Genomic DNA, 57,671 nt, shown 5'->3' with positions numbered 1-57,671 from the left:
TGAGTCATTATAGGTTCTCACTACCAATAAAGTAATCATGAATAAATTAGCCAGCAGTAAGTAAGTGGCACACAATAATAAGTATAATAAATAAGCACTTATGATTGATACTACCTTTTTAACTCACTGCGCTACTTAGTTTTAAAAGGGTTTGTACAACGTTTTATCGTGTTGCAATTTTTCTTTATTAGCACATTAGCGCTTTTGCTATTTTTTTAATATTTGGTTTTGGTATCTTTTTAACAACTGGCTTATGCACCAGCTTCTATCTTACTATTGTCTGCCGCATTTTCACCTTCGGCTGCGACTGGTTGTGCAGGTGCGCTAGGTTGTTGTATAAGTCCAGCTTGCGGCGCAATAGGTTCAGGCACGATACCGAGGCTTTCCATTTTTAATGCCAATACTGCACGCGTTTCTTGACGGCTACGTAACAATTCCCAAGCATTATTGTAAGATTTAATCGCCGCGTCTTTATTATTTTGCGCCAAATAAATATCACCCAATAGCTCTTGCTGGCTTGCCTCAAACGAGCTTGGCATATCGTTATTAGCTTCAGCTAAAGCAGCATCGGCATCGCCCGCTGCTAATAGTGTTTTGGCATAGCGCAGACGGGTAATCGCTTCTAAGCCTGCATCTCCTAAATCGATTGCCAGTGCTTTTTTAAAGGTCTCACCTGCACCTTTAAAATCATCACTGTCCACTTGCTGACGCGCTTTAATCATTAGCGCTTGCCACGCATAGACAGAGTTACCATGGGTGCTTACTAGAGTATCAATATCTTTATCTAGCTTTTTACGGCTCTCTGCTAGCGACGCTTGTGCCTCTGCTTCTAAGTCTGGGTTTTGTGATGCGAGGCTAACTTCTTCATTTAAACGTTGAATATCGGCGTAATGGTCGGCGGCTACCGTATCGACGCGCGCATGGTTATTTTGCCAATACGTCCAGCCAAAATAGGCTGCTAACGCCAATAAAATCGCAGTGACAATATAGCTGCCATATTGCTTTAACGCTTGCATTGAATTGTCTGCATTTGGCGAATTGGGTGTCAGAGCCATATATTTTTACCTGATAAAATTGATATGAAATTTTTAATGCTAAAGCCACAATCGCTTATTAACGAACGAAGTTGTCTTTAGTTGACAACCAATCTTGCGCGACTGTTTTTTGCTCACCCGTCTGCATGTCTTTGATACTAATGGTATTATCATCGAGTTCCTGTTGGGCGATAATCACTGTCAACGCCGCGCCCGACTTATCCGCCTTTTTCATTTGCGCTTTTAAGCTGGTTGCGCTCGCCATTTTTACGCGTAGGTCAGGACGGCTATAACGCAGCGCTTGCGCATAACTGATACCCGCACTATAAACTTCTGGATGGGCGACGACAAAAATATCGCAAGCAGGCAACTCTGCTATCGGTGATACAGCGTCGATAAGCAGTAATAAGCGCTCAAGTCCCATCGCAAAACCAACGGCTGGCTCAGACTTCACGGGTTTATTATCCCCTTTATCATCAGGAATCCCGATAGATTTTAACTGGCCAACCAAACCATCGTAACGGCCACCGGCACAAACGGTCGCTTGGCTACCGAGCTTATCAGTAACCCACTCAAATACGGTTTTATTATAATAATCAAGTCCACGTACTAAATGCGGATTAATCTCAAACTCAATCCCAAGTGCGGTCAGATACGCTTGCACTTGTTCAAAATGCGCTTTACTTTCAGCGCCTAAAAACTCAGCAAGCTTTGGCGCCTCTGCCAATAGCGCTTGGGTACTCGCCTCTTTACTGTCTAAAATACGTAATGGATTGGTCGTCAAGCGGCGTTTGCTATCCTCATCTAGCTGCTCTTGTTTGTCAGTTAGATATGCAACCAATGCTTCACGATAAGCATGACGCTCATCAAGCTCACCCAAACTGTTAAGCTCTAAGCGCATCTCATCTTTTAGACCAAGCTCTTGCCACATCAAATGCGTCATAGCAATCAGCTCGGCATCAGCATCTGGTAGCGCACTACCAAAACTTTCGACACCCAATTGATGGAACTGGCGGTAGCGACCTTTTTGTGGACGCTCATAGCGAAACATTGGACCTACATACCAAAGCTTTGGCGTATCGCCGCGCAGCAAATTGTGCTCAATCACCGCGCGTACCGCCCCTGCCGTGCCTTCTGGACGCAATGCTAATGGCGTTGGCGGCTCAGACTTATCGGTAAAGCTATACATCTCTTTTTCGACGATGTCGGTTGCGCCGCCGATAGCACGCGCAAACAAGTCGGTTTGCTCAACGATAGGCAGGCGAATATGCTCATAACCGTATCTGCCCAATACATCTGCCAACATCGACTCTAAGTGCAGCCATTTTGCGGACTGGTCAGGCAAAATATCATTAAACCCTTTGATTGCTTTAATCATAGTACGGTCGCATCCTTAAATTTTTAACAAGCTATCTCTAATACTTTTTATTAATAATGACGGTTTTTATTAATAATCGCGCTTTATTTTCATCAGAAAACAAATCAGGGCGACGACTTATTTTACGCGAATGATTTCATTCTCACGTTTTTTTGCCAAATCTTCGGCATGCGCACGTACCATGCCTTCGATTTCATCAACCAAATTATTGGTATCAATCAAATGACTTTTTTCGCCCATACGGTAGACCAGTGATTTCGGTGCCGCGCCGACAATACCAATGTCTGCCTCTTTCGCTTCACCTGGGCCATTTACCTTACAACCAATCACCGACAAATTCATCGGCTCACGGATATCTTCTAAACGCGACTCTAATGCGGTCATTACTTTAATCACATCAAACTCTTGGCGCGAGCAGCTTGGGCAAGCGATAAAATTAACGCCATTTGAGCGGATATTGAGCGACTTTAAAATATCAAAGCCGATTTTAATTTCTTCTTCTGGCTCTGCTGCCAAGGAGATACGAATGGTATCGCCGATACCGTCTAATAACAGCCCGCCTAAGGCAATGGCAGATTTCACCGCGCCAGTACGATACACGCCCGCTTCAGTGACGCCTAAATGCAAAGGATTATCAATCTGCGCAGAAATCAGACGATAGGCATCTAAGGTTAAAAACACGTTACTGGCTTTTACCGAGACTTTGTATTGATCAAAGTTTAAACGCTCTAAGATATCGATATGGCGCATGGCTGATTCAAGCATCGCCTCACCGGTTGGCTCGGTATATTTACGCTGAATGTCTTTTTCCAATGAGCCTGCGTTGACGCCAATACGAATCGGAATATTATAATCTTTGGCGCAAGCGACCACTTCGCGGACTTTGGCGTCGCTACCGATATTACCCGGGTTAATCCGCAGACAATCGGCGCCCGCTGCTGCAACCGCTAGGGCGATTTTATGATCAAAATGTACGTCTGCGATAAGGGGTACACTAACCCGCTTACGAATCTCGGCAAAGGCGTTGACGGTGTCCATTGTCGGTGTCGACACGCGCATCAAATCCGCACCCGCTTCAACGCAGCGCTCGATTTGGGCAACGGTCGCTTCTACATCACAAGTATCGGTATTGGTCATGCTTTGCACACTAATCGGTGCATCGCCGCCGATTGCGACATCACCAACGTATATTTTTTTGGTAAGACGACGGTTAATAGGCGCTGACGTTGACATAGACAAACCCTTTCATTGGATCAAATTGGAACGAATTGAAACTAAAATCTGGAAACCAACATTACTTTTTAACGCTAACAGCTTATTAAGAACAATCGTTTTGTTAAGTTTAATAGCTGTTAAATATTAAGGTGCAAGCTCAAAGCTGGCCTGCGTACCTGTGGCATAACTGTCTAACGCCACGGCTTCTTCATTAAGCATTAAGCTGACATTTTTGACATTATCAATCTGTACGTTAAAAGGCGGTGTACCTGATAACTTATAATCGCCAACAGTTTGCGAGCCATTCATCAGATTACTACCTGAGGCATCGGTAATCACCACAACAGCGGCATCGGTCAGCTTCACGTCGAGCGTAGCGGCAGCTGTACTTTCACCGCCCAAATTCAGCGCCGAGCCAGACGCACCAACGCCATTGTTATCAACATCAATCGCTGCGCCTTGTGCTTGCTCTAGTGCTGAGATATCTTCGCTGGTCGTTACTGGCTGCTCATTATTGTCTTTACTGGCGTTAGACACCATGCGAAATAAGAAAATCGCTAAAATAATAACGCCAATCACCGCAATGATTAACAAGGGATTAAAACGAATACGGTTGTGAGTATCGCGCTGCAAGGTACCCATCGGGCGTAGTGGCGACTCAATATTCTGAGGCGCGCGCGCTTTTAGCTCATTAGGATAAGCGGCATCAAAGCTGCTCGCTACTTTTATGGGATCTAAACCCAAAAACTTAGCGTAGTTAATTGCAAAACCCCGCGCAAACGCCGCTTGTGGTAAATCCGCAAAATTCTCATTTTCGAGCGCTTGTAAATGACGTTTTAAAATAAATAATTCGGCAGCGGCTTCTTCTAAACTGACTTGTTTGGTTTTGCGGGCTTGCTGCAACATGGCACCAAATGATCCCTGAGCGTTAGATTGTGTGTTTGATGATGGGGTGGTCATTTCCATTGTGCCTCTGGATTATTAAGCCAAATCTTAAGTTGTTTTGCTTCATCGCTTAGTGGATAAGCAGATAAAAGCTGCTGAGCCAATTGCTGGCGCGTTGCTATGTTATTTTGTGCCGCGGCTAGTTTGATACCCTGTAATAGCAAACGCGGGCTAATACCCTGCCCTTGTACCAGTAGTAAGGTTTCATCATAAAGCCTTTGAGCCTGCTGCACACGCTGCTGCTCAAGTAGCAAATCAACCAGTTCAATATGCGCAATCACACTGTTGCGGTTGCCATCTAATGCGCGCAAAAATGCTTTGGCAGCAGCTGGATGATCATTGAGCTGAAGATAGGTACGCCCTAAATTTTCTAACGCCCCAATTCGGCCTTCGTAGCCAAGCGCCGCCCCTGCAATCTCAAACTGCTCCGCCGCCTCTTTATAACGCTTCATTTGCGACAAATAAACGCCATAATTATTGTGCGCTTGATCAAAATCTTTATCTAGCATAATGGCTTTTTTAAAGTATTGATCGGCTTTTGCAAGATTTAGGCGACTGCCCTCTTGCTGCAACAAAATGCCCATCATATCATAGGCGGGCGCATAACGGCTATCGGCAGCAAAGGCTTTTTCAAGTTGACGCTGGGCGGTATCGAGCTCATTTTTGCGGATATATTGTGCAGCAAGTGACGTGCGAACGCGAGCAATTTCTTGCTGATCCAAATTGCGATTGTCGCTCGGTCGCGTCGACGTTTGATAAGGTGCATTACCAATCAAATCTGTGGTCGTCGTACTTTGACAACCGCTTAATAGCAAAGCACTTAATAAAAAAGCACTTAGCGCACTGGTTAACAAAATAACTTTTGCGCCGCGCGTTTGGCCAATACTAACAGCTGATTGCTGCGCCGGTTGAGAAAGTAAGGTTTGATATTTGAACTGACAAAGATTTTTAAAATTCATCATAGCCGCCATCATAAAACTGTGGGTCAATGCGTTCGATCATCGAGGCATCAGTTTAATGGATTTAGCACCCATAAGTACAATTTAGTTGATATTAATTGTGCTGCTCTTTGTTATTGATGCTCGTAACTACATTTTATTACCGTTGTGAGATAAAAACGACAGATAAGCAATTCAATTCATTGCCTTACCTGTCTAATTGTCAATCAGCAAATATTTAACCCTAACTTCCTAACTTTGGACAATAAAAACGGCATTAAATAATTTCCCGATCTTTAATACTTTGCTGCCATGCTGCTGAACGACGCGTTCTATCCGCCACTTGTCCAACCAATTGACCACAAGCGGCATCGATATCGTCACCGCGCGTTTGGCGAATGGTACACACAAAACCCGCTTGGCTTAAAATATCGCTAAAGGCATGAATGCGGTTATTGCTCGATTTATCATACGGCGCATGCGGGAACGGGTTAAACGGAATCAGGTTAATCTTACTTGGCAAATCTTTTAATAATGCCACCAGCTGATGGGCGTGCTCATTGCTATCATTGACGCCATCAAGCATGACATATTCAATCGTGACATGCTTTTTATGACGCGGATTGACATCATAAACGTAGTTTTTTGCCGCGGCAATCAGCTCATCTAACGGATATTTTTTATTAATCGGCACTAGCTCATTACGCAACTCATCGTTTGGTGCATGCAAGGATATCGCCAATGCCACATCAATATCTTGCGCCAATTGGTACATTTTTGGCACCACACCTGAAGTCGATAGCGTCACACGGCGTTTTGATAAACCGTAAGCATGATCGCTTAGCATCAGCTCCATTGAGCCAACCACGGGTTTATAATTTAATAAAGGCTCACCCATGCCCATCATCACGACGTTGGTGACGTTATTTTCCCATAAACCATGGTCAACGTTGTCTAAACTGTCATTGTCATCGCTCATATAAGAAGCGTTCGCCACCCATAACTGCCCAATAATTTCAGCAGGGGTTAAATCACGTTCGAAACCCTGCTTACCAGTACTACAAAAACTACAGTCTAGCGCGCAGCCAACTTGCGAGGAGATACATAAGGTTTTGCGACCGTTCAGCTTGCTATCATCGGCCGGAATCAATACCGTCTCGACCAATGAGCCACCCGTGACTTCAAAGACCCATTTACGCGTACCATCATCGCTATACTGACGATGAATCACTTTTGGCGGCGTGACACAAGCATGGGCTGATAATTTATCACGCAAGGATTTGCTCAAATTAGTCATTTGCTCAAAATCGGTCACCCCATGCTGATAAATCCATTTAATCACTTGCGTCGCACGAAACGGCTTTTCGCCAATACTTTTGAAATAATCGGCCAGTTGTGCTTGCGTCATGCCCAATAAGTTGGTTTTTGCTTGTGCTTCATCGACAAGCTTGATGCTATTGGCAGGCTTTTTAGCAGTCTGTGCCGGGATATGTTGGATAGGAGTTTCGAGAGTGGACATAATAGGTAACCTTTTTGCAGCCACTATAATAAGCACTGCAATTATTGAGATGGGCGTTGCCAGTTAATCATACATCTGATGTATGAGGGCATAAGCAATCCGTTATGAGCGCATTTTTATCCGCTTCTTTTATCAAAATATCTATAAACACTTAAATCTTATAAAAACATCATGACAATATGCTGATAAGGGATTGATAATGCTCGTAAAACTAATAATGAGGCAGATCTTTAAGAATTTCAATATAGAATCAAACTATTATAGCTAAAACGGCTTATACCAAAAGATATAAGCCGTCTTGCTACACTAATTATCGATAACCAGCATCAAAGCGATTATCAATAACTGCTGCTATTAACGTGTACGTGCACAAACTTCATCTTCATTGAAGAAATAGCTGATTTCACGGGCTGCTGATTCCGCTGAATCTGAACCATGAACGGCGTTTTCATCAATGCTGCTAGCGAAGTCAGCACGGATAGTGCCTTCATCAGCGTCTTTTGGGTTAGTTGCACCCATGATTTCACGGTGCTTAGCGATTGCGTTTTCGCCTTCTAGCACTGATACCAATACTGGACCTGACATCATGAAAGATTTTAGGTCGTTGTAAAATGGACGCTCAGCGTGCTCAGCGTAGAAACCGCCTGCTTTTTCATCATCAAGTTGTAGCATTTTAGCTGCAACAATTTTTAGACCCGCTTTTTCAAAACGGTCGTAGATAGCGCCGATGTGGTTGCCAGCTACTGCGTCAGGTTTGATGATAGATAAAGTACGTTCGTTAGCCATGAAAAGCTCCTATTAAGAGTGGGTTGGATAAGAAATAAATTGTTATGTCTTTGGCCACTGTGTTGGTATCGGCTAAATTAAGCCATTTTTATTTGCCAATGCGGCAACCTGAGTGCCAACACAGGATTGCTGCCTATTATAATGGTTGACGATATAAATGATAGGGTTAATTTAGGAAAGTCGCTTGCATAAAGCCAAAACTTACCGCTCATTTCTCAAATATTTATGATTTATTGCTACTAAAAAGCCCCAATGCTGAGCAATGGGGCTTTTTTATGTAGCTAAAAACACTATCTACGCATCATACGGATCGCGTAATACAATCGTTTCTTCACGGTCAGGACCGGTTGAGATGATATCAACTGGGCAACCAATCAACTCTTCGATACGTTTGATGTAAATTTTAGCGTTTTCTGGTAGGTCGTCATAGCTTGTGATACCAACCGTTGACTCGCTCCAGCCTTGTAGGGTTTCGTACTTAGGCGTGACTGACTCATAGAATTCAGCATCATGCGCGCCAGCACACTCCGTCTCAGGTAAGTTATAACCGACACCGATTAATAGCTCTTCTAGACCGTCTAACACGTCAAGCTTAGTCAAGCAGATACCTGACATAGAGTTCAGTACCACAGCACGGCGTAATGATTCGGCATCGAACCAACCACAGCGACGCGCGCGACCAGTGGTTGCACCAAACTCATGACCAACTTTGGCTAAATGCGCCCCAACATCATCAAACAATTCAGTTGGGAACGGACCGCTACCAACACGTGTGGTGTAAGCTTTAGTAATACCCAATACATAGTCTAAATACAAGGGACCGATACCGGTACCAGTCGATACACCGCCCGCAGTGACGCTAGAGCTGGTGACAAACGGATAAGTACCGTGGTCGATATCAAGCAAGGTACCTTGCGCACCTTCAAACATTAAGTTTTTGCCAGCAAGACGTAATTGGTTTAGGTCCTCTGTTACATCGGTAACCATGCCTTTGATTTCTTCGCGCCACTCTTGGCAAAGCTTAAAGGTTTCATCAAAATCAATGGCATCAACTTTATAGTACTGAGTCAGTTGGAAGTTATGATATTCAATTAAATTACGTAGTTTTTCTTCTAAGTCATCACGGAACAAGTCAGCAAGTTTAATTGCACGGCGCGCAACTTTATCCTCATAAGCTGGACCAATACCGCGACCTGTGGTACCGATTTTGCCCGTGCCGCGCTTAGCTTCGCGTGCTTGGTCAAGCGCCACGTGATAAGGCATAATTAATGGACAGTTTGGTGAAATACGTAGGCGCTCACGGACTGGCACATTCTTCTCTTCTAGGGCTTTCATCTCTTTTAATAGAGCGTCAGGTGCAAGCACCACGCCGTTACCGATGAAGCACGTTACGCCTTCACGCAAGATACCTGAAGGAATCAGATGTAGGATGGTGGTTTTGCCATCGACAACTAAGGTGTGACCGGCATTATGCCCGCCTTGGAAACGTGCAACGGCTGAGGCTTTTTCGGTCAGTAAATCAACGATTTTACCTTTACCTTCATCGCCCCATTGGCTACCCAAAACTACGACATTCTTACCCATGATTAATCCTTACCTTTATATATTGAGGTGTGTGCAGCAATAATTTTAAAACAACCTAGCAAAACTTAATTAGCACTAAGAAATGATATGTTATTCACTGTCTGTTTTTCAAAATTTAATAAATAAGCTTCAATAAATGAGCCTTATTCAAACTGGTTGTGAGCGTAACGGTTTTTTTAAATTTAAACCGCTTCTAGCCGCCACTCATTATCTACAAAGTTTAAACGGTGCGTCAGCGCTGCTGGACGGTCATCAGCCGTTAATGGCATAGTGACGCGGTAACCTTGCTGACGTAAGCTTGTGACCTGCTGCAATAGATTCTGCATTTGCGCTTTATCAGCATTAGCTTGCTGTAAAGCCTCATAATCAACCAATACAATAATTGGTGACTCAAGCTGCGTATGCGCCAACAAACGGCTGACATCCATACTAAAGCCTGTCGCTTGACGGGGCTGCTTTGCGCTTAATTGACCAACACTTTGCATACCATCAAAACGCCCACCACGTACCAGTGGCTGAGTTTCGCTATTGATATAGCCGTTAAATATAATGCCGGTATGATAATGATAGCCCGACAGTTCGGTCACATCGATACTGACTGGTGTCTGCCACTGCGATTCTAAGTGTGCTTTTAGACGTTGTAGCTCATCGACAGCCGTCACAATGTGCGTATCTTGTTTAGCCATATCTGACAGCGTGTCTAACAGTTTTGCCATGTCATGACCAAAGCGCGCCAATGCGTAAAAATCATTACCCATTGTCAGTAGCTGACAGACACGTTTTAGCTCAGGTAAATTCTTATTGGCATAAAGATGCATCAACTGCTCGGTGTCATTATCTGACAACTCAGCCAGTGCCGCCAAACGCTTAAATATCGCCACATGACCCAAGTCAATATGTAGCGCTGCGCTCATATCCAAGCTATTGACCATACTAAACAGTACATCTATCAGCTCAATATCAGCTGCAAGTTCGCCGCAACCAAATATCTCTGCACCGAGTTGTAGCGGTGTACGTGAGCCAAAGAGCCCTGAAGGCAAGGTATGGATGACGTCGCCTGCATAGCAATAACGCGCAATACCATGACCGCCGTGATGGGCATCAATACGCAAAATCTGTGGCGTAATATCGGCGCGCACACCCATCAAACGACCGGTCAGCTGGTCGATAATCTTAAAGGTTTGACGTTTTAAATCTTCTGAAGCTTCACTCAATAACGATTCGGTAAACTCAATCATGGGCGGATTGACCAACTCATAGCCATGACTGATCAGCTGCTGGATCAATTGATGTCTCAAGACCTCTTGCTTATGGGCATCTTCAAACAGCACATCGACGACCCCGTCAGGCAGCAGCCAGCTATTATTGGCAACGTCGCTGGCAAAGTTGTTGAGATATGGCAGACCATTAGCGGCAGCACGGTTATCAGCAGGCTGGGTCGCCGCTGGTTTTGTCGTATTTGACTGGGCAGGTTTTGCAAAATCAGAACTGACAGACACAATGAATCCTTGTTTGGCGTAGCGCTTACCAAAAACGCGGTACTGATGCGGTACTAAAAGGTCGTATTCATAATGGCAGTGATATAAGGCGTTTTGTATTTTTGACGCGCAACATCACCGACCCAATTATCTATAAGCAAACTAGGTGACCGCAAAAGGGTGAGTAATAAGTATAAGTTAGGATGATAAGACGAGTATCTTTATGCGCTAAAATTTATGCGATAGAAAACTATGATAAATAATCAAGGCACTTTATGCTTTAGTTTAGCATAGCAGTCAAGCTTCGCCTAGTGACAATTGAACCCAATTGCCATCTAATTATTTTGCAAACGCTCGATGTATTAAACTCATTATCTCCTAAATTCATTATTTAACAAGGAAGCGGCCTGACTTATAAACCGTACTTAAACCTTGTAAAGCGTTTACCATCTGTTGCTTGATAACGCCTTATCGCTAGACTCATGTTACACTAAAGCATATTTTTATCTCGGAAAGCCTTATGTCCTCTGATTACCACCCAAATCCTGCCATCAACCAAACCAACGTCCTTGGCACTGCCCTCGCCAGCTGTTGTTTTGACCCTATTACTGGCTATTATCGCAATGGCTTTTGTCATACCGGTAACCATGACGTTGGTCAGCATACCGTCTGCGCGAAGATGACCAGCGAATTTTTAAACTTTTCTGCCAGTCGCGGTAATGACTTGATTACGCCGCTGCCTGAGTATGGTTTTGCTGGCCTACAACCTGGTGATTACTGGTGTATCTGCGCGCTACGCTGGGTTGAAGCATTAGACTTCGATATTGCCCCGCAGATAAAGCTCGAAGCCTGTCACGAAAGCTTATTAAGTTTGGTTGATATCGACACGCTGAAACGCTATGCATTGTAGTTTGCAGAGAAGCAATATAAAAAAGGTGAGGGACATAAATTAATAGGCTAAAGATGTTTTAGCCCATGTCATTTTCACGTTTATTTAACATTTATTTAATATTAGCCACCGACTAAAGGAGAAGGTATGAACCAAGATGATGACCTGATTGTCAAACCGACAACGCGTATCACACCTGACTCTAATGTCAGCCTTATCGACACCAGTATGGGCGATGAGCGCTCTTATTTAGATAATTACGCCAGCTATGACAGCTATATTTATGGCGACGCCGATGCGACGGTCGAAGATACGATTGAGACAATGACCGTCTATGATCCCGACTCTGAGCGCTATGAAGATATCGACTTATCGAGCGATGATGAAGTGGTCAATTGCTATGCCTACTCGCGTAAAACTGGCGAAAAAGTCAATAAGATCGGCCTAAATGACGTCAGTCGCGCTTTAAGTAATAGCGGGCAGTTTATTTGGCTGGGTCTTTATGACCCCAGTTTAGAGACCATGGTAAAAGTTAGAGATGCCTTTGAGCTGCACGAACTAGCCATTGAAGATGCCTTTGCTGACCATCAGCGCGCAAAAGTTGAAAACTACGATAATGACATGATATTTGTGGTGCTACGTACCGCCAAGCTCGAAGACAACGTCATTCGCTACGGCACCACGGCGATATTTATGGGCAAAAACTATCTGATTACCATTCGTAATGGGCCGTCGAACTCTTATGCGCCGGTGCGCGAACACTGTCATCGCCGCCCAGAAAAGCTGCGCATGGGGCCTATCTTTGTCCTGCATGCCATACTCGATTTTATCGTCGATAACTATATGCCGATTACCGATCGCTTAGGCAGTTATCTGCGTGAGCAAGAACGTAACATTTTTACTTATGAGTTTAATAAAGAAACGCTTAGAAATCTGTATGAATTAAAATCCCAGCTGGTGCATATGCGGGCGGTGATTTTACCGGTACAAGATATCTGTAGTTTCTTTATTAATCACAATAAAAGCGACTTAATCTCGCCGTTTTCTCATGCTGCTAAACCTTATTTTCGTGACGTCAATGACCATTTACTGCATTCTTTAGATGCGATTAATGGCTTAAATGAAATGCTTAGCGTGGTCATGAATACTTACCTCGCCATGGTAAATATGGGACAGAATGAGGTGGTACGTAAACTCGCTGCTTGGGCTGGTATTTTGGCCGTACCGACAGCAATTGCTGGTATCTATGGGATGAACTTTGATTTTATGCCAGAGCTACATTGGCAGTATTCTTATCTCGTTATCATGGCAGTTATTATCTCGTTATGTAGCTTTTTATACTTTAATTTTAAACGCTTGGGTTGGCTGTAATTTAAGAGAATTTCAGACAAAAAAAGGGCTGCCATTTAATTGGCAACCCTTTTTTATTAAAAACCATTTATTCGCAGCATTTATTGAAAGCCATTCAACAACGATGTTTTTTGAAAAGACCTTATTTACGATAAGGCTTACTATCAACGCTTGGTAGATGATGCTCGGTACTACTTATTTGATGATCATCCAAATAATCTTCTGGTCGCCCAAACATCTTCGCCGTCCACGTTAATATTACAATCGACGCACTCAGTACCATAATGGCAAAGGAAATCGTTGCCAATAGCCACAGATGAAAGTTATCTGATACCGCTTGCACGTCAACCACCAAATGGCGTGATAAAGCAGTAATCGCAATAAATATCAAAAACTGCACTGGCAGACGATGGGTTTTAAAGTAAATACCAATCATCGCCAGTAGTTCAAGATAAATAAATAGCAGTAAAATATCTTTTAAATCTGCTGAGCCTTTTTGAAAAATCACAAAGAACTCTTTACCCGCTGTCCAAACCACCACCACACTAATCAAAAACAAAATAATATAGTGGCAAATATCGACAAACTCACGGCCGATATGCTGCATGCGCTCATGGATACCCATATTGGATTTTGCTACATCGATATCATTGCGTTGATAGGCTTTATTGTTTTTCTCTGTCGATAGCTGTTCTGCTTCTTGCTCTGACAGCGTCTTCATTAGCTGACTGCACTGTTGTCTAAACCAGCAGCTTTTTCGGCCGCATCAACGGTTTGGCGAATAAGCGTATTAATCGTCATAGGGCCAACGCCACCTGGTACTGGCGTATAAGCACTAGCGATATTTTCTACGCCTTGCAGCTCGATATCACCGACGCCGCCATTATCCGTTGGATGGAAACCTGCATCGATCACTACCGCGCCTTCTTTAATCCATTCGGCTTTAATCAGCTCAGGCACACCCACTGCGCCAACGATGATATCAGCGCGCTTGATATGTGACTCTAAATCTTGCGTTCTTGAATGGCAAATCGTTACCGTGCAGTTGGCATTTAATAGCATCATCGCCATTGGTTTACCCAAGATGGCACTGCGCCCTACAACTACCGCCTCTTTGCCTGCAAGCTCAATGTTATGATGCTCTAATAAATGCATGATACCTTGCGGCGTACATGAGCCGTAAGCGGACTGCTGCATCGCCATACGACCAAAGCCAAGGCAGGTCACACCATCGACGTCCTTTGCCAAGTCAATCTGCTCAAAGCAAGCACGCTCATCGATATGAGCTGGTACTGGGTGCTGCAGCAAAATACCATGCACGTCTGGATTGTTATTAAGCTCATCTATTTTCGCCATCAGCTCTGCAGTCGTCGTCGCACTTGGCATTTCAACGCGTATAGAGTCCATGCCGACACGCTTACACGCATTGCCTTTCATACGTACATAAGTCGCAGAAGCAGGATCGTCACCGACCAATATCGTCGCGAGGCTTGGAGTACGGCCTGTTTTCGCTTTAATAGCGTCTACACGCGCACTCAGTTGCTGTTCTATTTGTTTAGCAAGTGCTTTACCGTCCAAAACGGTAGCAGATCCTTGGGCAGTTGACGTAATAGACGCAATTGACATAGTAACTCCAATAAAGGGTGCGATAAAAAATAGGGTGTGATAAAAATAAAGACAGCGCCTGCAAGTTTTTGCATGCCTGTCTTATGCGCGGTCAATTCTTTTTGACCGTTAATTGAGACTGATATTGTACCTGTCTGAGCTAAAAAATCCTAGCGCCCTATTAACCGTCCTTACTTTAAAATCTGTAAACTCACTATAAAAAAATCGGCCTATTAATTATAATAGACCGACTTTTTATGTTCGAAAACTTTCTTAAACTGATTAAACAGTCATTTAGTAAGTTTGTAGCTCAATACCTACGCTTACCCCAACATCAGTGGACTGGATATCAGAGTCGACTGTCCAAAGCCTACTAGATATCAGCGTCTTTGGATTGTACTGATGCTCCCAAGCCACATCAATACTGGTCAACTTATCAGTCGTTGGAAATGCTTGATTAATAGCTTCATCCGCTTGATTCACCTTGGCATGTTGTACTTTTGCATTGATGAAATTACGGTTATCGAGCCATAAGCGACCACCAAGCGCGATACTTTCCGCATCGCCGCCTAGTGCATAGCCTAATGGGAAACCTTGCTGATAATAGCCGTCTGTATAGATAAAGTGGTCATAAGACACGCCCTTTACCTCACCGCTAGAACGAGTGTCTGTATACTCTGCATATAACTGGTACGGTTTACCATAAGCAGCAGACGCATAATCAACACCGGCTAAATACATATTTTTTGCGGGCAAGCCGCCTGCTTCATCTTCACCCACATACTGAGCATAAACGCCTGCAGGGATATTCACCAATGGTGCTAAATTTAAGCGCGCATCAAAACCACCTAGCTGATTAGCAGGATCTTCTTTGCCCGTATCGCCATTATCCTTGGTACCTAAAACTGCATCTTTAAATGAATCAAAACTTTCTGGACGTCCTTCACCGCCCCACATAAAGGTACGTGAAGCCCCAACTTCTAACCATTCCCATGGACTAGCTGTCAGTCTTGCGCCAAACAGCTTAGCATCAGGAATTGCTTCATAATCTTCAAACTGACCGGCAAATAGCTGATATTGCCAAGGTCCGACCCACGATAAATATTGTGATGTCGGTGCAGATTGTTGATCACGCTGCATGGTAAAACCTGCAACCGGCAAACTTGCATCGCCTCGAATAAGGCTACCATCATGCCCAGGTCCCCACCACGTTGGAATTTTACCTGCGATTAACCACTGATTGGCTGCGGTCCCAGCAAGATATGAGCCTTCAAAGCTAACGTCTGAGCCATCTTCAATGAGTTTCTCATTTTTTAGATTGGCTTGTAGATTAAATTCCCACTCTGCTTCGCTAAGCGACACCCCAACGCTTGCTTGTTGACCCGCCAGCTTATCATCAGCAAATTTTTGTGGTAGCTGTTCTCTATCGGTTTGTATATGCAGAGCGGCCGTCCCTTTTACCACAGAATTGCGGTTTTGAGCCAGGCGCGTTTGTACCGACTGCAGGATCTGCTGCTGCGCAGGTGTCTGAGCATTAGCCGTATTCAAAGCGCGCTTAATCTCGTTAGCTGTCAGCGGCCAAGTGCTGGTGCTAATCTGCGCGACTCCTTGAGTATTTAGCCAGTCAAGATCGGCCTTAAGCTTGAGATCGTTCATATACAGGTTTTGTGCAGATGCTAGCATCGACACTGATGATAAGACACCAAAACCCAATAAAATGCTTAGCTTCTTGTACATGATCAAATACTCTTTGGTTATAAAGGGCTTTATTATAAAAGCTAATGGTTTATAAATGCTATCGGTCAAACATCAATTTGCATTAATGTAACTAAATTTAACTTAACTCAACAACTGATATCTTATTGGTTATGTATATTCGCAAATACGCTATCAATTGCTTGTACGGTTTGCTTAATCTCGTCTTCCGTTAACGTTGGATGCACGAGAAACATCAAACTGGTTTCGCCAAGCTGCTTGGCAACTGGCAATCTGCTCTCAGGACGTAAGCCTGTATTATCAAAGGCTTTTTCAAGATAAACTTCCGAAGCGGATCCTGAAAAACAAGGAACCCCTGATTTATCGATCTCTTCAATAATACGATCTCGCGACCAACCTTCAGGAAGGTTATCTGACTGCACATAGACGTAGAGCTTATAATAGGCGTGGGTCGAATCTGCAAACTGCGCTGACTCTTCTAATCTTGGTACAGAAAGATAGCCTTTTGCTTCCCATTTAGCACAGGCATCTAAAATAGCTTGAGAATTAGCCGTACGTTTGGTGGTCCAATCAGGCATTCTCGTTAATTGAATGCGACCAAGTACCGCTTGCATTTCAGTCATGCGCCAATTGGTACCAAAACTTTCATGTAACCAGCGATAGCCTGGTGGATGCTCGGTCTCATAGACCGCTGCATAGCTTTTACCATGGTCTTTATAAGCCCACATCTTGCGCCATAATTGCTCATCATTAGTGGTGACCATACCGCCTTCACCACCGGTGGTCATTACTTTATCTTGGCAAAAGCTCCACGCACCGATATGGCCGATACTCCCCACGCTACGACCCTTATAACGTGCACCGTGCGCCTGTGCACAGTCCTCTATCACATATAAATTATGCTGTTCTGCCAACGCCATGATGCCATCCATATCACAAGGCCAACCTGCTAAGTGCACACAGACGATAGCTCTGGTTTTAGCCGTCAATACCGCTGCGATTGACTCAGGGGTGATATTACCGGTTGCTTCATCGACATCAGCAAAAACAGGTGTCGCTCCCGCATTGACGACTGATGAGATACTTGCAATAAAGGTACGCGGCGTGACGATTACCTCATCGCCTGCACCAATATCTAACGCTTGTAAGGCCACGTCTAATGCCAACGTACCATTACCCATCGCAATGGCATATTTGCTATCAGCCCATTTAGCAAACTCCGTCTCAAACTGACGACACTCTTGCCCTGTCCAGTAATTTACCTTGTTGGATAATAATACTTGACTGACCGCATCAGCCTCTTCTTGAGTAAAGCTTGGCCAAGGTGAAAATGGGGTGTTTAACATAGTTGCCTCGATGGTGCTTATTTATAATTGACGATTAATCACTTATAACGAAATACTTAATCGTGATTTTTTATTTATTGAGGGGTCTTGCAGGATTACCAACCACGACAGCTCCCGCTGGCACGTCTTTGGTAACAACCGCTCCCATTCCTACAATGGCACCTTTACCAATAATTAATGGCTTATCAGGAGTGCCTTGCTTGATAACTGCCCCTGTGCCGATATAAGCATGGTCATGGATATGAATATTGCCATTGCAACTGACGCGCGGGGCAAAGGTGACATAGTCGCCAATCACGCAATCATGTTCCACATAGCTATATAAATTGGCATGGAAGCATTTACCGATAGTCACATTAGCAGCAATAGTGACAAATGGACTGAGTGCAGCACCGTCAGCGATACTGACTGCATCCATAATTAAAGTGGTCGTTCCTTTTACTGTCCACAACGAGATACCATCTTGAATCAATTTATCTGCAATTTTTTGACGAATGCTGCTATTAGCAATGGCAATTAGGACAAACTTATCATCACTATCTATACTTTTAAATCTTGCATAATTCATCGCTGTATAGCCGTTAACATTAGCATCTTCATCTAATGCATCGTCAATAAATACGATTTGGCTATTTTCTTGATCATCTATTCTTTGTAATTGATCAACGGCTACCGGCATTAAGCTACGACCACAGCCTGAGGCACCGTAGACGGCAAATACTTTACTCATAGCTATTTTCTAAAGCGGACTGGTTTTGAGAACCAGTAAATTTACTCATTGTCGCTTCGCCGTCCGCACTAATACCATCTTTGATAACCACTTTTTTTACCGTCTTAAACAGTATCTTGATATCTAACCACAATGATTGGTTATCTACATACCACGTATCAAGCTCAAACTTCTTATCCCAACCGATGGCATTACGCCCATTCACTTGCGCATAACCGGTAATACCAGGGCGCACATTATGACGACGCGCTTGTTCTTTACTATATAGCGGTAGGTATTCCATCAACAATGGTCGTGGTCCGACTAAGCTCATATCACCTTTCAGCACATTCCACAGTTCAGGCAGTTCATCAAGACTACTATTACGCAGCGCTTTGCCAAAATCAGTCAAACGCTCGCTATCAGGCAGTGGATTACCATCACTATCTATGGCATCTTTCATCGTGCGAAATTTAATCATCTCAAACGGCTTGCCTTCTAAACCAGGACGCGTTTGGCGAAATAGTACTGGCGAGCCTAGATTCTTACTTACTTTATAGGCAGTAATGGCATATACCGGAGATAAAGCGACTAAAGCGGTAGTCGCAGCAGTGATATCGAAAAGGCGTTTTATCATTGTTCTTCCTATGACTCTATTATATAAACTATAAGCCTATCGCTTCTAGCATAGATTGATTGACAGCATCCACATCGAACTTTTCTTCCACCAACTGCCGTGACGCCTTGCCCATTTTAGTAATAAGCTCTGGATTAACGATAAAACGTTCCATCGCAGCCGCTAATTCTTCTACTGCTTTAACAGGAACGAGATAACCGTTATAACCATCAATCACTGTTTCACGACAACCTGGTGCGTCCGTGGTAATGATTGGGCGACCCATTGCCATTGCCTCTAGTACAGTACGTGGTGTTCCTTCTCGATAAGAAGGCAGTACATAAATAGAACTCGCTGCAATGGCAGGTTTCACATCCGCAAGCTTACCCCAAAAGTTAAATAACCCTTCATTAATCCAATTATCTAACTCTTTTTGCTCGATAGCATCAGGGTTATCGTCGATCCAGCCTACTAAGTCAAATTGAGCTTGCGGATATTTCTCTTTTACAATACGAGCTGCCTGTGCATATTCGCGTACTCCTTTATCGCCCAGCAAGCGAGCTATCAATAGAAACCTAGGGATCAATATATCATCTATAGTGGCAAATGGCTGGACACTATATTCTGATATATCAACACCTGAGCCATTAACAACGGTAGTTGAGGCATTGGGCGTTAAGATACCCATAGATTTAAATAATGCTTCATCATCAGGATTTTGAAAAAATACTTTATGAGTTGATGCTAATGCTACTGAATACAGCTTATGCATTATTTTTTGTAGATTAGACTTTTTATAGTCTTGTTCATCCGCTCCTTGAAACGCGTAACCAAGACCTGTAATCAGAGCAAAACGATGCGGCACACGAGCGAGTTTGGCTGCCAATGACCCATAGATGACAGGCTTAATGGTATAACCCATAACATGGCTGGGCTTAATTTTCCTCATCAATAAGTATAAAGCAGACAAAGTTTTAGCGTCGTTTAACGGGTTGGTCCCTGTACGCTGCATAGGTATATTGTGAGTTATATAACCTAATTTCCGAAGAGCTATTACGTCTTCTGGATAAGAATTAAACTCTGGAGAAGCTATATGTATTTCGAAACCTTTTGTTTGTATTTCTTGAATGAAGGCACCCCGAAACTTAAGGATTGAAGCTGGATAGCTGGCTACGATTAGGAATTTCATTAATTATTTTTGACCTTATTATCTAGGGCGATTTATTATTGCGAATGATTCCTGTTTTTACCGACTAGTGAGATCAGCAAAAATATAAGCATAGGTGCAAACATCCATTTTTGACGTATCGCAATGCCTAAATTAGCGGTAGTCATTGCTAGAACCACCCAAGCTAAAATAACATATACCCACATAAATTTACGATTTTCGGTAAAGTTCTGCGATCTCTTTTTAATTAAAGCGTAAAGACCGACAATAAAGAGATAAAGCAAAATTAAGTTATCAATAGCGGCTGCTAAAGCAGTTATAGATCGAGCCTCAAAGATAATCGGACGAAACATATAGGTGAATAGCTGCATCGGTAGGCTCATATTAGCAATGTCTACACCACCACCACCTTCCATATTATAAGATTGGCGATTTTCAACATAATCCATTAAAGCCTCAGAGCTATTTGGGTCTGATACACCAGCATACTCTAACGCAAAAGGCACCATTGCTGCTGCACCAGCAATCGCCACTGCCCCTAAAGATATACGCTTAAGAGGACTACTCTTCTTATCGAACATAACTGACATAGCCAATGCTATTATCATCATACCTGCCATGTGTGGACGAACGATAAGCATCAAAACGATAGCTAATACCATAAGCCATAAACGCTTGTTAAGCTGTAAAGCTGCCCACAAAGCTAAACCCATTGCCAAGAATGAAATAGCATCTTTACCAATAGCTGATGACCAAAAACTTACTGAGGGTAAAAATATAATTATAGTACCCAATCTTTTTAAGAACTTACTCTTATACTGAGTTGCTTGCTTTAAAGCTCCATCAAAGGCAAGTAAACCGATAGAACCCACAATATTAAAGAATAAGAAACAAGTTATGACCCCAAAACCCAGACCATGAACCAATATCTTTGTTAAGAAAACGACCGCGGTAGTTCCAACTCTAAATGCAAACCCATCAGATAGCGCCTTGGAGTAATAAGCCAATGCATCTCCACCAAATGTAGAAACATAGTAAAGATAAGCAAAGCAAAATAATGTATGCCATAAGTAAAGTAATAGGCCACGCTTCTTTTTTAATTCAAAGTAACTGCTAATCTTAGCTATAATTATAGAACCTAAGGAAAAAACTATAAAAGCACTGATGATTGACCATGAACTTTCAAACATAAAAATCTACTTTGTAATTAAGGACTTATAAACATCATTATATTGCAGAATAATTTTAGACAAGGAGTAATTATCCTCTAATCGCTGACGTGCGCAGGCACCCATGTCAATTAAATCCTGTTTATCAAGGCTCAGTAAATGACTGACTGCTTTACAAACTGATAAAGCAGATACTGAAACAACCACTCCTGTCGAACCTAATAGTAACTTAGCATCCCCAACGTCTGTCGTAACACAAGGCAAGCCCATTGCCATAGCCTCACCTAAGACATTAGGAAAACCTTCTGTCTTTGAATGCAAGCAAAAGACATCCATTGCTGCAAGACAAAGAGGTACATCTGAACGCTCACCCAGTAGAACAAATCTATCTCGTAAATTATGTTGTTCTATCCAGCTTACTAGCTTCATATTATCCCAAGTATTATCTCGACCTATCATTAAAAAACGTACTTCAGGGTTTTCTAGTACTATTAAAGCCGCTGCTTCAACAAATAATTTTTGATTTTTAACTGTATTAAAGCGGCCTACTGAACCTACTATCATCTCTTTGTCAGTGAAGCCACATTCATCACGTAATATCTTTCTTTGCTCTGGCGTCGCTATGAGGCTATCTAAATCAAAACCATTAGGTATGACTTTCATTTTACTAGCATCGTAGCCAATTTTCTCATGTACTTCACGACCAGCATCAGCAGCACAAATTATAACTTTAGGGATATAATTTGAAAGAAGTGCACACAACTTACGTAGTTTTACAGTTAGCTTTGAGCTTCCTAGTGCTACATTAGTTGTTCGTATTCCCCAGATTATATTATCTATGCCCAAACTTTTAGCCGCAAATCCACCCAACAGATCGGAATGATACATCCAAGTCTGTACCACATCAGGTTGGATCTCCTTAAGGAGTCTTTGTAATTTAAGAAATATTAATGGTAAGGTAGGCAGTGATTTCATTCCAAGACTATGTACGATTCCAAGACTATGTACGGTAATACCTCTATTTTGTAGTTCAGGTCCCATAACTCCCAGATCAGTCAATGTGATGACTATATGTTCAAACTGTTCCTTTTGATGGCTATGTAGTACTAAGCGTTTAAGCATAAGCTCAGCACCGCCTATATTTAAACTCATAATAATATGTACTATTTTTTTCATATATAAGTATTAATCTCTACAGTCAGACTGACAAGGTTGAATTTGGTTAATTATAATTACTTTGTTAGGCTATATGTGAATCTCAGTGCTTGAAGGTTTGCACCTGTTAAGAATAACATTTTTTATACTATAGTTAAGTCTTTATAAAATCGATACAGCCTATATCATAAAACAGTTTAGGTAAACTATCCTTCATTCATCCATCCTTCGCTTAGAAACTTAGCCTGCGCCCATTTCCTTTCAATGGGATTAAGATCATGGCTGTAGGGTGGCAGCCATAAAATATGATGGCCATGCCTGTTCAGTAATTTTTGAATACGCTTGTTCTTATGAAAGCGTGTATTTGCACCAGTCATAGTCTATATTGCTATTCTGCTCAAAGTAATTCACCGCAAACAGCACTTTTTCATATAAAGCACAGATGATATTAGGACGCTTTTCTGCTTGCCAGTTGTAGCGATCAATACAAGGCTTGCCTATCGGTGCATGGCCCTAAGGACGAAGAGCTTCAAAACCGCTCTCATCCATATGAACAATGGGATAGCCTTGAAGCATATAACTATAAAGCTTACTCTGATACGCCGCTCTTTTTATCAGGCACATTTTTGGATGTTCTATAGTCAATCCATAATAAAATTAGTACAACCCATATCATGGAACAGTTTAGATAGATTATTCTCCATCCACCTTTGTCGTAGAAACTTAGCCTGTGACCATTTTTTTTCAATAGGGTTTAAATCAGGGCTGTAAGGCGGTAGAAATAACAAGCGATGACCATGCCTATTGAGTAGTCTCTGAACGCGTTTGTGAAAGCTGGCATTATCCATGACAATGACGCATTTTATTTTAAGACTTAGTATTAGCGTATCTTTGCACCAGTTATAGAATATATCCCCATTGATATTCTTTTCGAAGTAATCCAGTGCAAATAACACTTTTTTATATAAGGCACCAATGACGTTGGTGCGTTTTTTACTTTGCCAGTTATAGCGGTCGATACAAGGCTTACCTATCGGTGCATAACCATGAGAGCGAATGGTCTCGGCCTCAAAGCCACTCTCATCCATGTATACAATAGCAAATCGTTGAGCGATGTAGTCGTTAAGTTTGCTTAGATACTTAGCTCTCTTTAATGGGCAAGATTTTGGATGCGCTAAGGTCTTTTTTTTGGCTAATGCCAAGACGTTTTAAAGCGGCCTCGATACCCGACTTACTACAGTCAAAACGCTGGGCTCTCTCGTACATGTAATCGTCTGGATACTGTTCAATATCTATTAATAGTGCTTCATTCGGTATTTTACTGGGTGCTTTATTGCGAGTGAGTTTAATACTAGGATCTTTGAGCCAATTCTGTAGCGTGGCCTTACTAATTTCATAAAATGCACAAGCTTGTCTGATACTCATATCTTGTTGTTTAACACTTTTAATCACTTGTGATCGAAAGTCTGCTGAATAAGTCATAATCTTTTTACTTTTCGCTTGTTTTAAAACTACTGTACCATTTTTATAAAGGCTCTACTATAAGGTCCTTTTTTTACTGATGTCAAGACGCTTTAGAGCATTAAAGATGCCCGTTTTACTACAGTTCAAGCGACGAGCTCTTTCATAGTTATAACCACCGGGGTATCTTTTTACGTCTTCAATCAATGCGTCATCAGGTATTTTAGTCGGTGCTTTATTTCTCTTTATTTTAGGGACTAAGTTTTGCTGCCAGCTGTGAATGATACTTGCTGATACTAACTCCATAAAACAGGGAAGCTTCACGAATGGTCATACTATCAGCAATACTAAAAAGTTCCTGATTGCGATAGTCTATTGAATAAATCAGCGTTTATTTCATCAAATACGACTGCTATAAGTATAGTATCGGTTTTATTTGGATTAAACTATATAGAATCTACGGAGCTAAATCTATTTAAATATAGTAAAGAATATCTGTTAATTTAGAAGCTGCAGGACTTCATCCCAAAAGGCATTTACCGAGTTATTTTCCGCTATATGTTTTTGATATATAGGCGAAAGATCATCATTTAATGCAGCTGCTTTATTTAACCCATCTAATATACTATTCATTGAAGTATCATCTGTTATTATTAGGCTAGGAATTTCTTTTAAGCCTCCGGTACAAGGGGTGGTTACTATCTTAGAAGTACCAGAAGCCATCATTTCTAAGATAACATTTGGGAAGCCTTCTATCAGAGATGAAATAACTCCAATTTCCGACTTTGCGAACCACTCAAATGGATTATTGACTCTACCCATAAAAATTACTTTCTCGGAAATCTTAAGGCTTCTTGCTTGAGCTTCTAATTCTAATCTCAGAGCTCCTTCTCCTAAAATTATCAAATTATACTCAGGGTTTCTCTTGCTGAATATACTAAAAGCATCAATTAATAAGTCGAACTGTTTTATTTCAAACAATCGCCCGCAAGCAACAATAATTTTTTCTTTATGAGTATTAGAAATATGTGAGTTAATATAATCTATATTAACGGGGTTATGAAGTATTTCTACTTTTCTAACAGGCTTAAAACCGAGATTCCGAATTAAAGAATTCTTCATTAATTCCGTCTGACAGATAAGTAGGTCTTGCTCACCATATAAAAATCGATAAGCTAACTTAAAAGCTATCCTTATAAAGCCTTTATTTCTTTCGAATACCACACTAGACTCTCTGGATATTAAGTTAGAACCCTTAAATAGCCCAAACTTTTTTAGCGTGCTTAAATAACTATTGACATGAAGATGTGACGAAAAAATGTAGTCGTATTCGTATTTGGTACTTAGACTTATTAATTTGGCTGTAATAGGAGCTAATGAGGCTTTTTCTGACTTATAATCTCCAATAACCCAATGAAAATTAACGTACTTTTCTAGATCAGCCCATCCATTTTGCTGTTTCCCCTGAGACATCGTGACTAGAGTTACATCTTTCTGTTGGTCAATTAAGTAGGTAACTAAGTTGAACATAACTCTCTCAGCACCACCAATTCTAGCTGTAGGAATAACAAATAAAAACCTCTCTGACATTGTGATATTCTCAATTTTTAGTATGGATTTAGTATGGATTAACTAAAGATTATCTAGATATGATGTCTACACTTCTAGTAAGTTTTGGAAGTGACAATTACAAAATTTAGAAGATATAGCCTACTAAGCTATATCTTCTAAATTTCTTCAATATATTGTATTAAATACTCAATCATCCATTCTTGCGGGTTGAAATAGCCAGCATGCCAGTTTAGATTATTATCCCAGTAGCCAGGAGCTAATGATATTCCTTCAGTTCCAAACCCATAGCTGATCTCAATAATGAGAGGCTTGCTTTTTTTATCTAATACGAAATCGAAAGCTACCGATTGAAGGTCTAACTTGTTGGCGACCTCAAATGCTAATTGTATTACAGTAGTATTTATATTTTCATAATCGAACTTCCCACTACCTGAGGCTCTAAAGTCACCTTTGCGCACTAACCTTCTTTCAGCTGCAGCAAATTTTTTCCCTATGACAACCACACGTATGTCAGATTCATTATTTGGTATAAAATCTTGGAAGTAGACATAACCAGTTTCATTAGCTTGTAATTTAGAAAAGTTAGGTGTTATAACTAGTCGACCTGCACCTTTCATAACTCCTAGAATACTCTCTTGACCCTGCGTAAATTTATTAAAACGTTCTTTTAAATTACCTAATTTATCAAACTGAGGAAAACCCTTATCAAATGCTTGATGAATAATTTTTTTAGCTTCTCCATAGGTTTTTATCAATTTTACATTTTTAGCACCCGCACCACCCTTTAGTTTAAAGACCTTTGGATAAGTTGTTTTTTTGGCCCACGAAAGAGCTTTTTGTTGATCGTAGAAAACATAGCTTGGTACAAGAGGAGCAGCAATAGCTTCAAGAAGATATTTCTGTGCAACCTTATCATCAAAGTGCCATGCTGTTTTAAAATCTGGAAATACTTTTATACCTGCATGTTCAAGAGCAAAGAGTATTCGCTTCGCAGTAAGTACATCTTTATACTGCGCATGATGATGGTGCCACATAAAAGCATCACAGCCTTTTAACTGAACAATAATATCGTTATCGAAAGCATTAACCGTGATGTAATCAATATTATTTTGTTCACAGTAACTAATCCAACGATCTGAGAAACTTCCTACACGGTGATGTATGGCAATTCTCATTTTTTCAGTTCCTTATCAAGTATTCCTTTAGATAGGTCATAATGCGCTTCACATCTCATTAAGTTTAAAAAATAGGTCAACCCTCTAGTATTAATTAATTTGACGTTTAGTCTATTAAGAACACCTGTTACATATTTATTTTCTATAAAAACCTTCGGAGACCAATAATTAAGATATGTCTGTTGTTTAGAAAAAACAAATAGTTTCCACTCCTTTACTAACTTTTCTTCACTCTTAATTATGTCGCTATATGCTTCTACACGACGTAAAACTTCTTTTTTTTCTACATTTTTTAATAATGAGAGTCTAAAGCCTTCTTTCGTCTGTCTAACAGGATGTAACTCCGCCTCCAAAGTCCCATTATTTACTTTAACTTCTAATATCAATCCTGTGTACCAGTCTTCTTTTTGACTGTTTTTAGTAAATAAAAAGTTACCTAAGCTGTAATAAATGGGAGTTCCATTATAAACCTCATATCCACTTATACAGTGAGTATGATGTCCAACTACCAAATCGACTCCTTGCTCAGCATAAAAGCGATATTGCTCCTGCATTCGTGGACTTGGGAGATTATAGTATTCGTGACCTCCATGTATTATAACAAATACAAAGTCATTTTCTTTTTTGGCTTGCTGTATTTTTCTTATATCTTTAATTAGATTCATGCCATTAGCGCCAGCAGTACTTTCGTCTGCGCTTGCCCATTCATTTTCGGCGATATTTATCAGTGCTATTTTCCCTTCTGGTGTTTCTAGCACTGTATTTCTTGAAGCTGCTTCTAAATTATCACCTGCACCTATAGCTCTAATACTATTATTTTCACAGAAAGCAATAGTGTCTAAAACGCCTTGCTCGTCGTAATCTTTTATATGGTTATTCGCTAGCGCCGCTATATGAATGTTTAATGTTTTTAATACATCCAGCGTGCTTTTCTCATCGGATTTTAGATGCGGCCCAGTCTTTAGTATCTTACTTGTATTTTCAGTTACCGGCGCTTCTAGGTTTACAATATTGAAGTTGGACTGTGCGAATAAGGCGATAAGCTCAGGATCAATTTTATTTGCTGCATCGTAGCTTTGGTTGACGACTAAATCGCCTGTTATTAATAATTTCATACTTTCTTTGTCTTCCTGCTACTATTGAAAAAGCTGTATATGGTGTTCAATATTAAAATGGCATCAGGTAACAATGCTCTTTTTTTACTAGTTGCTACACTTTCATAAAACTCTGTATATTTATTTTCGGCTTGGTTAATATCAAAATACTGTTCAAACATCATACGAGTATAGAGAGATGACTTCTGATAAAACTCTTCATCAGATACCAGTGTTTCTATTTCCTTTAAGTTTTTATCTTTTGTTAAACCTGGGAACACATTTCTTTCAGAAAAATTGGTTCTAAAGGCATCATCAAAAGTATCTTTAGTGATTAATGTTGGAGTGTTGCTTAATGAGTTCACGGTCAATGAGGGTAAACCTAAAGATGCTGCCTCCATAATACCCCTGCCCGTACCAATTACTGCATCGGCTAAATACAACATTTTCGAAGCACCAATGGTGTATTTATCTTCAGTCAATATCCTTACAGTGCCATCATTAACATATTTATTGTTTAATATTTCTGAAAGTGTTTCTGGACATTCAACAACACCAATGATAAACAGCTTAAGCTTTAATTTTTTATTACTCTCATATAGAGTATCAATTAATTCGATAGAGTCAAGAATGCTTTTTTTATAAGTTTTACCGATGCGTGCTATACGTACAAAAGAAAAATAGCCTTCAGGCTTTAATACATCCAAGGTTGTTGTTTGTATTTTAGACACTCTATTAGGTATTAAGGCTATATTAGCATCGTAATATCGCTTATCTTTCTCAAACCACTGTTTGTTTTCCACACTAAATAGAACTAGATTTTTAATATAGGGAAATTTTTTAGGGTTAGGTCCACCACACTTGTTCAGTGCGATTTTCATTTTCTTTGTAGAATAGAATAAGCGAACGATATTATAACAGCCAACGTCAAAGCAATGTATGATTTCAGGGTTAAACTGTTTAACTATTTCGTCGCTCTCACTTTTAAGCTGTAGTAAGTTAATACCATTAAAGTCAATATGAGCAAGAAAGTTAGAGTTGTTAGCGATAATAGAACTATGCCCTGGGCCAATCGAAACAATACCTACCTGATGCTCTACTGAGAGCTTATTAACTATGTGATGTAAGCTGTTAAAGTGTCCACCTCTACCATGGCCATGAACTGATATGAAAAATAAAACTCTCATTTCGCTATCCATTTAATTTTAAATTTCCTGTATTTGCCCATTCTGAGTAACAAACTTCGCTTCAACAACCATTTTGTAACCTGTCATTTGATGTACTTTTTTTCTTATTGTGTTAATGAGATAGAGAATGTCTTCAGCTTTTGCGTTGCTGTTATTGATAATAAAATTAGCATGTAAACTGGAGACTTGTGCACCACCTTTGCTTAAGTCTTTTAGACCGCATTCTTCTATCACTTTTCCTGGGGGACCGTATTCTTCATACATATCTGGGTTACTTACAAAAACCGAGCCGCAGTTAGGTTGTTTACGTGGGAATTTTTTACGGCGTGAGCTTAGAATATCCAGCATCTCTTTTCGTATCGATTCTTTACTACGGCTTCTCTCAAGCGTCATTCCGACTTCTGTTATCACTTCATCATTTTCTTGAAAAATCGAGCTGCGATAAGCAAACTCGCACTGTTGATTGGTGTAACGCTTTAAATTACCTTCTTTATCGACAGTTTCAACATAACTTAATACACTTCCAATGCCTTTTCTTTGGCTGCCACCGTTCATAACAACAAGGCCACCAAGGGTGCCAGGTATACCGCAAGCATGTTCTATACCCGACAAACCAGCCTGCATTGCTAGCCTAGCTAGGCTTGGCACCCAAATACCGGGTTCTGTAATTATTTCTGTATCATTAACGCTCATTTTTGAGAAGTTGGAATCTATTTTGATAACAATTGCTTGCAAACCCTCATCTGCGAATAATAGATTAGTAGTGTTCCCTATAACTATAGAAGGAAGACTATTTTCATGTATCCACTGGCGTAGCTGAATTAACTCGTATTTGTTTTTTGGTTGAACGACAACATCTGCGTTGCCGCCAACTTTCCAATGGCTTAATTCGCTTAACGGCACATTCACTTGCACACGCAAACCATAAAGCGCCATTATCTGTTGTAGTTTAGCTTTAGAAATTACATTCATGGATTTTAGCCAACCCTTCCACTGCAATCTGCACCTAAAGCTTGTAATTTCGGTATCAAGTTGACATAGCCACGTCCAATTTGCCAAGCATCAGTAATTATTGTTTCACCTTCAGCTGCTAAACCACATAAAGTAAGTGCAACACCTGCTCGTAGATCTAAAGCTTTAACTTCGGCGCCTATTAAGCCACCCCTATTACCCATTATTTTAAGCATGTCGCCAGACAATTCATATTTAAGTCCCATTCGAGCCATCTCTTCCGCATAACCATAGCGACCTGGGAAGCGTAAGTCTATTATGCGAGACTCTCCTTGCGCTTGAGCAGCCCAAGCAGCCAAAATAGGTTGTACATCTGAGTTTATACCAGGGTGTGGGCCAGTACTTACTTCAACTGGATAACAAGCACCCCCCCGTACAATAAGTGAATTTTCACCTTGATAGAGTTTTGCCCCTGCCGCTTTGAGATGGGTAAGAACCACCTCTAAATCAGCATATGGAAAATCATATATCTCTATGTCACCCTTTGTAATCACCGCTGCGGCTAGCCATGTAATGGCCTCCATATTATCAGCTATCACTTTATGCCTAACGCCTTTTAAGTGATCAACCCCAGTAATTTCAATATGCTCTTGGCCAAAAACTTTTATTTTGGCACCCATACCATTTAGCATAGCGATTAAGTCTAGTATTTCTGGACGAATATGAGGGTTCCAGATACGTGTAACACCTTTGGCTAAGGAACCAGCTAATATTGCGTTTTCTGTGGCTCCTGTTGAGCGCATAGGCAAATGTATGTCTGCACCTATTAGTCCGCCTTTGGCTTCTGCACATAAATAATCGCCTTCTTCCCAAACCTTTGCTCCCAGGCGTTCAAGTAGCATAACGTGCAAGTCATACTTACGTTCACCTAGCTTACAGCCGCCAGGCAGTGGTACTTTTGCTTCTCCAAAACGTGTAGTCAATGCGCCTAATATAAGCAAGGTATTCCTGATAGAGCGACCTTCCCAAACTAAGCTTGTTTTTAAGTTATGGTTTTCTTTAATAATAATGATATCGTCTGTTACAAGCTCCGTTTCCTTCCCTAGTGAATGTAGCATTTCGACATGCACTTCGGCATCCAGTAATTGGGAGGGATAGTTTTCTAAAGTAATACTCTCTTCAGATAGAATGCTGGCTGCTAATAAACGTAAAGCTGAGTTTTTTGCGCCTGCTAGATTAACCGTGCCCTCTAACTTACTTTTTGAAACTTTAAATATGGGTTCGTTTTTCATACTAAATAGTATTCCTTATTATTTTTGCTGGTGCACCTACAGCAGTGCAATTATCAGGTACGTTTTGCAATACTACCGAGTTCGCACCTATTATACAGTTCTTACCAATTACTATTTTTCCAACAATAACGGCACCCGAAAAAATGACTGTACGATCCCCAATCTCAGGGTATTTGCCAGAGTTTCCATCACCGAGCCTAGCACCACCTAACGTTACATTTTGATAAATTATTACATCTTTACCAATTTTAACGCCAACTCCAATAACAATACCTACAGGGTGCCTTAAACGTAGAGAAGGATGGAAGTCTGTTTTTGGCGAGAGGAACACGCCATACTTTCTTTCTAATCGATTAGCTACAATAGCTGCTAAGCGTATTTTTTTCTGTTGCTTACAGTAATGTATACAGCGTATATATAGTTTTACTCTATAGTCTACTCCAGAAAATAAGTACATCAGAGGCCTTTTTAAAACGCATAACATAGTATCATTCATTTTCTACTGCCTGATTAATCATATGGAATATAAAAGCCGTCATAGCTAAATAAAAAATAAATAGAAAGCTGCTTAGTAAAATAATGAACATATCAGCTGCTAGCTCTATATTGTTTGCCAACATAAAAATTGCTGCTAAACCTAAAACTCTAACTATATTTATTACTAAAAATAGCAGTTGTCCCCCTATTAAGTTCAGCACCTGCATTAACGGGCTAGATGTCAATTGGAGTAAAATAAAGGGGGCTAAGATAGTTGCATACTTTCCAGCTAATTTCCATTCTTCTCCAAAAACCAGCTTAAATAAAGGTTCTGCTAGTAACATCATTAAAACTGTTAAAGGAACTCCGACTAAAAATAATTTCTTTTGCACATCAATTGTTATGGCTCTCACCTTAACTAAATCACGCTTACCTACAGCAGCTATTTCAGCATAAAACGCTTTTGCCATAGACTGCCCGACAAGCCCCGTTGGTATTGATATAGCCATAATCGCTAAACTTAATTGGCCAGTTAACTCTCTGCTGTATAAAGATGCCATCATTAATATAGGCGCGTTGCTGGATACTTGCAATAAAAGTTGCGACGGTAACCTAAAGTAGGGAAAATCTCTATAATAAATTGCAAGCATTTTGACTCTTTTTCTATTTATTTCTGGCATCAGCCTCTTAAAATCTTTCGCTGATGCCTTTATTAAGCCACCTATACCAGCACTCTGTGCAAAAAACTGTCCAATGATTAAGCCTATAGGTTTAATTGCTAGAAGCCCTAATACTATTTTCGCGGTACTGCCTATTAGCGACTGACTTAGTTGAGTTTTAGCCATTACCTTGTATTGTTTTTTTCTTGTCGTCCATAAGCTAAACAGCTCATAGCTTGCTGTGCCTGCAACACCTAGCACTATTAGCCACCACCACTGTGCAAGCTCTGCCATATCAAACCATGCAAGAATGGTTTCACTGAACAAAAACAATAGCGACAAAAGAATGGCTGAGTAGATAGCAATTAACAGCAGGCCTAGAGCCACTATGTTTATTGCTAGCGCATCTGTTTTCGGTAGTGGGATTGCTGTACTGTATCGTAAGGTAGCTATAGGCACGAGTATTGATACGATCGATATATATAAAGCTAATAACCCGTAATCAGCTGGTGAGTAGATACGAGTAACTATCGGGATACTTGCGATGCCTACAATTCTCGCAGCACCGGAACCTAAAGCTAAAGTAAGCATTCCCTTGAACGTACTACCAGACTCACTTGCAAAAAGTTGATTGTATTTGGCTTTTAGCTTATTCACTTTATCGCCTTTTTGTTCATTAAAAATTAAACATCACAGCCAAACAAATCACGTGTATAGACTTTATCTGTGACATCTAGCAAATCACGGGATAATCGATTAGCTACAATTACAGCGCTCAGTTTTTTGAACTCGGTTAAATCAGTAATTACTCTAGAATTGAAAAATTCTGGCTCATGCAATTCTGGCTCATATACTACCACTTCTATGCCTTTGGCTTTTATACGCTTCATGACGCCTTGAATAGCAGAGGCACGGAAGTTGTCGGAGCCTTCCTTCATTACTAGGCGATAAATACCAATCACGCGTGAAGATTGATGTTTGGTGCCTGAGAGGTCTGTGTTCAATTTTTTTAGGATGTCGTCGGCTATAAAGTCTTTGCGGGTACGGTTGGCATCAACTATGGCTTTTATGATGTTATTAGGCACTTCGTCGTAGTTAGCAAGTAGCTGCTTAGTGTCTTTGGGTAGACAGTAACCTCCATAGCCGAAGCTGGGGTTATTGTAGTGCTTACCTATGCGTGGGTCTAAGCCTATACCTTCAATGATTTGCTTGGTGTCTAGGCCATTTACCGCACAGTAACTGTCTAACTCGTTAAAGTAGGCAACTCGCATGGCTAAATAGGTATTAGAGAATAGCTTTACGGCTTCGGCTTCTGTGCTGTTGGTAAACAATAACGAAACGTCTTTTTTTATTGCACCTTGCTTTAATAAATTAGCAAATATTTCTGCCCTTTCACTTTGCTCACCTACGATAATGCGAGATGGGTATAAGTTATCGTATAAAGCTTTACCTTCGCGTAAAAACTCAGGACTAAAAACAATAGGTTTTAGCTTTGGGTCTTGGGTGCTGCGCTGTTGAGTGACGCCTTCCGTAAATCCTACGGGTACTGTTGATTTAATAATGATGGTAGCTGTGGGGTTAATAGCGTCAACATCACTTATTACTGCTTCCACACTGCTGGTATTAAAGTAGTTAGTTTTTGGGTCGTAGTCAGTGGGTGTGGCTATGATCACAAAATCAGCGTTTTCATACGCTTCTTGTTTGTCTAGTGTGGCTTTAAAGTTGAGTGTTTTATTTGCTAAAAAGTCGGCTATTTCAGTATCGACAATAGGGGACTTTTTGCTATTTAGCTGCGCTACTCTCTCCACGATAATATCAATCGCCACCACTTCATTGTGCTGTGCTAATAATATAGCGTTGGATAAGCCTACATAGCCTGTGCCTGCGATAGCTATTTTCATACTTATTCCTTTATTGCATAGTATTGCTTATACCAGTCAACAAATTTTTGTATGCCGACTTCGATTTCAGTTTTTGGTTTATAGCTTACAGCAGCTTCTAATCGTGTGGTGTCGGCGTAGGTGCGCTCTACGTCGCCTGGCTGCATACCCAGTTGTATTTTTTCTGCTGTTTTGCCAAGTGCGGTTTCTATCGCCTTGATAAAACGTGCAAGCTCTATGGGTTCGTTATTGCCGATATTGAATAAAGCGTAGGGCGTTTTTTCTTCTGGAATTACATCTTGAATACGTATAATGCCTTCTACGATATCGTCGATATAGGTAAAGTCGCGTAGCATTTTGCCGTGGTTGAAGACTTTTATTGGCTTATCGTTACTAATCGCTTCGGTGAACAGCCAAGGTGCCATATCCGGTCTGCCGGCAGGGCCATAAACGGTGAAAAATCGTAAGCCAGTAGTCGGTATTTTATACAGGTTAGAATAGGCATGCGCCATCAGTTCATTAGCTTTTTTGGTGGCAGCATAAAGTGATACAGGTCGGTCTACATTATCGCTTTCACTGAAGGGTATTTTCTCATTCATACCATAAACCGAGCTGGATGAAGCATAAACCAAATGCTGCACTTTATTGTGTCGACAGCCTTCTAAAATGCTCATCATGCCAACAAGGTTGCTATCAACGTACTCAAACGGTGCTTCTATGGAATAACGCACGCCCGCTTGAGCTGCTAGGTGTATAACGCGGTCAAACTGTTCTATTTTGAAAATTTGCGCCATTGCTTCGCGATCAGCTAGGTCGATTTTTACAAAACGAAAGTTGTCAAAAGGCTTGAGCTGCGTAAGGCGGTACTCTTTTAGAGCAGATTCGTAATAGTTATTTAGATTGTCTAGGCCAACAACTTCATAGCCTTGCTCTAGTAAACGCTTGGCCGTGTACATGCCGATAAAGCCGGCCGCGCCGGTAACTAATACTTTCATAAAAATCTACTTATTTTCTTAAGTTAAGGATTTAACATACCAAGGCATCGCTTTCTCAATACCTTGAATAATATCAAACTGTGGCTCATAGCCTAACGCATTTTGTATTTTACTGATATCAGCCTGACTATGACGCACATCCCCTGCTCTAAAATCTCGATAGGCTGGTTCTGGAGTGTAGCTAACTCCGTTAGCACTTAAATGTTCTTTAAGCGCTGAAAACAGTGTATTAAGGGTAGTACGACCACCGACTGCTACATTGTATACTTGGTTCTTGGCTTCAACATTGGCAGTTGCTGCTAGGATATTGGCTTGTACGGCATTTTCTATAAAATTAAAGTCGCGACTGGTATCGCCATCGCCATTAATAAATACTTCATCACCTGCGATCATAGCAGCCGTCCACTTTGGGATCACTGCAGCATAAGCACCATCCGGTGTTTGGCGTTTGCCAAAGATATTGAAATAACGCAGACCAATCGTCTTAAAGCCATAAGTACGAGCAAACACATCAGCATATAGCTCATTGACATACTTAGTCACTGCATAGGGAGATAACGGATTACCAATAGCATCCTCGACTTTTGGCAATGCTGGATGATCGCCATACGTTGAGCTACTCGCCGCATAAGTAAAGCTAGCTACCTGAGCATCACGAGCGGCTACGAGCATATTTAAGTAGCCTGAGATATTGGTATCATTGGTATTAATGGGATCAGCGATAGAGCGTGGCACCGAACCTAGTGCTGCTTGATGCAGTACGTAGTCTACGCCTATACATGCTGCCTGACAGTCATCTAGATTACGAATATCACCTTCTATAAAGGTAAAGTTCTGCCACTGATCTTTGCTTACCAAACCTTGTACTTCATCTAAGTTATGCTGAAAGCCAGTCGCAAAGTTATCTAGACCGACTACTTTTTGATTTAGTAACAATAGCTCTTCTAGTAAATTAGAACCTATGAATCCCGCTACCCCAGTAATTAACCATGTCTTTGGCTCGTTAATTAATACTTTTTGAACTTTTTCATATGCAGTTGACGTCATAACCATTACTTTCCGTATTTTTCATAGATTTATAGGCGGATATCAGTGTCTTCTTTAGTGAAAACATACTTTAAATCGTAAAGCACGTGTTCATTCTTGCCAAACGCTCTAATCTGCTCTACACCAAGCTCGACGAACTCATTATGCGCGACCGCTAAGATGATACCATCATAGTTATTTACAGCGGGCTTGCTAATAGGCGTAACATTATATTCACGCTCAGCTTCTGCTTTATCTACCCAAGGGTCATAGACATCAACTTCGATATTATATTCTTCTAGCTCATGGACGATATCGATGACCTTGGTATTACGCACATCGGGGCAGTTTTCTTTGAAACTCAGCCCTAAGACCAAAACTTTTGCCCCTTCAACTTGAATACGCTTTTTAATCATTGTTTTAACCAGCTGTGTGACCACATACTCACCCATGCTGTCATTCAAGCGACGACCAGCCAATATAATCTCTGGGTTATAGCCAATCGCTTGCGCTTTATGTGTCAAGTAATAAGGGTCTACACCGATGCAATGACCACCGACGAGGCCTGGACGAAACGGTAAGAAATTCCATTTGGTGCCTGCTGCTTCTAAGACCGCTTGAGTATCGATACCCATTTTATTAAAGATAACGGCTAACTCATTAATTAAGGCAATATTGACATCTCTTTGGGTGTTTTCAATCACCTTTGCTGCTTCTGCTACTTTAATGCTTGCTGCTTTATGAGTGCCGGCAGTAATAATTAAATTGTATACTTCATCCACAAAATCAGCGACTTCAGGCGTTGAGCCCGCCGTTACTTTTAAAATATTGGTAACACGGTGCTCTTTATCGCCAGGATTGATACGTTCAGGACTATAACCGGCATAAAAGTCTTGATTGAAGGTTAATCCAGAAACTTTCTCTAGCACCGGAATACAAACTTCTTCTGTGGCACCCGGATAGACGGTCGATTCATAAACCACAATGTCGTCTTTTTTAAGTAGACTGCCGATAGCTTCTGAGGCTTTAATTAAAGGCGTAAGATCGGGCTGTTTATAATCATCGATAGGCGTCGGTACCGTAACAATAAAAAAATTACAATCTTTAAGCGCTTGTATATCGGAGCTATAACTCAAATGTGATGCTTGAGTCAGCTCTTCGTCACTGACTTCCAAGGTATGATCTGTACCTGCACATAGGGCTGCTATACGACTGGCATTGATATCAAAGCCTACTACTGGCAGATGCTTACCAAACTCAACTGCTAATGGCAGACCTACATAACCAAGTCCGATAACCGCTATTTTTATATTCTTAATATCTAGCATAATTTTCCTTTGTTCATCTAACCAATTTTAGTTGAAAAATAGTATTCAGGGTGTTTATGAACAGCTATGCAGCTTTAGAGCATTCTTGATAACCTGCTACAAACTGTTTGAATTGCTGCTTTAACCAAGGGACATCGAATTGTTTTTGTTTTTCAGTCAGCTCAAACAATACTGTTTCAAGCTCATCTAATGGAAAGTGGTGTTCTAGCGCTTGCATGATAAGGGGGTGATCAGTTGATTCAACATTATCTTCACCGATGATGAGCTCTTCATAAAGCTTTTCTCCATCTCTAAGTCCAGTAAAGATGACTTCGATATCACCATCCGGATGGGCAGCATCTTTAATATCAAAACCACTTAAATGAATCATACGGTGCGCTAAGTCAACAATCTTGACCGGCTTTCCCATATCAAGCACAAACACCTCACCACCTGATGCCATTGCACCTGCTTGGATCACCAAGTTTGCCGCTTCAGGAATCGTCATAAAGTAACGAGTTACATCAGGATGGGTGACCGTAATCGGCTTACCTTGTTCTATTTGCTTAGTAAATAAAGGCACAACAGAGCCCGATGAGCCAAGGACATTACCAAAACGCACCATACTAATACAGGTTTGGCTATCCGTTTGGCTTAGCGCTTGGCAAACCAATTCTGCCAAGCGCTTAGAAGCACCCATCACATTGGTCGGTCTTACGGCTTTATCGGTCGAGATCAGTACAAATGTCTCTACATTTGCTGCAATCGCCGCTCGGGCGCAGTGATAAGTACCTTTGGTATTATTAATAACGCCTTCGAAAGGATTGTGTTCAACCATTGGCACATGTTTATAGGCTGCTGCATGATAGACCGTCTGTATATTATAGAGATTCAGTATTCTAAGCAGGTTGGATTCATTGGTGACATTACCGATGACTGCAACGATTTTAATATCTTGATAAGCAGGCGTATTTGCTTGCTTAATGGTTAGCTCTTGATGGATGCTATAAAGCGCAAACTCGGACAGCTCATAGAGCACGATACATTTAGGCTGGTTTTTAATCACTTGACGACATAACTCGCTACCAATGGAACCACCAGCACCAGTGACTAATACGCACTTACCCTTGATATTCATCTGCAGCAACTTGGCGTCAGGTTCAACAGTCTGTCTGTCTAACACATCCAAGATGTCTACTTTGCGCATGCTACTAACGGTCACTTTTTCGTCAGCAATTTCCTCTAAGCTTGGCAATTCTTTTATTTTTAGAGCAATACCTGAGAGCTTATCTATAATCTGGCGTTTTTGCGCGCGACTGATAGAAGGAATAGCTAAAAACACCTGAGCAATATCTAGCACATCAATCAAGCTTATCAATTCATGAGCAGGGTAAATCTTTTTGCCGAGTAAGTAAGCACCAGTAAGTTGAGGATCATCGTCAATATAAGCCACGACATTATATTTATAAGAGTTTCTTAAGCCTTCTAATAAGTCTCGACCAGCCTCTCCCGCACCATAAATAACAACATTATCATAAATGCCATCATCTTTGAGGCGACGCTGGGCTCTCCCGCTCAAATGCATCAAGAGCTCACGAATAGTAAGACGACTATTCCATAACCAGATAAATAAGAAAAATAGAAAGATAATAGGAACGGAGCGCGGTATATCCTCTAAGGGATTTAAATAGATGATAATCTCATAAACGACCATGAGTACAAAGAACAGCTTTGCGACACTACCCATTACCGTATCTAAAAAACCACGTGCTACGCCTTTATAGAAACCAATCAGATATAAACCGACGATAGGCAGCGTGGCATAAGATATTAATATTGCAGGGTTTATATTATGAGCGATACTACCGTAGCGCAAAGACAAAGCTAAGAACAGGCAAACTAAAGATGCTACCAAGTCTGTAGTGAGTAAAATGGCTCGCTTGAGGCTGCGAGGCAATGATAACAAGTGTTTTGCCATACGCTGTAACCAGCCAGTTTTTCTATCAAGTGATGAATAATCACTTGACTGTTTTGAATTTGCAGACATAACACTTAACTACTTAAAAATATGAATTTTGGTAGAGTTTCGAAAAAGCTAACTATTGGTTATTACCATAAGCATAGCTATAGTGATAACTAGATTTACTCATTATACCCTGCTGTACGTCATTTAAAATAATACCATCAACTTGTACATCAGCTTTATTGAGCTGTTTAATCGCATAAGCCAGCTGTCCTTCTAGGGAGCTATCATAGCGAGTAACCATCAGTACTTGATCTGCATACTGAGCTAGTATCACTGCGTCTGAAGCTGCTAATATTGGTGGAGAATCAATAATAATGTAATCATAGTGTACGTTTAGCTGTATCATCAAGTGTTTAAAACTGCTACTAGATAGTAGTGATGTGGGGTTATTTGTCTTCCGACCACGAGGTATAAAATCAATATGCTCCATTTTTGTAGGATGAATAAAGTTTTCAACACCTTGATATAATTCCGCCGTATCATTTTGCTGTAACAATAGATAATCAGCTAGACCATCATCTTGATCCATATTAAATAGTTTATGCATTTCACCTAGACGCATATCCGCATCTATTACTAATACTTTTTTATTCACCTGCCCAAATACTTCAGCCAAATTAGCACAGATAAATGATTTACCCACCCCAGGGCTTTCTCCTGAAATAAGAATAACTTTGGCACGCTCACCAACCTTAGTTAAGGTTGGCGTACCAAATATCAAATGAGTTCTTAAACTCTTTATAGCTTCATAGCTCAAACTATCGTGATCAATATAAGCCAATAAGCGATTAGGTGTTTTTTTGTTTTTACTTATTCGTAACAATGATGCTGAACGCGGTATGGTTGCAACCACAGGTACTCCGATCTTCGACTCTAAAGCATCAGGATCCTTGACCAAATTTCTAAGTAAGCTTTTAATTAATACTAATATTGCACCTAGCATAGTACCCAGTAACGTTGCTAATACCCAAATTTGTAGCTTTTTAGGTGCAATCATATTAAAGGTACTGATAGGCAAGTCAATAATGCGTACTTCACTAACTTGACCTGCCTTAGCAATTTTTAATTGCTCATAACTTTTTAACATCGTAAGATAGATTTCTCTATTTATACTAGTATCTTCTGATAACTTTAAGAACTCTCTTTGCATATTAGGTAAGCTTTCAACCTTAGTTTCTATTTCTTTTTTCCTGCTGTTCAATATTTCAAATTGTTCATTTATTTGAAGAACTAATGGATGCTCTTCAGTATAGTAAGTAGTCAAATCTGCTTTTTTTAACTTCAACTCATTTATTTGAGAGTCAATCTGAGCTTTTTCTCCAACTAGTAATCCCGCTTCTTGGCTAATATCAATAATTCCATATTTCTCGCGGAACCTATTAAACACTGCTTCTGAGTTTTCAAGCTTTTGCTTTAAGTCAGGTAACTGCTTTTCCATAAAGGTAAGAGTATTTGTATTTTTCTCAGACTCTTTTGATTCTTTATTACTAACATAAGACTGAATAATGTTCTTTAATATTAGGGTGACTTGTTGCTGATTTGCCCCAGTTAGAGATAGTTCCATTATACCTGTTTGGTTACCTCGCTCTTTCACTTCCAATGCATTAGATAGAGCATTTGTTGCTGTGAAAATTTGTTGCTTAGTAATATTAATCGCGTGCTCGTTAATAGGTAGATCATTAACGGTAATTTCAATGATACCTTCTAGCGTTGTGAAACGATGTGTTTGTCCCAACTGTCCTTTAAAATCATCAAAACCGTTACTCAGCACGAAGCCGTTGCTTTTATTGGAGCGTACTAAAGAAAAAGGCTGGTTTAGGTACCCTTGTGGAACATTAAATTTACTAACTTGCACTTGTCCATCTGTAGTTTTTAATGCTACTCCCTCAGGAATATTTATTTGAGAGTAGATACTATTATTTTTTATTTTATCAGTTATGTTAATCGCAGGGTCATTAAGACGAATATCTAAGTGTAATAAATCAACGACTGGTGCTAATATCATACGTGAATTAATCAACTCAACTTCTTTCTGAATGGAACTAGCATCAGATGAAACTAGACTTGGGATATTAATATTGCCTAACGCAGATAAGCCTTGTTGTTTATTTTGTTCAACCTCTATCAGAGCTTTTGATTCAAAAACTGGGGTTACATATCGACTATACAAGACTCCTATTATCAATCCCAACACAGCAAAAAACACGATGACTTTCCAGCCACGCAAAATGGCAAACAGCAGCGCCATTAGATCAATATCCTCATCTTCTTGTTTAGAAGAAGGCTTTGATAAGTTTCTGGAATCTGTATTCATAGTGGTATGTTCATCACTTAAGGTTATTCGTTTAAAGGTTAGGTATTTAATAGTAGCTATTTAACTAATTTTATCTGCCCACTGTTCAAGACCATCAACGATATCTTGATATGCTGTTTTAAATGCACTCATATCATGTTTATAAGGGTCAGCAATATCTTTATCCATCCAATGACCAAGTTTAAAAGTCTTGCCACGGCAAAATGGCCAACGATCCTCTATCCATTTGGTTTGATCATCTGACATAGTAAGAATAAGATCTACTTTTCTCACCAGCTGCTCATTGATTTGTTTAGCAACATGATTGGTAATATCAATCTGCTGTTTTTTCATAATCTCTAATGTAGCGGGGTCGGCAGGATGACCAACCAGAGCACCTACCCCAGCAGATTCGATAGTCTTATTGGGAAAATGCTGCTTTAGTAACGCTTCTGCCATTGGACTACGACAAATATTACCTACGCAAATGACTAAGATGTTATCAAACGCCATAATAATTCCCTATAAGCTTGAGAGTGACCTTATCGTGGAAGTAGAAGGTAATAGGGCGCTAAGAACGCGATTCCACCGCGTCAAACCTGTTGGGTCGACATATAGTATATCGTTAGGCTGCATCTCAAACCGATTGGCTAACGCAAAACTTGTAATTGCCTGCATATCGACATAGTAAATATCCGTAGCTTTAGTAACAAGGTTGTCGCGAACAACATATATCTTAGCCGCGTTGGCCGTACTAGAGTTCAAACCATTGGATTCGCCGATTACCTGCGCCAAACTAATGCCTTGCTCAAGGATAGGGACTGGCTCTATTTTTCCAAACTCACCCAATAAGTAAATTTTATTACGATTTTGACTATTGACATGAATAGAGTCGCCATCTTGTATATAGAGTTGATTGGCTGATAGCCCCATACTTCTCAACGACTGTAGCCCCAAATTATAATTAGTACCGTTACGGTTTAATACAATACTATTCGAATCACCACTTGAAGTCGCGCCACCTGCCATAGAAATAGCGCTATATAATGAAACTGGCATATCTGTAATACTAAATTCACCAGGCTTACTGACTTCACCATCAATAAAGAATTTATTACCACGATAATCAGTAATTTTAACTTGAGGATCCGAATATTTAAGGTAGCGCTGTAGCTGTCTTTGCAAGTTCGCCGTAAACTGTGGCACACTCATGCCAGTCGCTTTAATACGTCCGACAAGTGGAAACTGAACGAATCCTTGCTGATCTACAGGATAGCCTGAAGCACCGGCTGATGTAATGTCGGGATAACCAACTAAGATAATACTAAGAATATCACCTTCAGAAATTCGATATTCTGCTCGGCTAGAGCTTCTTATCAGCTGAGCTAAGTTAGCATTTGGTATAACAGCTTGTTTTGGTGGTAATGTTGCTAGGCTTAGAGGTTGAATATTGAAATGTATACCATTTTCAGCAATAAAAGCACCACTTGGCGGAAGGTCACCTGCTTGCAGACCAGCATTGATACTAGAGCAACCCGTGAGTATGCTAATTGTAAGTACAGACGCCACACTTAATAGCTTTAATGAATTGAAAAACATAGAAAAACCTTTATAAATCACAGATATAAGCAGCGTCTAGCAAAAAGTACAATTTAGACAACCATAATCGAGTATTACATTAACTATAAAAAACAAGGCAATAATACCATAGCTGGTTAAAGATTGGACAGATAAGGCAAATTTTTTGGTGAAATCTATTTAAAAGTAACATTCAGTTATATCCTAATTATATAAATATTACATAAGAATATCGCATAGGATTCAATCACTTAATAAAGCATAGAGTATGACTAATAATACGAGCTTTAAAAGCTTTCTCTTTAACATCACTTCAATAAATAGCGTATAATACTCAGTCCAAATCTATACATTGAGAAATGTAAACCCACCGACTCAAGGATATCGTTATGAAAGATGAAAAACTCCAAAAAGCACTCGCCCGCATGGGACTTGGTTCACGTCGTCAGATGGAAGAAGTGATTAAAGCAGGGCGTGTGACCGTTAATAATGGACCCGCAACCATCGGCGACCGCGTCGAACAAGGCGATGAGATCCGTGTTGACGGTCGTCAAATCAAATATACGGCTGAAAATGAAAAGCGTCGTCGCGTTTTAGCTTATTATAAGCCTGAAGGTGAAGTTTGCTCGGCTAATGATCCAGAAGGTCGTCCAACAGTTTTCGAACGTTTACCAAAATTGACTCATGATCGTTGGGTCATGGTTGGGCGCTTGGATATTAACTCAACTGGTCTGCTCTTATTTACCAATGATGGCGAGATGGCGCACCGTTTGATGCATCCGTCTAGCGAAGTCACCCGTGAGTATGCCGTACGTGTACTTGGTGAAGTGACACCAGATATCGCTCGTACACTAACCGCTGGCGTTATGCTAGAGGATGGCATGGCACAGTTTGAAGATATCAAAGAGGGCGGCGGTGAAGGTGTCAATAAATGGTATCACGTCAGACTAAAAGAAGGTCGTAACCGCGAAGTGCGCCGATTGTTTGAATCGCAAGGTCTTAAAGTGAGCCGTCTATTACGTACGCGTTATGGGACGATTGCGCTACCAAAGGAGCTGCGTACAGGTCGCTTCTTAGAGCTCGACAAAAAAGACATCAATACCTTAACCGATTTGGTCAGCCTACGCCCACGCCACGGCACTGGTCTGCACGGTGCAGCTAAAGAAAAGCAAGAACGTATCAAAAGCAAGCCGCTTAAAGCGCGCCGTGTTGACAGTCGTAGCGATAGCCGTCCTAGCAGTGCAAAACCTAAAAGCAGTGGCAGTCCTGCCAGTCGCGGTTCACGTAATACCCGCGATCGTAACAACAAGCGTTAAGCTGTCACAGGTTAATCCTAGCTGATAAAAAAGCGGTCAATGAATCAATCATTGACCGCTTTTTTTATGCATTTTTATGCATTTTTATGCATTTTTTAAGAGTATCACTGACTTGAGGCTTAGTCGTCATGACTATGAATATAATTTTTCATCACGCGCAATTCTTGTAGATGTTGCTCTTCCATTCGCTCTAACAACCCATCTAAGCGCTGCTCAATGCTGTCCAATACCTCTTGTAATAGCCTACTCGCCTCAGCCTGACTCTGTCCGTTTTTAGTATGATTGCTTATATTGATATTTGCTAAATGATAATGACTGGCCAACATTTCAGGTAAGCGCATATGCAGCATTTTATGTAAGACAAATTGCTGCTCGTTAATAGCTGAAGTTACATTTTGCGCTTCTAACTCGTTTTGGTAGCTGTGATAATTGGCTACCTTTTTATCAATGTGCTGCAATTGGCGCAGCTGCTTATCCGATAAAGCTTCTAGGTGTTTTTTATTTAAATTTAACTGTTGCCAATTAAGAGAAGTTAACAACAGGGGCGCATTACTATCTTGATAGGTCAGCACGCCTGGAGTAATACCAACCATTTTATGCAATGCGTGCCAGCCCTTTCTCCCCAAATAAAAGACGCTAACAGTAGTAACCACACCAACGCCTAGTAATATACTCATGTCACTTTACTCTTCTTTCGACTTATTTCAGCATAAACATTTAAACTTGGGATATTATTAAAACCTCTCATTTATAGCTTAATATCTTTTACATCAGTTTCTTTATTAGCTGAGTTTTCAATTACCTGAATTTCAGCAGCGCTATTATCGATTTGTTGTAGTCTAGAATTGCTGGTTGGGTTATTAAAACGCTGCTGCAAATATCGATTGGTTGCCAGTAGCTTTTGTCCATCTTGATGATAGGACGCATTCAGCAGGTCATCAAACTGGGTATTAATCGTCCTAAGCACTTCTAATAGTGCCTCTTTGCCCGTGACATCAGAGTGCTTAATTTTCGTGGTATCAGCAAGCGCACCATTCCCGACATCTAAGTCATGCAAGCGGCGATAATCGGCTACCGCTAGTGGCACATGCCTATCCATTAAATTTTGAATCATAACGTAGGTTTCATTGACGGTATCTTTATCATCAATTTTACCATCGTTATTGGTATCGCCATAAATAACCCGTAGCTTCTCGCCTTTATCATTGATTTGATCAAGCGCTGTTTTGACCTCAACTGGCAAGCTTTTTTCAGGAATATAACCCAATTGCGGCATCGCTTTATACTCAAGCATTTTGGGCGCCGTGACTTTTTTGATACCACGGTACCCAAGGTACAACCCAGCTGCTGGCAGCACGCCATATAAAATAAACATCACGAACATCGCAGTCAGTTGGGTCATTTGGGTATCCTTGTTGTTTAGTAGAAATACTTAGCAAAAATATTTAGCAGACGCGGTTGGCAAATTTATTGTTATTTTCGATAATACTTAATCATTATTATTAAACAAAAAAATAAGGCTGTATTAAAGCCTTATATTGTTATGTATTGAACCGATTGTGTTTATAGTTATTTGCGAACAAAACAGAAACATGAATTTTTTACGCGACACTGGAATAAACTTTTCTAGCTTGCTGTGCCTGCGCCGACAGAGGCTGCGAAAAATTCATTCCAGTGTCTCTGTATCGTTTTTATACTGAACTCACAATAACAATACTAACAACTTTTAAATAAACCTCGTTAAATTCAAGTTAGCTTTGGGTACGGCTTTTGACATAACGGTGCGTTGAAGCCAGTTTATTCATCACCGTTTGATGCAACTCATCTAATAACTCGTCAAGCTCGTAATCAATGTCTAAAAACAAATCCGTGAGCATATCGCCGGCGGTCATTTTTCCTTGGACGACATTATTTTTAGTGCGATGCGGGCTAAAGCGTTGCAGCTGCTCATAATGATGCAGCGCTTCAGGGATACTTTCAGACACCAGCTTATCAATGACAAACTGGCGCTCATTATGTTGCTGCTGTTGCTCAGCGTTGAGCTCGCTACTCCATTCACGGTAGCGTTTTAGCTTACTATTAATTCGGTCTAATATGGCAACCGCTTCAATCGGCATCGCGTTTAGGGTGGCTGCATCGACCACATCAACAAGCTCAGTCATAATCGGACAGCGTCCATGTTTAAGATACCATAAGGTATCGGGGTCAAAAGGAGGTCTATTGGTCGGGCGCATTTGGGCGCGATTGGCTAGATATCGATCGGTCAACGGCGTCGGCGTGCGGATATCATTCACTTGTGCTAAGGCATCACAAATACGCTCGCTACGCTGCGGCTCGCTAAGCGAAGAATTGGAAGCTGAAGTATCCATGTTTACTTGGTTATCGCTACTATTGCCATGCTTATTTGCATTATTAGAAACTTCTTTAGCGGCAGCTTGCTGAGCATTTTTGGCAGCGATGGTTGGCAGGTCATCTTGGGCTTGCCCAAACGACTGTAGCATTCTTGTCAGACTTATGACCATGACCTACCCTGCTCCTCGCCTATTCTTTATTCATTGCTGACTGATATTGCTGAATAATACTGATAACGTCGTAGCAGCTATTGCAGCAGACATATTGCATTCGACCATTTTATCCCTTATCTTAACAGCTTTTCTCAGCGCTGCCAGTAAGCAAACGTCACCGTTTTGGTCTTTAAAGGATAAGCCAATTATCATGAATTTCACCGATTATAGCGCCGGTTTTTTGCTTGGTTTATCCTTGATTATCGCTATTGGTTCACAAAACGCTTTTGTGCTCAAACAAGGGCTGAAACGCGAGCACATATTTTTCGTCTGCCTATTTTGCGCAGTCAGTGATGCGATTTTAATCTCTGCTGGTGTCGCTGGTTTTGGCGCAGTGACAGCACGTTATCCGCAAGTTGTAGACATTGCCAAAATTGCTGGCGTCATATTTTTGCTGGCTTATGGCATCCAAAGCTTATACGCCAGTGTACGCCTATCGCATGCACTCACCATCGATGGTCAAGTCGTCACCAGCTTAAAAAAAGCACTGTTGTTATGTTTTGGCTTTACTTGGCTTAACCCGCACGTCTATCTAGATACATTGGTGCTCGTCGGCATGGTTTCAACAGGGGCAAATAGCAAAGTCGTATTTGCCGCTGGTGCGGTAAGCGCCTCATTCTTTTTCTTCTTTGCGCTTGGTTATGGTGCGCGACTACTTAGACCCTTATTTGCTAAGCCAAAAGCTTGGAATATACTCGATGCCTTAGTCGGTTTTCTGATGCTGTATTTGGCTTGGCATCTATATCAAAGTTAATGAAGCGTAAGAAATAAACATAGCTTATCAAAACGAAAAAACCAAACACATTAACGTGTTTGGTTTTTTATTACTTTGAAACTAATGACTTCTTATTAGGACGCTTTTTTGCGCTTTTTAGGTTTAACAAAGGTCAAGTTTAAAAAGTGCTCTAGCGAATCATCAAGGATATCTAACCATGGCTCTGGTAGCTCAGGAGATAGCGTTCCAGTTAAAGTAGAACGATAGGCCTTTTCTCTAAAGGTCATGATGTTCTCGGCTTTGTCCTTTTGCCATTCTTTTAAAATCTCGCCCTGTTTTTCAACGGCAAATTCTGGATAATCGGTAGCATTGGTCAAATCGCGAATATAAGCGGCCTGAAAGTCGATTGAATCACTGACCGTCACGCATTTGGCATACGTTGCGAGCCATTTTTGCTCATCTTCTTCACGTGCTGCCAAATCGGGCAATTCGATATCACCCATTATCACATCACGTGCATACCACGCTTGCGCATCAAACATATTAAAGGTGAAATACTGATCTTGCATGCCCAAATAAATCAGCTTTGGATTTGGCTGCCAAAAGATACCTTTATACAAGTTGGCTGGATACAAGCAGTTGTGCGTCTGCAAACGTAGCTCATCTGGCATAAACGGAAAATGGAACAAGTAACCGGTACACATGATGATGGCGTCAAACTTTTGGCTTGTACCATCGGCAAAGTGCGCGACATCATCTTCAAAATGCGTTACCAATGGCACTTCTTTAATACCCTCAGGCCACTCATAACCGAGCGGTTTACTACGATAACTGATGGTTACCGACTTGGTGCCATATTTGTAGCACTGAGTACCAATATCTTCGGCAGAATAGCTACTACCTACTAATAAGATATCTTCATCTTTAAATTCTAAGGCATCGCGGAAATCATGCGCGTGCAAGATACGACCTGGAAAGGCTTCTAAACCTTCAAAATACGGCATATTTGGCGTAGAGAAATGACCCGTTGCTACCACGACATAATCAAACTCTTCGACTTCTTGCTCATCGGTTTTATGATTCATCACCGTCACGGTGAATTTTTGCGTTTCATCATCAAACGACACCCAGCGCACGGGGCATTCAAAGCGAATATATTTTTGAATATCTTGTTTATCGATACGGCCCATGATGTAATCTTTTAGGACTTCACGCGGCGGGTACGATGGGATGGCTTCACCGAAGTGTTCATCGAATGAATAATCGGCAAATTCTAAGCATTCTTTGGGGCCATTTGACCATAAATAGCGGTACATACTGCCGTGCACGGGTTCACCGTTTCTATCTAAACCCGTACGCCAACTGTAATTCCACATACCACCAATGGCGTTTTGCTTTTCATAACATACGATTTCAGGTAAGTCTTTTACCCCGGCTAAACGAGCCGCTTCAAAGGCACGTAACTGTGCCAAACCACTTGGACCTGCCCCTAAAATTGCCATTCTTTTCTTACTCAAAACTGACTCCTATAATATTGTTGTGCTCCTATCATAACATATTTGTATGGACAACTTTTTTAATGCAGACTTTTGGTGATTAATTGGAATTGATACAAGTATTAGCAAGATATAAAAAGGTGTTACTAAACAACCTTTTAGGATAGGTCTTAGTATTTTTCAGCAACTAGGCAGTTTTGTCTGCTTTAGGAAGTTTTAGCCTTTGGCCCAATAATAAAAAGACCATGTTTTTTTACACGGTCTAAAAAATACGGATATATCTTAAAAAAGAAGGGGCGTAAAAAAGGACAGATAAGAACCACTAGAGAAGTAAGTGGCAGAAAAGCAAGGTGACAATTACACTAAATCAGGAAATAAGGTACGTAGTCCATTAACGATAATCTCGATAGAAACTGCTGCAAGCAACATACCCATAATACGACTCATGATATTAAGTCCAGTATCTCCCAATAAACGACTGATACGGCCCGCTGCCATTAGCGCCACATAACAAAATAAGCTGATAAATAAACCAGCAATCAAAATCGCAGAGACTTGCAAAATACCAGTGACCTGTGATGAATAGATAATCACCGTCGAGATACCGCCAGGTCCAATCATCATGGGAATGGCAATCGGAACTACGGCAGCAGCCATCGTTGGCGGCGCACCTTGCAAATGGTCAACATCAAAGTTTTCTTGATCGGGCTTAACCGGGTTACCTTCGCCATTCATCATATTTAGGGCGATTAAAAATACCAAGATACCACCTGCCAACTGGAACGAACCAATCGAGATACCAAGCAATTTAAGTAACGTCTCGCCTGCTAAGGTAAAAAAGCTGATGGTGATAAAAATCGTCAAACAAGCGATGCGCGCCACTTTACGGCGATTATTTAGCGAATAGCCGTGAGTTGAATCCAAAAACAACGTCAAGGCGCCAAAGGGATTAATCAGTACCATAAAGGCTAAGATTATCTTGATAATTTCAGTATCCACTGAGCGCTCGCTTATCTATTGGTCAAATCGGACAAAAGATAAGGTCGCTATGCACAAGTACAGGCAAAGACGACCTTATAATCGGTAGCAGCGGCATTGTAGCATAGCCAGATAAGCCTATTAAATCATTAACTTCGCTTAATTTATCGTCCTTACCAATTCAATAGCATATCCGTACAAATCTCCCCTTTTAATCACTTATTTAACCGATACCTATGCCATAAAATTAATCAAAAGCTTTAGCATCGATTTAGACCAACCGTTAATCTTAAGCGCTAAAATCCAGACCAATATCTAGTGCCGTGGTGCTGTGGGTTAAATAACCCATGGCAATGAAATCAACGCCCGTTTTTGCTACTGCTTGCACCGTTTCAGGGGTGATACCGCCTGAGGCTTCGGTTTTGGCGCGACCTTTACACATGGTGACGGCTTTTGATAATACGTCAGGTGCCATATTATCCAAAAGTACCAAACTCACGCCAGCCTCTAAGGCTTGCTCTAACTGCTCTAAAGTATCGACTTCGACTTCTATCGGAATAAGATGCCCGGCAAAATCTTGCGCTTGCTGAATGGCAGTTTTGATGTCACCGGCGATAGCGATATGGTTGTCTTTGATTAAAATTGCATCATCTAAGCCCAAGCGATGATTGCGCCCGCCGCCGCAGCGTACTGCGTATTTTTGCACAATGCGCAAACCAGGTATGGTTTTACGCGTACAAGTGATTTGCGCCGGATAGTCGGCAACGCTGTCGACAATTTTTTTGGTATCTGTCGCAATACCACTGAGATGAGTCATAAAGTTAAGCGCGGTACGCTCTGCGGTTAGTAAATTTCGCGCGTTACCTCGGACTGTTGCCAGTACCGTACCCGCTTCGACCGTCGCACCGTCATTCACTTTGGCAATAAACTTGATTTGCTCGTCAATCAAAGCAAAAGACAAACGCGCCAAATCCATCCCACATATCACACCTGCTTGCCGCGCTTTGATCTGTAATTGCGCTTGCGTATCTGCTGGTATAGTCGCTTGTGAAGTCACATCACCGCGCCTACCCAAATCTTCCGTTAACGCCGCTTCCACCAAAGGTTTAAGCAATACTTCACCCAATGCTGGCTCTTGTTTAACTGTCATGTTTGACCCTTATTTTTGCCTGATATTTATATGCGTTCGATACATTTAAGAAAATATCTTCAATTAAACTCAAAATGAGCATAAATATAGCGCAAAGTACAAAGCCTCGCAAGAAAAGGGTGCAAATTAATAAAATGAACCAATATGATTTCGCTTTGATATGAGTATTTAGCGTCGGTATAGGAAGGCTTGTGCAGTTGATGCTATTTTCGTTTAGGCAATTTACTATCCATGAGTAAACTTTGTAACTCAATATCATGGCGGAAGCGATAAAGCTTGGCAGGTCGACCGCGCTGAGCGCTACTACTCTGCCCTGTCTCCATGACAAGTTTTTGTGAATCTAGCAAACGACGGAAGTTTTGCTTATGTAAAGGCACGCCTGATAACGCTTCAACGCTTTGTTGCAGCTGCGACAAGGTAAACACGTCCGGCATCAAACCAAAGATAAGCGGTCGATATTCAATCTTGGCACGCAGTCTTGAGATAGCGGTGGCAATCACGCGGCGATGGTCGTAATACATCGGTACGCCTATTAACTGCGACCAATTTGTAGGCAACTTCACTTGGTAACTTGGCGGATAAGTCGGCGCTTCAGGGATTAACCCTGCTTCATAAAGCATCTCATAACGCAGCAACACATGCTCAGCCACCCATTCTCTATTCTCATAAGCCTTATCAACATTTAATGCCTTGTCCGTATCTTTGAGATTATCAACCCTCAAAGTTTCCTCACTGATTCCCCAGCATAAACCAATACGCTGACGGCGGCGCTGCCGCACGACTGTTTCCGCTGCGCTGTCTGCCCAGCTTAATAACGCCGGCACAATATGATTCATAATCATACTTGGCATACCGTCCAAGTGATTTTCCCACGGGAAATAATCGTACCAATCGCGCCATAATGCTTGGCTTGGCAGCTCTTGCATTTGCGCTTCTTGCACCAATCCTAGGTAGCTGACATACACCAACGCATGACCATCGACGTTGCGGCGATTGGTATCTACGAAAGTATAAAGCTGCTCTAAATAACCAAGCGGCTGCTGCGTTTGCTCCTCCACCCATTGACGTACGCCCGCTTGCAAGGAGCGATGTAATGGCATTAATGGCCCATTAGGCAAGAGCTTGCCTTGATCAACCGTTAAAACGCGCGCGGTGTGCTCAGTAATCGCTACCAGCACGGCGACCACTTCTGTGGTGCCGCTACCTTGTTGATGCGAATGTGAATAAGACAACGTCATGGCTTTAAAGGTGTCCTTTATGTCTAAACGTGAAATGAGCGTTTTTAAAATGAAGTGTTTCTGACCACGCTTAGTATAGCGTGAATCGAAAACTATCATAGCCTGCCGTTGTAAATAGACGATATCGGAAGCAATAAAAAAGACAGCGAGCAAGGTAAGTTTTGACGAATTACGTATCATTTTAGAAGCAGATTATAAAAAATACTTGTAATTATGCTCAAAATGAGCATAATTATTAAAACTTGTTATTTGGCCACATTTAATTGACTCACTTTTAGCGGCTATTAGGTTTGCCGTTATCGCAGCAAAGGTTTGCACTTATGAAAACTTATCCATACGACGCGCCCATCATGAGCACTGATAATCGCATTGCGACTCAGATGAATATCGAATACGCCAAAGCGAAAATCCCAGCGGATTTGCCACGTGCGGAACGACTTGCGGTTGAAGAGAATATTAAGCAGCTATTAAAAGAGCATAATGCGGTATTGGTTGCGCATTACTATGTTGATCCTTTTATCCAAGATTTGGCCTTGGCAACCGGCGGCTGCGTTGGTGATTCGCTAGAGATGGCGCGCTTTGGACAAGCGCACAGTGCGCAAACCTTGGTCGTCGCTGGTGTCCGCTTTATGGGTGAATCAGCAAAGATACTGAGTATGGAAAAAACGGTACTGATGCCAGACTTGGAAGCGGAGTGCTCGCTCGATTTGGGCTGTCCGGCTGATGAGTTTTCCGCATTTTGTGATGCTCACCCTGAGCGTACAGTGGTGGTTTATGCCAATACTAGCGCTGCTGTGAAAGCCCGTGCCGATTGGGTAGTTACGTCATCGGTTGGCATCGATATCATCCGCCATTTGCATAATAATGGTGAAAAAATCATTTGGGGTCCTGACCGCCATTTGGGTAAATATATCGCACAAGAGACTGGCGCGGATATGCTGCTCTGGCAAGGTTCGTGCCTCGTACATAACGAGTTTAAAGCTACTGAGCTGCTGCAATTAAAAGAGGAGCACCCAAACGCCAAAGTATTGGTGCATCCTGAATCGCCTGATAGCGTCGTGGCACTGGCTGATGTGGTCGGCTCGACGAGTAAGCTGTTGCAATCAACGTATGAGATGGATGCCGATACCTTTATCGTTGCCACCGACTTAGGCATCTTGCATGAGATGCAAAAGCGCTCGCCACATAAGCGCTTTTTAGCTGCGCCAACGGCTGGTGAAAGCGCCAGTTGTAAAAGCTGTGCTTTTTGTCCATGGATGGCAATGAATGGCCTGCAAGGTATTGAACAGTGCTTGACCAATCGTAGCGGTGAAGTCCTCATGACGCCTGAGCTGGCAGCAGCAGCTAGAAAACCTTTACAACGTATGCTTGATTTTGCCGAAGCGCAAAAACAACGTGTGACTGCGAGCGGTGATATCGTCAAAGACCGCGAATTGTTTGCCAATGTGGGAGCGGCATAATATGAGCGAGGCATGGTTAGCGGATAAGGTGAATACTCATAATTCTACGGATACTATCCAGACAGATGTACTTATCATTGGCGCTGGCCTTGCAGGATTAACCACCGCCCTTGCTTTGCCGAAATCGCTAAACATTACGGTACTCAGCAAAGCGGCACTGGATGTTTGCTCAAGCCATTATGCCCAAGGTGGCATTGCAGCCAGTCTAGATAAGAATGACCGTGTCGCTGACCATATCGCTGACACACTCATTGCAGGCGCAGGTTTATGCGAAGCTGATAATACCAGCAGTATTTTAAGCGCTGGACAGCAAGCGGTGCAATGGCTTTGTGAACAAGGTGTGCCCTTTACCATGATTCCCCAGCAGGAGAGACACCAGCATGATAATACAAACTCTATAGCGACATTACAGACCAGTAATTTGCATTTAACCAAAGAAGGCGGTCATGGCTGTCGGCGGGTCGCCCACGCCGATGATGCAACTGGTCGGCATATTATGGAAGCCTTGATTGTAAAAGCGCAAGCTGCGTCCAATATTACTATCTTGCCCTATCATGAAGCACTAAGCCTGTTAAAAAATAGCGCCAATCCAAATAATCAGTGCCAAGGTGCGCTTGTTTTTGATCATATACATCAACGTAAACTTACCTTTTATAGTCGCGCGGTTGTCTTAGCCAGTGGTGGCTTGGGGCAATTATTTAAGCGTGCCAGCGCGCCGAACGTCTGTGTCGGCGATGGTGTTATGATGGCATGGCAAGCGGGTTGCCGTTTGGCAAATCTAGAGTTTATCCAATTTCATCCAACTGGTTTGGCATTTGGCGATAGTAGCTTTTTGATATCTGAAGCACTACGCGGCGAAGGTGGACGATTATATTGCCCGCAAACTGGTAAGCGTTTTATGCTTGATATTGATGCGCGCGCAGAACTAGCTCCAAGAGATATTGTTGCGCGTTCCATCGCTGAGCAAATCAACGATAACGGTCTAGGCTACGTCAATCTTGATGTCAGTCACTTGCCAGCGGAGTTTTTGCGCGAGCATTTTCCGCAGATTTATAAAACCCTATTCGAACTCGGTATTGATATTACAAAACACACTATCCCCGTTGCGCCGACCGCTCATTATAGTTGTGGTGGTGTGGTCACAGATGCCAATGGCGTAACCGATGTGGTAGGACTTTATGCGGCGGGTGAAGTCGCTTATACAGGTCTGCATGGAGCAAACCGCTTAGCAAGTAACTCATTGTTGGAATGTGTGGTGGTTGGGCGCAATATCGCTGCTGATTTACCGCGTTATTTAGCAGCAATAGGAACGCTAGAAACAACTTTACCTGATTCTGATTTAAATGAATCAATCTATGATACGTGGACAGCGCCAACGCTTAAAAATAGTCAGCGCATTACTTTGCCATCGTCTGTTGAATATGAAAGTAACTGTAATAAAAATGACAATCACAACATCCACGTCAATATAAATGCTGATATCACTGGAATAACCGCAGGATTAAAAGCTTTGATGACGTCTCATATGGGCATTACCCGGGATGCTAAACAATTAGAACAAGCACTTTTGCAAATACAGCAATGGCAACAGCAGCTTAACGGCTATGACTCTAATCAGTTAGATATCGATAATAAAGATAACCCTACTATTCTAAATGAGCTGCCCTACTTTCAGTTAGCCAGACAGTTGCAATTAGCGACCTTAGTTATCGAGTCCGCTTATCAACGACTTGAGAGCCGCGGTGGCCATTACCGAAAAGACTATCCCAACTTAACGAGCACACCTCGGACCAGTGTGATTGAACCATTATCAAAGTTGAAAGAGGGTGGTATCGATTGGTTGGTTCAGCCTATAATCGATGATACAGAGGCTGAATCGGTATATACAGTTGCTAACGCCTAACAGCAATTAAGCGTTGCCACTTCAGCCATAAAAAAAACGGTAGATTACCGTTCTCTAACGACCTCAAAGTGCTAAAAACATGGCTTCTGACATACGGTTTGTGATGGCCCTAATGCTAGTCGTGAGTTCGGTTTGGGCTATGCTTGCCCTACCTCACTTACGTCAGCGCTTACCGAAAATCTATCTTATAGCACGCTCATGGTGGCTCATGTTAGCAGCGCTTTGCGCTTGTTATGTTATCGCTAAGATAACTGATAATAGTCAACACCTACACTCTCGCACATACCCCTATCAGTGGTTGCTGATCGCTTTTTTCTTGTTAATTGGTGTGCGTGGCGGCTACGAGATTAAACGATTATGGCACCTACCTAGTAAAGCTAGGCTTATTAGTAAACTTCAAGCGCGTGGCTTGCAACCAAATACTCAGCCTTTTATCAAAACCCCTTGTGATTCTAAGCGAGCCTATACACGTTTAAAATTCCTAGACTTGCTGTTTAGTTCTGTCTTTATCGCATTGATTATCAGCTTGATTGCCTTACAGCAATTAACGTGGCAGCGCGAACAATATGGCATTTTGTTTTTTGTATTATTCGCCAGCCAATTTAATGATATTGCCCAGTATTTATGCGGACGATTGCTTGGTCACAAAATCTTTAAGCGCGGTCTTGCTCCAACCATCAGCCCGAATAAAAGTATCGAAGGTGCTCTCTTTGGCAGTGTATTAGCAGCGATATTGGCCACACTATTAGGCATCTGGCTCACTTCTTTTAGCTGGTGGATTTGCTTATTGGCCGCCTATGGTTTAGCGGTAAGTGGTATCGCTGGAGATTTATTAGAATCCGCCTTTAAACGTCAGCACGGAGTAAAAGACACGGGTACTATGCTCGCTGGACATGGCGGCGTATTGGATAGAATAGATAGTCTGCTGATTGGTGTGCCATTATTTACCTTGTTTTATTGGCTGCTTGGCTAAGCTGTTATCAAGTGGTTTTATCCAATTTACTACGCAATATCCAGTTAAGCAAAGGCTTAGGTAAATGGTTTAGCGCCCGAATGATATAGCCCATAGAGCGTGGAAATATGGCCAGCTCAATATCTTTATCAATTGCCTGCATAATCTTCTCAACCGCCGTTTGTGTTTTTATTATGAATGGCTTATGGCTAGCATCACCATTATTTAAATCACGTAATGCTTGGGTATCGATATAGCCTGAGGCGATGCAGTTTACTTGGATATCATAAGGCGCAAGTGCTGCACGATAGGCGCTAGCATTGGCA

General features: G+C 41.4%; 53 protein-coding genes and 1 pseudogene (2 of these 54 cut by a window edge). 7 read left to right on the top strand and 47 right to left on the bottom strand.

Annotation, left to right across the window (positions count from 1 at the left end):
• The 10 genes from bamB to JMX70_RS00455 all read right to left on the bottom strand — a co-directional run.
• On the bottom strand, window positions 1–8 hold the 5' portion of the coding sequence (gene bamB, locus JMX70_RS00500; protein ID WP_201588719.1) for an outer membrane protein assembly factor BamB. Its footprint begins 1,201 nt before the window's first position; 8 of the gene's 1,209 nt are visible here — the first part of the coding sequence; its start codon is at window positions 6–8; its stop codon lies off the left edge, out of view.
• A 243-nt stretch (window positions 9–251) separates the two neighbouring features.
• Complete coding sequence (locus tag JMX70_RS00495) at window positions 252–1,055, bottom strand: YfgM family protein (protein ID WP_201588717.1); 804 nt, start codon at window positions 1,053–1,055, stop codon at window positions 252–254.
• A 58-nt stretch (window positions 1,056–1,113) separates the two neighbouring features.
• Window positions 1,114–2,412 carry a histidine--tRNA ligase gene (hisS, locus tag JMX70_RS00490; RefSeq protein WP_201588715.1) on the bottom strand — a complete coding sequence of 433 codons (1,299 nt, stop codon included), beginning with the start codon at window positions 2,410–2,412 and terminating at the stop codon, window positions 1,114–1,116.
• Window positions 2,413–2,529: 117 nt separating this feature from the next.
• The gene (ispG, locus tag JMX70_RS00485; RefSeq protein WP_068407683.1) at window positions 2,530–3,645 is read right to left on the bottom strand and encodes a flavodoxin-dependent (E)-4-hydroxy-3-methylbut-2-enyl-diphosphate synthase; all 1,116 of its coding nucleotides are present in this window, start codon (window positions 3,643–3,645) and stop codon (window positions 2,530–2,532) included.
• Between the two features lie 126 nt (window positions 3,646–3,771).
• Window positions 3,772–4,587: a helix-turn-helix domain-containing protein gene (locus JMX70_RS00480; protein WP_201588713.1), complete on the bottom strand. Its 816-nt coding sequence runs from the start codon at window positions 4,585–4,587 to the stop codon at window positions 3,772–3,774.
• Window positions 4,584–5,534: a type IV pilus biogenesis/stability protein PilW gene (gene pilW, locus JMX70_RS00475; RefSeq protein WP_227671105.1), complete on the bottom strand. Its 951-nt coding sequence runs from the start codon at window positions 5,532–5,534 to the stop codon at window positions 4,584–4,586. The genes JMX70_RS00480 and pilW overlap by 4 nt, the downstream gene beginning before the upstream one ends.
• Window positions 5,535–5,787: 253 nt before the next feature.
• Entirely contained in the window at window positions 5,788–7,029 is a 1,242-nt protein-coding gene (gene rlmN, locus JMX70_RS00470) for a 23S rRNA (adenine(2503)-C(2))-methyltransferase RlmN (protein WP_201588711.1), read from the bottom strand.
• 354 nt (window positions 7,030–7,383) lie between these two features.
• Window positions 7,384–7,815 carry a nucleoside-diphosphate kinase gene (gene ndk, locus JMX70_RS00465; protein WP_144297275.1) on the bottom strand — a complete coding sequence of 144 codons (432 nt, stop codon included), beginning with the start codon at window positions 7,813–7,815 and terminating at the stop codon, window positions 7,384–7,386.
• 294 nt (window positions 7,816–8,109) lie between these two features.
• On the bottom strand, window positions 8,110–9,399 hold the full coding sequence (locus tag JMX70_RS00460) for an adenylosuccinate synthase (protein ID WP_144297272.1): 1,290 nt from the start codon (window positions 9,397–9,399) through the stop codon (window positions 8,110–8,112).
• 182 nt (window positions 9,400–9,581) lie between these two features.
• On the bottom strand, window positions 9,582–10,898 hold the full coding sequence (locus tag JMX70_RS00455; RefSeq protein ID WP_201588708.1) for an ATP phosphoribosyltransferase regulatory subunit: 1,317 nt from the start codon (window positions 10,896–10,898) through the stop codon (window positions 9,582–9,584).
• A 499-nt stretch (window positions 10,899–11,397) separates the two neighbouring features.
• Between JMX70_RS00455 and JMX70_RS00450 the strand changes: the two genes are divergently transcribed.
• Together JMX70_RS00450 and corA are read left to right on the top strand one after the other, a co-directional pair.
• Window positions 11,398–11,787: a DUF2237 family protein gene (locus JMX70_RS00450; protein ID WP_200663196.1), complete on the top strand. Its 390-nt coding sequence runs from the start codon at window positions 11,398–11,400 to the stop codon at window positions 11,785–11,787.
• Window positions 11,788–11,913: 126 nt separating this feature from the next.
• Window positions 11,914–13,137, top strand: coding sequence for a magnesium/cobalt transporter CorA (gene corA, locus JMX70_RS00445; protein WP_068407704.1), 1,224 nt, complete (start codon window positions 11,914–11,916; stop codon window positions 13,135–13,137).
• A gap of 121 nt (window positions 13,138–13,258) precedes the next feature.
• Here the strand turns inward: corA and JMX70_RS00440 are convergent, their stop codons facing one another.
• From JMX70_RS00440 to JMX70_RS00305, 29 genes and pseudogenes are all read right to left on the bottom strand, one after another.
• Window positions 13,259–13,741, bottom strand: coding sequence for a phosphate-starvation-inducible protein PsiE (locus tag JMX70_RS00440; protein WP_201589616.1), 483 nt, complete (start codon window positions 13,739–13,741; stop codon window positions 13,259–13,261).
• A 95-nt stretch (window positions 13,742–13,836) separates the two neighbouring features.
• A complete protein-coding gene (gene folD / locus JMX70_RS00435; RefSeq protein ID WP_201588706.1) occupies window positions 13,837–14,742 on the bottom strand; it encodes a bifunctional methylenetetrahydrofolate dehydrogenase/methenyltetrahydrofolate cyclohydrolase FolD in 906 nt (301 codons plus the stop codon).
• 273 nt (window positions 14,743–15,015) lie between these two features.
• On the bottom strand, window positions 15,016–16,458 hold the full coding sequence (locus tag JMX70_RS00430) for a capsule assembly Wzi family protein (protein WP_201588704.1): 1,443 nt from the start codon (window positions 16,456–16,458) through the stop codon (window positions 15,016–15,018).
• A 122-nt stretch (window positions 16,459–16,580) separates the two neighbouring features.
• The gene (locus tag JMX70_RS00425) at window positions 16,581–17,783 is read right to left on the bottom strand and encodes a DegT/DnrJ/EryC1/StrS family aminotransferase (protein WP_201588702.1); all 1,203 of its coding nucleotides are present in this window, start codon (window positions 17,781–17,783) and stop codon (window positions 16,581–16,583) included.
• A 70-nt stretch (window positions 17,784–17,853) separates the two neighbouring features.
• Entirely contained in the window at window positions 17,854–18,513 is a 660-nt protein-coding gene (locus JMX70_RS00420) for a NeuD/PglB/VioB family sugar acetyltransferase (RefSeq protein WP_201588700.1), read from the bottom strand.
• Complete coding sequence (locus tag JMX70_RS00415) at window positions 18,506–19,129, bottom strand: sugar transferase (protein ID WP_201588687.1); 624 nt, start codon at window positions 19,127–19,129, stop codon at window positions 18,506–18,508. Before JMX70_RS00415 ends, JMX70_RS00420 begins: the two co-directional genes overlap by 8 nt.
• A 28-nt stretch (window positions 19,130–19,157) precedes the next feature.
• Window positions 19,158–20,297, bottom strand: a complete 1,140-nt coding sequence (locus JMX70_RS00410; protein WP_201588684.1) for a glycosyltransferase family 4 protein — start codon at window positions 20,295–20,297, stop codon at window positions 19,158–19,160.
• A gap of 35 nt (window positions 20,298–20,332) precedes the next feature.
• Window positions 20,333–21,466 (bottom strand): hypothetical protein, encoded by a 1,134-nt coding sequence (locus tag JMX70_RS00405; protein WP_201588682.1) that lies wholly within the window; start codon window positions 21,464–21,466, stop codon window positions 20,333–20,335.
• 6 nt (window positions 21,467–21,472) lie between these two features.
• On the bottom strand, window positions 21,473–22,621 hold the full coding sequence (locus tag JMX70_RS00400; RefSeq protein ID WP_201588680.1) for a glycosyltransferase family 4 protein: 1,149 nt from the start codon (window positions 22,619–22,621) through the stop codon (window positions 21,473–21,475).
• A 185-nt stretch (window positions 22,622–22,806) separates the two neighbouring features.
• Entirely contained in the window at window positions 22,807–22,977 is a 171-nt protein-coding gene (locus tag JMX70_RS12650; RefSeq protein WP_201588678.1) for a transposase, read from the bottom strand.
• Between the two features lie 357 nt (window positions 22,978–23,334).
• Window positions 23,335–23,802: pseudogene (locus JMX70_RS12415) on the bottom strand (IS630 family transposase); the annotation flags it as partial.
• On the bottom strand, window positions 23,741–24,082 hold the full coding sequence (locus JMX70_RS12410) for an IS630 transposase-related protein (protein ID WP_227671103.1): 342 nt from the start codon (window positions 24,080–24,082) through the stop codon (window positions 23,741–23,743). The gene JMX70_RS12410 and the pseudogene JMX70_RS12415, both read right to left, overlap by 62 nt.
• Before the next feature lie 57 nt (window positions 24,083–24,139).
• Window positions 24,140–24,367, bottom strand: coding sequence for an IS630 transposase-related protein (locus JMX70_RS00385; protein WP_227671102.1), 228 nt, complete (start codon window positions 24,365–24,367; stop codon window positions 24,140–24,142).
• Between the two features lie 192 nt (window positions 24,368–24,559).
• A complete protein-coding gene (locus JMX70_RS00380; protein WP_201588676.1) occupies window positions 24,560–25,651 on the bottom strand; it encodes a glycosyltransferase in 1,092 nt (363 codons plus the stop codon).
• A gap of 137 nt (window positions 25,652–25,788) precedes the next feature.
• Complete coding sequence (locus JMX70_RS00375; protein ID WP_201588674.1) at window positions 25,789–26,808, bottom strand: ATP-grasp domain-containing protein; 1,020 nt, start codon at window positions 26,806–26,808, stop codon at window positions 25,789–25,791.
• Entirely contained in the window at window positions 26,805–27,923 is a 1,119-nt protein-coding gene (locus JMX70_RS00370; RefSeq protein ID WP_201588672.1) for a CapA family protein, read from the bottom strand. The genes JMX70_RS00375 and JMX70_RS00370 overlap by 4 nt, the downstream gene beginning before the upstream one ends.
• Window positions 27,920–29,101, bottom strand: a complete 1,182-nt coding sequence (locus JMX70_RS00365) for a glycosyltransferase family protein (RefSeq protein ID WP_201588670.1) — start codon at window positions 29,099–29,101, stop codon at window positions 27,920–27,922. Before JMX70_RS00365 ends, JMX70_RS00370 begins: the two co-directional genes overlap by 4 nt.
• Window positions 29,102–29,107: 6 nt before the next feature.
• Complete coding sequence (murB, locus tag JMX70_RS00360; RefSeq protein WP_201588668.1) at window positions 29,108–30,061, bottom strand: UDP-N-acetylmuramate dehydrogenase; 954 nt, start codon at window positions 30,059–30,061, stop codon at window positions 29,108–29,110.
• 5 nt (window positions 30,062–30,066) lie between these two features.
• Window positions 30,067–31,332: a UDP-N-acetylglucosamine 1-carboxyvinyltransferase gene (locus tag JMX70_RS00355; RefSeq protein WP_201588665.1), complete on the bottom strand. Its 1,266-nt coding sequence runs from the start codon at window positions 31,330–31,332 to the stop codon at window positions 30,067–30,069.
• A 1-nt stretch (window position 31,333) separates the two neighbouring features.
• Complete coding sequence (locus tag JMX70_RS00350; RefSeq protein WP_201588662.1) at window positions 31,334–31,828, bottom strand: serine O-acetyltransferase; 495 nt, start codon at window positions 31,826–31,828, stop codon at window positions 31,334–31,336.
• On the bottom strand, window positions 31,821–33,125 hold the full coding sequence (locus JMX70_RS00345; protein ID WP_201588659.1) for a lipopolysaccharide biosynthesis protein: 1,305 nt from the start codon (window positions 33,123–33,125) through the stop codon (window positions 31,821–31,823). Before JMX70_RS00345 ends, JMX70_RS00350 begins: the two co-directional genes overlap by 8 nt.
• A gap of 26 nt (window positions 33,126–33,151) precedes the next feature.
• Window positions 33,152–34,369 carry a nucleotide sugar dehydrogenase gene (locus tag JMX70_RS00340; RefSeq protein ID WP_201588656.1) on the bottom strand — a complete coding sequence of 406 codons (1,218 nt, stop codon included), beginning with the start codon at window positions 34,367–34,369 and terminating at the stop codon, window positions 33,152–33,154.
• Between the two features lie 2 nt (window positions 34,370–34,371).
• Complete coding sequence (locus tag JMX70_RS00335; RefSeq protein WP_201588654.1) at window positions 34,372–35,343, bottom strand: NAD-dependent epimerase; 972 nt, start codon at window positions 35,341–35,343, stop codon at window positions 34,372–34,374.
• 18 nt (window positions 35,344–35,361) lie between these two features.
• A complete protein-coding gene (locus JMX70_RS00330; RefSeq protein ID WP_201588652.1) occupies window positions 35,362–36,396 on the bottom strand; it encodes an NAD-dependent epimerase/dehydratase family protein in 1,035 nt (344 codons plus the stop codon).
• Between the two features lie 23 nt (window positions 36,397–36,419).
• Entirely contained in the window at window positions 36,420–37,697 is a 1,278-nt protein-coding gene (gene tviB / locus JMX70_RS00325; RefSeq protein WP_201588650.1) for a Vi polysaccharide biosynthesis UDP-N-acetylglucosamine C-6 dehydrogenase TviB, read from the bottom strand.
• Between the two features lie 64 nt (window positions 37,698–37,761).
• On the bottom strand, window positions 37,762–39,723 hold the full coding sequence (locus JMX70_RS00320) for a polysaccharide biosynthesis protein (protein ID WP_201588648.1): 1,962 nt from the start codon (window positions 39,721–39,723) through the stop codon (window positions 37,762–37,764).
• A 52-nt stretch (window positions 39,724–39,775) separates the two neighbouring features.
• The gene (locus JMX70_RS00315) at window positions 39,776–42,016 is read right to left on the bottom strand and encodes a polysaccharide biosynthesis tyrosine autokinase (protein ID WP_201588646.1); all 2,241 of its coding nucleotides are present in this window, start codon (window positions 42,014–42,016) and stop codon (window positions 39,776–39,778) included.
• 60 nt (window positions 42,017–42,076) lie between these two features.
• On the bottom strand, window positions 42,077–42,508 hold the full coding sequence (locus JMX70_RS00310; RefSeq protein ID WP_201588644.1) for a low molecular weight protein-tyrosine-phosphatase: 432 nt from the start codon (window positions 42,506–42,508) through the stop codon (window positions 42,077–42,079).
• 9 nt (window positions 42,509–42,517) lie between these two features.
• A complete protein-coding gene (locus JMX70_RS00305; protein WP_227671101.1) occupies window positions 42,518–43,564 on the bottom strand; it encodes a polysaccharide biosynthesis/export family protein in 1,047 nt (348 codons plus the stop codon).
• A gap of 398 nt (window positions 43,565–43,962) precedes the next feature.
• Here JMX70_RS00305 and rluB point away from each other — a divergent pair, with 398 nt between their 5' ends.
• A complete protein-coding gene (gene rluB, locus JMX70_RS00300; protein WP_201588640.1) occupies window positions 43,963–44,889 on the top strand; it encodes a 23S rRNA pseudouridine(2605) synthase RluB in 927 nt (308 codons plus the stop codon).
• 119 nt (window positions 44,890–45,008) lie between these two features.
• On the opposite strand, the gene JMX70_RS00295 is transcribed toward rluB, so the two are convergent.
• The 3 genes from JMX70_RS00295 to JMX70_RS00285 form a co-directional block, all read right to left on the bottom strand.
• The gene (locus JMX70_RS00295) at window positions 45,009–45,566 is read right to left on the bottom strand and encodes a hypothetical protein (RefSeq protein ID WP_201588638.1); all 558 of its coding nucleotides are present in this window, start codon (window positions 45,564–45,566) and stop codon (window positions 45,009–45,011) included.
• Window positions 45,567–45,637: 71 nt separating this feature from the next.
• A complete protein-coding gene (locus JMX70_RS00290; protein WP_201588636.1) occupies window positions 45,638–46,291 on the bottom strand; it encodes a hypothetical protein in 654 nt (217 codons plus the stop codon).
• A 349-nt stretch (window positions 46,292–46,640) separates the two neighbouring features.
• Entirely contained in the window at window positions 46,641–47,390 is a 750-nt protein-coding gene (locus JMX70_RS00285; protein ID WP_201588634.1) for a hypothetical protein, read from the bottom strand.
• Between the two features lie 214 nt (window positions 47,391–47,604).
• On the opposite strand from JMX70_RS00285, the gene JMX70_RS00280 reads away from it, so the two are divergent.
• Window positions 47,605–48,207, top strand: a complete 603-nt coding sequence (locus JMX70_RS00280) for a LysE/ArgO family amino acid transporter (RefSeq protein ID WP_201588632.1) — start codon at window positions 47,605–47,607, stop codon at window positions 48,205–48,207.
• 95 nt (window positions 48,208–48,302) lie between these two features.
• Here the strand turns inward: JMX70_RS00280 and JMX70_RS00275 are convergent, their stop codons facing one another.
• From JMX70_RS00275 to JMX70_RS00260, 4 genes are all read right to left on the bottom strand, one after another.
• Window positions 48,303–49,685 carry an NAD(P)/FAD-dependent oxidoreductase gene (locus JMX70_RS00275; protein ID WP_320158244.1) on the bottom strand — a complete coding sequence of 461 codons (1,383 nt, stop codon included), beginning with the start codon at window positions 49,683–49,685 and terminating at the stop codon, window positions 48,303–48,305.
• A gap of 336 nt (window positions 49,686–50,021) precedes the next feature.
• Window positions 50,022–50,663, bottom strand: a complete 642-nt coding sequence (locus JMX70_RS00270; RefSeq protein ID WP_082894251.1) for a MarC family protein — start codon at window positions 50,661–50,663, stop codon at window positions 50,022–50,024.
• Between the two features lie 268 nt (window positions 50,664–50,931).
• Window positions 50,932–51,792 (bottom strand): carboxylating nicotinate-nucleotide diphosphorylase, encoded by an 861-nt coding sequence (nadC, locus tag JMX70_RS00265; RefSeq protein WP_201588630.1) that lies wholly within the window; start codon window positions 51,790–51,792, stop codon window positions 50,932–50,934.
• Between the two features lie 203 nt (window positions 51,793–51,995).
• Window positions 51,996–53,030, bottom strand: coding sequence for an NUDIX hydrolase (locus tag JMX70_RS00260; protein ID WP_201588628.1), 1,035 nt, complete (start codon window positions 53,028–53,030; stop codon window positions 51,996–51,998).
• A gap of 320 nt (window positions 53,031–53,350) precedes the next feature.
• On the opposite strand from JMX70_RS00260, the gene nadA reads away from it, so the two are divergent.
• From nadA to JMX70_RS00245, 3 genes are all read left to right on the top strand, one after another.
• On the top strand, window positions 53,351–54,490 hold the full coding sequence (gene nadA, locus JMX70_RS00255) for a quinolinate synthase NadA (RefSeq protein ID WP_201588625.1): 1,140 nt from the start codon (window positions 53,351–53,353) through the stop codon (window positions 54,488–54,490).
• A 1-nt stretch (window position 54,491) separates the two neighbouring features.
• The gene (nadB, locus tag JMX70_RS00250) at window positions 54,492–56,393 is read left to right on the top strand and encodes an L-aspartate oxidase (protein WP_226928905.1); all 1,902 of its coding nucleotides are present in this window, start codon (window positions 54,492–54,494) and stop codon (window positions 56,391–56,393) included.
• A 79-nt stretch (window positions 56,394–56,472) separates the two neighbouring features.
• A complete protein-coding gene (locus JMX70_RS00245) occupies window positions 56,473–57,366 on the top strand; it encodes a phosphatidate cytidylyltransferase (RefSeq protein WP_201588622.1) in 894 nt (297 codons plus the stop codon).
• Window positions 57,367–57,373: 7 nt separating this feature from the next.
• Here JMX70_RS00245 and JMX70_RS00240 read toward each other — a convergent pair whose 3' ends face one another.
• On the bottom strand, window positions 57,374–57,671 hold the 3' portion of the coding sequence (locus JMX70_RS00240; RefSeq protein WP_201588619.1) for an SDR family NAD(P)-dependent oxidoreductase. It continues 515 nt past the right edge of the window; only the last 298 of its 813 coding nucleotides appear in the window; its start codon lies off the right edge, out of view — the gene reads right to left on this strand; it ends in the stop codon at window positions 57,374–57,376.

It is taken from the genome of Psychrobacter pulmonis, from assembly GCF_904846465.1.
Classification (GTDB): domain Bacteria; phylum Pseudomonadota; class Gammaproteobacteria; order Pseudomonadales; family Moraxellaceae; genus Psychrobacter; species Psychrobacter faecalis.
The sequence above is the reverse complement of the archived record's forward strand: the minus strand, read 5'-3'. Positions and strand labels throughout refer to the sequence as shown.

Bases quoted from the DNA above. Each gene is read 5' to 3' on its own strand.
- JMX70_RS00415 (WP_201588687.1), bottom strand. From the start codon at position 19,129: ATGATAAAACGCCTTTTCGATATCACTGCTGCGACTACCGCTTTAGTC.
- JMX70_RS00380 (WP_201588676.1), bottom strand. From the start codon at position 25,651: ATGTCAGAGAGGTTTTTATTTGTTATTCCTACAGCTAGAATTGGTGGT.
- JMX70_RS12650 (WP_201588678.1), bottom strand. From the start codon at position 22,977: ATGACTGGTGCAAATACACGCTTTCATAAGAACAAGCGTATTCAAAAA.
- folD (WP_201588706.1), bottom strand. From the start codon at position 14,742: ATGTCAATTGCGTCTATTACGTCAACTGCCCAAGGATCTGCTACCGTT.
- JMX70_RS00410 (WP_201588684.1), bottom strand. From the start codon at position 20,297: ATGAAATTCCTAATCGTAGCCAGCTATCCAGCTTCAATCCTTAAGTTT.
- hisS (WP_201588715.1), bottom strand. From the start codon at position 2,412: ATGATTAAAGCAATCAAAGGGTTTAATGATATTTTGCCTGACCAGTCC.
- JMX70_RS00480 (WP_201588713.1), bottom strand. From the start codon at position 4,587: ATGACCACCCCATCATCAAACACACAATCTAACGCTCAGGGATCATTT.
- nadB (WP_226928905.1), top strand. From the start codon at position 54,492: ATGAGCGAGGCATGGTTAGCGGATAAGGTGAATACTCATAATTCTACG.
- JMX70_RS00315 (WP_201588646.1), bottom strand. From the start codon at position 42,016: ATGAATACAGATTCCAGAAACTTATCAAAGCCTTCTTCTAAACAAGAA.
- murB (WP_201588668.1), bottom strand. From the start codon at position 30,061: ATGAATGTAATTTCTAAAGCTAAACTACAACAGATAATGGCGCTTTAT.
- JMX70_RS00330 (WP_201588652.1), bottom strand. From the start codon at position 36,396: ATGGTTATGACGTCAACTGCATATGAAAAAGTTCAAAAAGTATTAATT.
- JMX70_RS00460 (WP_144297272.1), bottom strand. From the start codon at position 9,399: ATGGGTAAGAATGTCGTAGTTTTGGGTAGCCAATGGGGCGATGAAGGT.
- tviB (WP_201588650.1), bottom strand. From the start codon at position 37,697: ATGCTAGATATTAAGAATATAAAAATAGCGGTTATCGGACTTGGTTAT.
- JMX70_RS00440 (WP_201589616.1), bottom strand. From the start codon at position 13,741: ATGGGTATCCATGAGCGCATGCAGCATATCGGCCGTGAGTTTGTCGAT.
- JMX70_RS12410 (WP_227671103.1), bottom strand. From the start codon at position 24,082: ATGACTTATTCAGCAGACTTTCGATCACAAGTGATTAAAAGTGTTAAA.
- JMX70_RS00425 (WP_201588702.1), bottom strand. From the start codon at position 17,783: ATGTTAAACACCCCATTTTCACCTTGGCCAAGCTTTACTCAAGAAGAG.
- JMX70_RS00355 (WP_201588665.1), bottom strand. From the start codon at position 31,332: ATGAAAAACGAACCCATATTTAAAGTTTCAAAAAGTAAGTTAGAGGGC.
- JMX70_RS00350 (WP_201588662.1), bottom strand. From the start codon at position 31,828: ATGAATGATACTATGTTATGCGTTTTAAAAAGGCCTCTGATGTACTTA.
- JMX70_RS00420 (WP_201588700.1), bottom strand. From the start codon at position 18,513: ATGAGTAAAGTATTTGCCGTCTACGGTGCCTCAGGCTGTGGTCGTAGC.
- JMX70_RS00365 (WP_201588670.1), bottom strand. From the start codon at position 29,101: ATGGATAGCGAAATGAGAGTTTTATTTTTCATATCAGTTCATGGCCAT.
- ndk (WP_144297275.1), bottom strand. From the start codon at position 7,815: ATGGCTAACGAACGTACTTTATCTATCATCAAACCTGACGCAGTAGCT.
- nadC (WP_201588630.1), bottom strand. From the start codon at position 51,792: ATGACAGTTAAACAAGAGCCAGCATTGGGTGAAGTATTGCTTAAACCT.
- JMX70_RS00430 (WP_201588704.1), bottom strand. From the start codon at position 16,458: ATGTACAAGAAGCTAAGCATTTTATTGGGTTTTGGTGTCTTATCATCA.
- rluB (WP_201588640.1), top strand. From the start codon at position 43,963: ATGAAAGATGAAAAACTCCAAAAAGCACTCGCCCGCATGGGACTTGGT.
- nadA (WP_201588625.1), top strand. From the start codon at position 53,351: ATGAAAACTTATCCATACGACGCGCCCATCATGAGCACTGATAATCGC.
- JMX70_RS00260 (WP_201588628.1), bottom strand. From the start codon at position 53,030: ATGACGTTGTCTTATTCACATTCGCATCAACAAGGTAGCGGCACCACA.
- JMX70_RS00370 (WP_201588672.1), bottom strand. From the start codon at position 27,923: ATGAAATTATTAATAACAGGCGATTTAGTCGTCAACCAAAGCTACGAT.
- JMX70_RS00310 (WP_201588644.1), bottom strand. From the start codon at position 42,508: ATGGCGTTTGATAACATCTTAGTCATTTGCGTAGGTAATATTTGTCGT.
- JMX70_RS00285 (WP_201588634.1), bottom strand. From the start codon at position 47,390: ATGCTACAGTCGTTTGGGCAAGCCCAAGATGACCTGCCAACCATCGCT.
- JMX70_RS00340 (WP_201588656.1), bottom strand. From the start codon at position 34,369: ATGAAAATAGCTATCGCAGGCACAGGCTATGTAGGCTTATCCAACGCT.
- JMX70_RS00385 (WP_227671102.1), bottom strand. From the start codon at position 24,367: ATGGAGTTAGTATCAGCAAGTATCATTCACAGCTGGCAGCAAAACTTA.
- pilW (WP_227671105.1), bottom strand. From the start codon at position 5,534: ATGATGAATTTTAAAAATCTTTGTCAGTTCAAATATCAAACCTTACTT.
- JMX70_RS00375 (WP_201588674.1), bottom strand. From the start codon at position 26,808: ATGAGAATTGCCATACATCACCGTGTAGGAAGTTTCTCAGATCGTTGG.
- JMX70_RS00280 (WP_201588632.1), top strand. From the start codon at position 47,605: ATGAATTTCACCGATTATAGCGCCGGTTTTTTGCTTGGTTTATCCTTG.
- JMX70_RS00450 (WP_200663196.1), top strand. From the start codon at position 11,398: ATGTCCTCTGATTACCACCCAAATCCTGCCATCAACCAAACCAACGTC.
- JMX70_RS00400 (WP_201588680.1), bottom strand. From the start codon at position 22,621: ATGAAAAAAATAGTACATATTATTATGAGTTTAAATATAGGCGGTGCT.
- JMX70_RS00495 (WP_201588717.1), bottom strand. From the start codon at position 1,055: ATGGCTCTGACACCCAATTCGCCAAATGCAGACAATTCAATGCAAGCG.
- rlmN (WP_201588711.1), bottom strand. From the start codon at position 7,029: ATGTCCACTCTCGAAACTCCTATCCAACATATCCCGGCACAGACTGCT.
- JMX70_RS00320 (WP_201588648.1), bottom strand. From the start codon at position 39,723: ATGTCTGCAAATTCAAAACAGTCAAGTGATTATTCATCACTTGATAGA.
- JMX70_RS00335 (WP_201588654.1), bottom strand. From the start codon at position 35,343: ATGAAAGTATTAGTTACCGGCGCGGCCGGCTTTATCGGCATGTACACG.
- JMX70_RS00290 (WP_201588636.1), bottom strand. From the start codon at position 46,291: ATGACCCAACTGACTGCGATGTTCGTGATGTTTATTTTATATGGCGTG.
- ispG (WP_068407683.1), bottom strand. From the start codon at position 3,645: ATGTCAACGTCAGCGCCTATTAACCGTCGTCTTACCAAAAAAATATAC.
- corA (WP_068407704.1), top strand. From the start codon at position 11,914: ATGAACCAAGATGATGACCTGATTGTCAAACCGACAACGCGTATCACA.
- JMX70_RS00295 (WP_201588638.1), bottom strand. From the start codon at position 45,566: ATGAGTATATTACTAGGCGTTGGTGTGGTTACTACTGTTAGCGTCTTT.
- JMX70_RS00245 (WP_201588622.1), top strand. From the start codon at position 56,473: ATGGCTTCTGACATACGGTTTGTGATGGCCCTAATGCTAGTCGTGAGT.
- JMX70_RS00405 (WP_201588682.1), bottom strand. From the start codon at position 21,466: ATGTTTGAAAGTTCATGGTCAATCATCAGTGCTTTTATAGTTTTTTCC.